The organism is Bradyrhizobium nivariense (assembly GCF_029846695.2).
GTDB lineage: Bacteria > Pseudomonadota > Alphaproteobacteria > Rhizobiales > Xanthobacteraceae > Bradyrhizobium.
On sequence record NZ_JARWCR020000018.1, the window covers coordinates 111,508 to 153,243 of the forward strand.

General features: G+C 64.1%; 41 protein-coding genes (1 of these 41 only partly in view). 22 read left to right on the top strand and 19 right to left on the bottom strand.

Translation table 11 applies throughout. From position 1 onward, the window contains the following. Together QCM77_RS17330 and QCM77_RS17335 are read right to left on the bottom strand one after the other, a co-directional pair. A protein-coding gene (locus tag QCM77_RS17330; protein WP_279660758.1) for an SRPBCC family protein crosses the window boundary here: on the bottom strand, positions 1-367 show its 5' portion. It extends 131 nt beyond the left edge of the window; only the first 367 of its 498 coding nucleotides appear in the window; its start codon is at positions 365-367; its stop codon lies beyond the left edge, outside the window. Then, positions 364-699 carry an ArsR/SmtB family transcription factor gene (locus tag QCM77_RS17335; protein ID WP_279660759.1) on the bottom strand — a complete coding sequence of 112 codons (336 nt, stop codon included), beginning with the start codon at positions 697-699 and terminating at the stop codon, positions 364-366. Before QCM77_RS17335 ends, QCM77_RS17330 begins: the two co-directional genes overlap by 4 nt. 109 nt (positions 700-808) lie before the next feature. Between QCM77_RS17335 and QCM77_RS17340 the strand changes: the two genes are divergently transcribed. The 7 genes from QCM77_RS17340 (at position 809) to QCM77_RS17370 (ending at position 7,597) form a co-directional block, all read left to right on the top strand. Then, positions 809-1,504, top strand: a complete 696-nt coding sequence (locus tag QCM77_RS17340) for a TetR/AcrR family transcriptional regulator (RefSeq protein WP_279660760.1) — start codon at positions 809-811, stop codon at positions 1,502-1,504. Then, positions 1,501-2,442: an HlyD family secretion protein gene (locus QCM77_RS17345; RefSeq protein WP_279684268.1), complete on the top strand. Its 942-nt coding sequence runs from the start codon at positions 1,501-1,503 to the stop codon at positions 2,440-2,442. Before QCM77_RS17340 ends, QCM77_RS17345 begins: the two co-directional genes overlap by 4 nt. Next, a complete protein-coding gene (locus QCM77_RS17350; protein WP_279660762.1) occupies positions 2,439-3,371 on the top strand; it encodes an ABC transporter ATP-binding protein in 933 nt (310 codons plus the stop codon). Before QCM77_RS17345 ends, QCM77_RS17350 begins: the two co-directional genes overlap by 4 nt. Next, positions 3,368-4,522: an ABC transporter permease gene (locus QCM77_RS17355; protein ID WP_279684269.1), complete on the top strand. Its 1,155-nt coding sequence runs from the start codon at positions 3,368-3,370 to the stop codon at positions 4,520-4,522. Before QCM77_RS17350 ends, QCM77_RS17355 begins: the two co-directional genes overlap by 4 nt. Before the next feature lie 30 nt (positions 4,523-4,552). Then, positions 4,553-5,860, top strand: a complete 1,308-nt coding sequence (locus QCM77_RS17360; RefSeq protein WP_279660764.1) for an adenylate/guanylate cyclase domain-containing protein — start codon at positions 4,553-4,555, stop codon at positions 5,858-5,860. Between the two features lie 378 nt (positions 5,861-6,238). Beyond that, the gene (locus QCM77_RS17365) at positions 6,239-6,562 is read left to right on the top strand and encodes an amidohydrolase family protein (protein ID WP_279660765.1); all 324 of its coding nucleotides are present in this window, start codon (positions 6,239-6,241) and stop codon (positions 6,560-6,562) included. A 120-nt stretch (positions 6,563-6,682) separates the two neighbouring features. Then, positions 6,683-7,597 (top strand): PhzF family protein, encoded by a 915-nt coding sequence (locus tag QCM77_RS17370; protein ID WP_279660766.1) that lies wholly within the window; start codon positions 6,683-6,685, stop codon positions 7,595-7,597. A 194-nt stretch (positions 7,598-7,791) separates the two neighbouring features. On the opposite strand, the gene QCM77_RS17375 is transcribed toward QCM77_RS17370, so the two are convergent. Together QCM77_RS17375 and QCM77_RS17380 are read right to left on the bottom strand one after the other, a co-directional pair. After that, on the bottom strand, positions 7,792-8,253 hold the full coding sequence (locus QCM77_RS17375; RefSeq protein WP_279660767.1) for a DUF488 domain-containing protein: 462 nt from the start codon (positions 8,251-8,253) through the stop codon (positions 7,792-7,794). A 24-nt stretch (positions 8,254-8,277) separates the two neighbouring features. After that, entirely contained in the window at positions 8,278-9,099 is an 822-nt protein-coding gene (locus QCM77_RS17380; protein ID WP_279660768.1) for a DUF72 domain-containing protein, read from the bottom strand. A gap of 116 nt (positions 9,100-9,215) precedes the next feature. Here QCM77_RS17380 and QCM77_RS17385 point away from each other — a divergent pair, with 116 nt between their 5' ends. From QCM77_RS17385 to QCM77_RS17400, 4 genes are all read left to right on the top strand, one after another. Beyond that, on the top strand, positions 9,216-9,596 hold the full coding sequence (locus tag QCM77_RS17385) for a hypothetical protein (RefSeq protein ID WP_279660769.1): 381 nt from the start codon (positions 9,216-9,218) through the stop codon (positions 9,594-9,596). 89 nt (positions 9,597-9,685) lie between these two features. Beyond that, on the top strand, positions 9,686-9,880 hold the full coding sequence (locus tag QCM77_RS17390; RefSeq protein WP_279660770.1) for a hypothetical protein: 195 nt from the start codon (positions 9,686-9,688) through the stop codon (positions 9,878-9,880). A 259-nt stretch (positions 9,881-10,139) separates the two neighbouring features. Beyond that, a complete protein-coding gene (locus tag QCM77_RS17395; protein WP_279660771.1) occupies positions 10,140-11,285 on the top strand; it encodes a glycosyltransferase in 1,146 nt (381 codons plus the stop codon). A 31-nt stretch (positions 11,286-11,316) separates the two neighbouring features. Further along, positions 11,317-12,819, top strand: coding sequence for a glycosyltransferase family 39 protein (locus tag QCM77_RS17400; protein ID WP_279660772.1), 1,503 nt, complete (start codon positions 11,317-11,319; stop codon positions 12,817-12,819). 27 nt (positions 12,820-12,846) lie between these two features. Here QCM77_RS17400 and QCM77_RS17405 read toward each other — a convergent pair whose 3' ends face one another. Beyond that, a complete protein-coding gene (locus QCM77_RS17405; protein ID WP_279684270.1) occupies positions 12,847-14,736 on the bottom strand; it encodes a CHASE2 domain-containing protein in 1,890 nt (629 codons plus the stop codon). 76 nt (positions 14,737-14,812) lie between these two features. Further along, a complete protein-coding gene (locus QCM77_RS17410) occupies positions 14,813-15,334 on the bottom strand; it encodes a FecR domain-containing protein (RefSeq protein ID WP_279684271.1) in 522 nt (173 codons plus the stop codon). A gap of 656 nt (positions 15,335-15,990) precedes the next feature. Between QCM77_RS17410 and QCM77_RS17415 the strand changes: the two genes are divergently transcribed. After that, the gene (locus QCM77_RS17415) at positions 15,991-17,061 is read left to right on the top strand and encodes a DUF2778 domain-containing protein (RefSeq protein WP_279684272.1); all 1,071 of its coding nucleotides are present in this window, start codon (positions 15,991-15,993) and stop codon (positions 17,059-17,061) included. Positions 17,062-17,092: 31 nt separating this feature from the next. Here QCM77_RS17415 and QCM77_RS17420 read toward each other — a convergent pair whose 3' ends face one another. The 3 genes from QCM77_RS17420 to QCM77_RS17430 form a co-directional block, all read right to left on the bottom strand. Continuing rightward, a complete protein-coding gene (locus QCM77_RS17420) occupies positions 17,093-18,448 on the bottom strand; it encodes a caspase family protein (RefSeq protein ID WP_279660776.1) in 1,356 nt (451 codons plus the stop codon). Positions 18,449-18,558: 110 nt separating this feature from the next. Beyond that, a complete protein-coding gene (locus QCM77_RS17425) occupies positions 18,559-19,197 on the bottom strand; it encodes a glutathione binding-like protein (RefSeq protein WP_279660777.1) in 639 nt (212 codons plus the stop codon). Positions 19,198-19,209: 12 nt separating this feature from the next. Continuing rightward, complete coding sequence (locus QCM77_RS17430; RefSeq protein ID WP_279660778.1) at positions 19,210-19,803, bottom strand: cysteine hydrolase family protein; 594 nt, start codon at positions 19,801-19,803, stop codon at positions 19,210-19,212. Between the two features lie 132 nt (positions 19,804-19,935). Here QCM77_RS17430 and QCM77_RS17435 point away from each other — a divergent pair, with 132 nt between their 5' ends. Together QCM77_RS17435 and lepB are read left to right on the top strand one after the other, a co-directional pair. Next, positions 19,936-20,775, top strand: coding sequence for a LysR family transcriptional regulator (locus tag QCM77_RS17435; protein ID WP_279660779.1), 840 nt, complete (start codon positions 19,936-19,938; stop codon positions 20,773-20,775). A gap of 124 nt (positions 20,776-20,899) precedes the next feature. Beyond that, positions 20,900-21,646, top strand: coding sequence for a signal peptidase I (gene lepB / locus QCM77_RS17440; RefSeq protein ID WP_279684273.1), 747 nt, complete (start codon positions 20,900-20,902; stop codon positions 21,644-21,646). Positions 21,647-21,763: 117 nt separating this feature from the next. Here the strand turns inward: lepB and groL are convergent, their stop codons facing one another. Both groL and QCM77_RS17450 read right to left on the bottom strand, forming a co-directional pair. Continuing rightward, positions 21,764-23,404, bottom strand: a complete 1,641-nt coding sequence (groL, locus tag QCM77_RS17445; RefSeq protein WP_279660781.1) for a chaperonin GroEL — start codon at positions 23,402-23,404, stop codon at positions 21,764-21,766. Between the two features lie 45 nt (positions 23,405-23,449). Next, complete coding sequence (locus QCM77_RS17450) at positions 23,450-23,764, bottom strand: co-chaperone GroES (RefSeq protein WP_247338897.1); 315 nt, start codon at positions 23,762-23,764, stop codon at positions 23,450-23,452. Positions 23,765-24,142: 378 nt separating this feature from the next. On the opposite strand from QCM77_RS17450, the gene QCM77_RS17455 reads away from it, so the two are divergent. Both QCM77_RS17455 and QCM77_RS17460 read left to right on the top strand, forming a co-directional pair. Then, positions 24,143-24,430, top strand: coding sequence for an usg protein (locus tag QCM77_RS17455; RefSeq protein ID WP_279660782.1), 288 nt, complete (start codon positions 24,143-24,145; stop codon positions 24,428-24,430). 184 nt (positions 24,431-24,614) lie between these two features. Next, positions 24,615-25,157, top strand: a complete 543-nt coding sequence (locus tag QCM77_RS17460; RefSeq protein ID WP_279684274.1) for a cupin domain-containing protein — start codon at positions 24,615-24,617, stop codon at positions 25,155-25,157. A 113-nt stretch (positions 25,158-25,270) separates the two neighbouring features. Here QCM77_RS17460 and QCM77_RS17465 read toward each other — a convergent pair whose 3' ends face one another. Together QCM77_RS17465 and QCM77_RS17470 are read right to left on the bottom strand one after the other, a co-directional pair. Continuing rightward, on the bottom strand, positions 25,271-27,397 hold the full coding sequence (locus tag QCM77_RS17465) for an O-linked N-acetylglucosamine transferase, SPINDLY family protein (protein WP_279684275.1): 2,127 nt from the start codon (positions 27,395-27,397) through the stop codon (positions 25,271-25,273). Between the two features lie 208 nt (positions 27,398-27,605). Further along, positions 27,606-28,526, bottom strand: a complete 921-nt coding sequence (locus tag QCM77_RS17470) for a LysR substrate-binding domain-containing protein (RefSeq protein WP_279684276.1) — start codon at positions 28,524-28,526, stop codon at positions 27,606-27,608. Between the two features lie 155 nt (positions 28,527-28,681). Here QCM77_RS17470 and QCM77_RS17475 point away from each other — a divergent pair, with 155 nt between their 5' ends. The 3 genes from QCM77_RS17475 to QCM77_RS17485 are packed head-to-tail and all read left to right on the top strand — an operon-like array spanning position 28,682 to position 32,081. Further along, on the top strand, positions 28,682-29,602 hold the full coding sequence (locus QCM77_RS17475) for an amino acid ABC transporter substrate-binding protein (RefSeq protein ID WP_279660786.1): 921 nt from the start codon (positions 28,682-28,684) through the stop codon (positions 29,600-29,602). 27 nt (positions 29,603-29,629) lie between these two features. Then, positions 29,630-30,700, top strand: coding sequence for a threonine aldolase family protein (locus QCM77_RS17480; protein WP_279660787.1), 1,071 nt, complete (start codon positions 29,630-29,632; stop codon positions 30,698-30,700). Further along, positions 30,639-32,081: a rhomboid family intramembrane serine protease gene (locus QCM77_RS17485; RefSeq protein WP_511337199.1), complete on the top strand. Its 1,443-nt coding sequence runs from the start codon at positions 30,639-30,641 to the stop codon at positions 32,079-32,081. Before QCM77_RS17480 ends, QCM77_RS17485 begins: the two co-directional genes overlap by 62 nt. 13 nt (positions 32,082-32,094) lie before the next feature. Here QCM77_RS17485 and QCM77_RS17490 read toward each other — a convergent pair whose 3' ends face one another. Next, entirely contained in the window at positions 32,095-33,345 is a 1,251-nt protein-coding gene (locus tag QCM77_RS17490) for a NupC/NupG family nucleoside CNT transporter (RefSeq protein WP_279684278.1), read from the bottom strand. Positions 33,346-33,503: 158 nt separating this feature from the next. Here QCM77_RS17490 and QCM77_RS17495 point away from each other — a divergent pair, with 158 nt between their 5' ends. Beyond that, on the top strand, positions 33,504-34,742 hold the full coding sequence (locus QCM77_RS17495; RefSeq protein WP_279684281.1) for an MFS transporter: 1,239 nt from the start codon (positions 33,504-33,506) through the stop codon (positions 34,740-34,742). A 182-nt stretch (positions 34,743-34,924) separates the two neighbouring features. Here QCM77_RS17495 and QCM77_RS17500 read toward each other — a convergent pair whose 3' ends face one another. The 5 genes from QCM77_RS17500 to QCM77_RS17520 form a co-directional block, all read right to left on the bottom strand. Next, entirely contained in the window at positions 34,925-35,683 is a 759-nt protein-coding gene (locus QCM77_RS17500; RefSeq protein WP_279684279.1) for an SDR family oxidoreductase, read from the bottom strand. A 26-nt stretch (positions 35,684-35,709) separates the two neighbouring features. Beyond that, a complete protein-coding gene (locus tag QCM77_RS17505; protein WP_279660791.1) occupies positions 35,710-36,468 on the bottom strand; it encodes a proteasome-type protease in 759 nt (252 codons plus the stop codon). Between the two features lie 123 nt (positions 36,469-36,591). After that, positions 36,592-37,440, bottom strand: coding sequence for a transglutaminase family protein (locus QCM77_RS17510; protein WP_279660792.1), 849 nt, complete (start codon positions 37,438-37,440; stop codon positions 36,592-36,594). 102 nt (positions 37,441-37,542) lie between these two features. Then, positions 37,543-38,487 carry an alpha-E domain-containing protein gene (locus QCM77_RS17515; RefSeq protein WP_279660793.1) on the bottom strand — a complete coding sequence of 315 codons (945 nt, stop codon included), beginning with the start codon at positions 38,485-38,487 and terminating at the stop codon, positions 37,543-37,545. Between the two features lie 4 nt (positions 38,488-38,491). Further along, the gene (locus QCM77_RS17520; protein ID WP_279660794.1) at positions 38,492-39,910 is read right to left on the bottom strand and encodes a circularly permuted type 2 ATP-grasp protein; all 1,419 of its coding nucleotides are present in this window, start codon (positions 39,908-39,910) and stop codon (positions 38,492-38,494) included. A 277-nt stretch (positions 39,911-40,187) separates the two neighbouring features. Between QCM77_RS17520 and QCM77_RS17525 the strand changes: the two genes are divergently transcribed. Next, entirely contained in the window at positions 40,188-40,925 is a 738-nt protein-coding gene (locus tag QCM77_RS17525) for a competence/damage-inducible protein A (RefSeq protein WP_279684280.1), read from the top strand. Positions 40,926-40,963: 38 nt separating this feature from the next. Beyond that, on the top strand, positions 40,964-41,491 hold the full coding sequence (gpt, locus tag QCM77_RS17530; protein WP_279660796.1) for a xanthine phosphoribosyltransferase: 528 nt from the start codon (positions 40,964-40,966) through the stop codon (positions 41,489-41,491). Positions 41,492-41,736 lie beyond the last annotated feature (245 nt).

Genomic DNA, 41,736 nt, shown 5'->3' on the forward strand with positions numbered 1-41,736 from the left:
CGACCGGGGTGAGGGACCACGTCACGACAGTGTCGAGCGGCGCGCCGTAGCCGGTGTTGCGCTCGTCGCCGCCCTTCCAGGCGTAGACGAGTCGCCGGTTCGGCACGACTTCCAGGACGCGACAATGGATGACGCCATCCCAGGCGCCGCCCGGCGTGGTTTGGTAGGTGAAAGTGTTGCCTTTGACGGCCTCGAAACCGGTCGGCGGCATCAGCCAGCGCGCGATCAGCTGGGCACTGGTCAGCGCCTTCCAGATCGTCTCCGGCGCATGAGGCAGCACCTCGTCGATGACGATGTCCCGGATGTCTTCCTGGACGCTTCCTTGGACTTTTCCTTGGGTCTCGGCTTTCAACTCGGCTGCACTCATGGATCGATCTCCTTCAAGAGGTCACGCAGGTTCTGGAAGCGCTCGCGCCAGAACACGCCGTAATGGTCCATCCAGGTGACCAGCGGCTCGAGTCCTTGCGGCGCGGCGCGGTAATAGACGTTGCGGCCCTCGGCGCGCTCGGCGACGAGGCCGGCCTGCTTGAGGGACTTCAGGTGTTGGGAGATCGCGCCTTGCGTCACGCCGCTTCCGCGCGTGAGCTCGGCGACGCTGATCTCCTTGCGCTCGAAGACGCGCTCGAACACGGCGCGCCGGGTCGGATCGGCGAGGGCGCGCATCACGGTGGTGACGGGATTTGGGGCGGCTTCGATCATAGGCGTTAAAGTAGTCGACGCTAATGAATTAGTCAACACTAATTCGTTTGCGCGGTTGGGTCTGCAGCACTGCCTTGACTATGACTGACCAGTCAGTCATATTTTGAAGATGACAAGGAAGCCCACCAAGGCCGCCACGCCGTCCGCAGCTCGCGCCAACGCAAAGGCCTTTGCGCTCGCTGGCAGCGGCGAGGCACCGGCCTCGAACCGCGCCACACGTGCGGCTGAACGGCGTGCTGCGATCGTGGACGCCGCGATGGAGGAGTTCATCGCGCGCGGCTTTGCCGCGACGCGGCTCGACGACATTGCGAAGCGTGCGGGGGTGGCGAAGGGCACGATCTACCTGCACTTCAGGGACAAGGAATCGATGTTCGAGGAGCTGGTACGCACTGTGATCGTGCCGGTGGTGACGCGGCTGACCGCGCTGCCGCCGCCGACAGGCTCGGTGCGCGACCTCGTCGAGGCCTTTGCCGGCAATTTCCTGAAAGAGGTCATCGGCACCAGGCGTGGCGATCTCGTGCGGCTGATCGTGGCGGAGGGGCCGCGCTTTCCTTCCGTCGCTGACTTCTATTACCGTGAGGTGGTCTCGCGCGGGATCGCCGGCATGCGCGCGCTGATCGAGCTCGGCATTGCCCGCGGCGAGATCCGCGAAAAGGACCTCGCGCGCTACCCGCAGATCCTGGTCGCGCCCGCGATGATCGCGGTGATCTGGCAGAGCCTGTTTGCGCGGCATGCGCCGCTCGACGCTCAGGACATGCTGCGCGTCCATCTCGATTTGATTTTTGGCGAACGGAGGACGACATGAGGTCGTCGCAAAGCATCTCTCACCTCATCCTGAGGAGCGCGGAACGCGCGTCTCGAAGGATGCAGGCCCGGCTGCGGCCCTTCGCCCTTCGAGACGCCGCTTCGCGGTTCCTCAGGGTGAGGGGTCGACAGCCGTTGCTGCCGCCAAACGCGATTCAGTTTTCGGCGCGGTTCTGTTCGATCGCGATTCTAGTCCTCGCAACCGGCCTTACCGGTTGCAACGAGAAGCGCGATCCCGGCTTCCAGGGCTGGGTCGAGGCCGACATGATCTATGTCAGCCCGGACGAGGCGGGCCGCGTGACGAAGCTGAACATCCGCGAGGGCGATGAGGTCAAGGTCGGCGATAACCTTTATTCAGTCGACGACGATCTCCAGCTTGCCGATCTCAACCAGAACAAGGCGACGCTGGCGAACGCGCAGCAAACCTATGATCGCGCGGCCTCGCTGAGCAAGACCGGTTCGGGCACGCAAGCCAATCTCGATTCCGCCGTCTCCGCGCTGCGCGTGGCGGAAGCGCGGGTGGCGACGTCGGAGACGCGGATGGCGCGGCGCAAGGGCTTTGCGCCTGTGGCCGGCACCATCCAGCAGATCTATTTCCGCGAGGGCGAGATGGTGGCGGCGCAGCGGCCGGTGCTCTCGATCATGCCGCCCGGCAACATGAAGCTGCGCTTCTTCGTGCCCGAGTCCGAACTGCCAAAGCTCGCGATCGGCGACACGGTGCGGATCGCCTGCGACAATTGCGCCGCCGATCTCACCGCGAAGATCTATTTCATCGCGACCTCGGCCGAATACACTCCGCCGGTGATCTACAGTCTCGATGAGCGCAACAAGCTGGTCTACCTGATCCAGGCGCGGCCCTCGCGTCCCGACGCCTTGCGGGTCGGGCAGCCGATCAACGTCTATTTCAATCCAAAAACTCCGGTGGCGGACAAGCGATGAACGGCGGCAACGGCATCGCGATCGACGTCAAGGGCCTGACGAAATCGTTCGGCGGCCGCGAGGTCGTGCACGATCTGTCGATGCAGGTGAAGCGCGGCTCGATCTACGGCTTCCTCGGGCCGAACGGATCCGGCAAGACCACCACCATCCGCATTCTCTGCGGCCTGCTCACACCCGACAGCGGCGAGGGCACCTGTCTCGGCTATGACATCCGGCGCGATGCCGAAAAGATCAAGCGCCAGGTCGGCTACATGACCCAGCGCTTCAGTCTCTACCAGGACCTCTCGGTCCGCGAGAACCTCGAATTCGTTGCGCGGCTCTATGGCCTTGCCGATGCGCGCGGTGCGGCCCGCGACATGATCAAGCGGATCGGGCTCTCGGGCCGTGAGGAGCAGCTCGCGGGCGAGCTCTCCGGCGGCTGGAAGCAGCGGCTGGCGCTCGGGGCCTGCACGCTGCCCAATCCGAAACTGTTGTTGCTCGACGAACCCACCGCCGGCGTCGATCCCAAGGCGCGCCGTGACTTCTGGAACGAGATCCACGCGCTTGCCGCCGACGGGCTCACCGTGCTGGTCTCGACCCACTACATGGACGAGGCCGAGCGCTGTCACGAGATCGCCTACATCGCCTATGGCCATCTGCTGGCCCACGGCACGGTGGACGAGGTGATCGCGAAGTCCGCGCTCACCACCTACACCGTCACGGGCGACGACCTCAACGGGCTCGGAGCCGAACTTACCGGCAAGCCCGGGGTTGATATGGTGGCGCCATTCGGCACTTCGCTGCACGTCTCGGGGCGCGACGTCCCGGCACTCGAGGCCAGCATCGCGCCGTGGCGTGACAAAGGCGGCCTGCACTGGCAGAAATCCGCGCCCTCGCTGGAAGACGTCTTCATCGAGCTGATGGGACGCTCCAAGGACAATTTCCAATGAGTGTTGTCGATCATCCGCACGAAATCCGCGAGCGCTTCGGCTTCTGGAGGCGCTCCTATGCGATGCTGGTCAAGGAGTTCATCCAGCTCAAACGCGACCGCGTCTCGTTCGCGATGATCGTGATGCTGCCGGTGATGCAGCTCCTTTTGTTCGGCTATGCCATCAACACCACGCCGCACAATCTGCCGAGCGCGGTCCTGCTCCAGGAGGACTCCGATCTCGCCCGGTCGATCCTGAAGGCGCTGGAAAACACCGCCTATTTCCGCTTCATCTACGAGGTGCACGACGTCGAGGAGTTCGACAATCTGCTGAAGTCCGGCAAGGTGCTGTTCGGCGTCGAGATCCCGCGCGGTTTCGAGCGGGCGGTGCGGCGTGGCGACAAGCCGGCGCTGCTGGTCGCGGCCGACGCCACCGATCCGGTTGCGGCGAGTTCGGCAATCGGTTCGCTCGGGATGGTCGTGCAGACGGCGCTCAAGCACGATCTCAACATCGGCAATCCCCCGGAGATGCCGTTCGAGATCCGCGCGCACGCGCGCTACAATCCGGCCGCGGTCTCCAGCCTCAACATCGTGCCGGGCCTCGTCGGCACCATCCTCACCATGACCATGCTGATCTTCACCGCGCTCTCGGTCACGCGCGAGGTCGAGCGCGGCACCATGGAGAGCCTGCTATCGATGCCGATCAGGCCGGTCGAGGTGATGTTCGGCAAGATCATTCCTTATGTGCTGGTCGGCTTCGTCCAGGCCTTCCTGATCATCAGCATCGGCGTGTTCCTGTTCGGCGTCCCCGTGCTCGGCAACCTGTTCCTGCTGGCGCTGCTGTCGACGCTGTTCATCGCGACCAATCTGTCGATCGGCTACACCATCTCGACGGTGGTGCAGAACCAGCTCCAGGCCATGCAGATGTCGATGATGTTCTTCCTGCCGAGCATCCTGCTCTCGGGCTTCATGTTCCCGTTCGCCGGCATGCCGGCCTGGGCGCAATATGTCGGCGAAGGCCTGCCGCTGACGCACTATCTGCGCATCGTCCGCGCCATCATGCTGAAGGGCGCGAGCATGCAGAATTTGCGCTTCGACGCGCTGGCGCTGGCGGCCCTGATGCTGCTCGCCATGACCATCGCCGTGACGCGCTTCCGCCGCACGCTGGATTGAGGCAAGATGCCCCCGGAATCGAGGGGCGGAATGGTCAGATTTGCGAGCAGAAAGACGCGGCAGCATGCGGTCTTGTCGGAGGATTTCGAGCGCGAGCTGACGCGGGAGGTGCTGCGCACCGAGCTGTTGCGGGTGAGGGCGCTGATCACGACGGGCTGCGTCATGATCTTGTTCCTCACCGCAACCTACCTGATCGATCCTGCCATCGTGAACCGGGTCTGGCGCGGGACGGAGGGCCTCGTCCGCGAATACGCCCTCTTGGCGGGCTTCCTCCTCTTCGAGGTTTGGGTCCACAGCCAGATCAGGCGAAACCTCAGGCTCGATCGCGACCTGCCGGTGATCAGGCGCTATATCGGCGCAACAATCGAAACGTCGCTGCCGACGATCATCCTGATCCTGCAGATTCGCAGCATGGGCGCGAGCCAGGCGCTCGGCTTCGTGCTGCCACTGGCCTATTTCATCTTCATCATTCTTTCGACGCTGCGGCTCGATTTCTGGCTGTCCACCTTCACGGGATTTGTGGCCGCAGCCGAACTCTTGGCCGTCGCGCTGTACTACAATTCGGCTAGCGACGCCGGCGAACCCCTGATCTACTTTCACGCCGTGCGCAGCACCATCATCCTGATCTGCGGCGTGCTCGCGGGCGCCGTCGGCGCGCGATTGCGGCGGCAATTTGCCGCAAGCATCGCGGCGGCCACAGCGCGCGACCGGGTGACGAACCTGTTCGGCCAGCACGTCTCGCCGCAGGTGGTGGAGCGGCTGATGGCGGAGGGCACGAGCGCGGCCGGCGACCTTCGCCGCGTCGCCGTGATGTTCGTCGATTTTCGCGGCTTCACCGCCGGCGCGCAGACGCGCACGCCGCAAGAGGTGGTTGACCGGCTCGACGGCGCCTTCGCGGTGCTGGTCGATATCCTCGACCGCGAGGGCGGCATCGTGAACAAGTTCTTGGGCGACGGCTTTCTTGCGCTGTTCGGTGCGCCGCTGGAAGCCTCCGACGCCGCGCATCGCGCGGTTGCCGCGGGCCGCGAGATGTTGACCGCGATGGACCGTATCAACGCAGAGACCAGCTGGCCGCTGCGGATCGGCATCGGCATTCATTTCGGCGAGGTCGTCGCCGGCAATATCGGCTCGCCTCGGCGCAAGGAATACACGGTCATCGGCGACACCGTGAACTTCGCCTCACGGCTGGAGGCGCTCAACAAGGAGTTCGGCTCGCAGCTCCTGATCTCCGCGGCCGTTCGCGAGGTGCTTGGCGCGGACGGCGACGACGCCGTCGCGCTCGGCGAGGTCGAGCTGCGCGGCTATGAGCAGCCGGTGGCGGTGTTTCAGCTCGGGTAGCCCGCGTTCAACTGTGAGTCGCGTTTCGTTGAAGCGGAGTCGCGTTCCGTTGAAGGCGCGTGATGAAATATCCCTGCTAGTTTTCGGGTCTTGCACTGCGGAAGCCGAAACAGTTCGGCTTCCGTTTGCCACCCGGAGAAAGCCAATGACCCGATCGATCCTTGTTGGGGCCGCCCTGATCGCCGCCGCCGTCACCCAAACCCAGGCCGCATCCGCGCGCCACGTCGCCCCACCGCGTGCGGCGACCCAGGCTACGGCCGACTACTGCGTCAGGGCTCCGGCAGAGGGCGCGTATGCCTCAGCGCCTTACACGCAGCCGCCTTGCCTGCCCAACACGACGTACTCCTACTAACGATCGCGTCAAACGAATCCGGGCTGGTGAAGTCTGCCAGCCCGGCGTCGCGAACGTCCGCGGCGGCGCCTGCGGTGCTGAAATTCGGCGCGACGCGGAATGTCTGGGTCAAGGTCTCCGCGCCGTATCGCAGCGGTGCGGTCGGCGAAAGCTTGGCGAAAGAAGCCTATCCGTTGCTGCGCGATGCCTATGGCCTTGATCGCCTCATGTGGGGCAGCGACTGGCCGCACACGCAATTCGAGGCGGCTCAGAGTTACGCGAAGAACCGGCAGTTTCTCGATGCGCTGATCGTCGACGAAAGCGAGCGTGCGCAGGTGCTGGCATCGCCGCGTCCACTCTTCCGCTTCTGAAATCTCTTCCGCGATTGCTCCGATTGCTCCGAATATTGGGGCATGACGAGCGATGCGGCCGGCTTGTAGACTGCCGGCGATGCGGCCGGTTGCGGCCGCGACTTGCATGAGGAAGTGAAGATGCAGCGCCGCTACATCACCGTCGATGTGTTCACTGACCGCGCCTTCGGCGGCAACCAGCTCGCCGTGGTGCTCGATGCCGGCGGGTTGTCGACCACGCAAATGCAGTCGATCGCGACCGAGTTCAACTACTCCGAGACGACTTTCGTGCTGCCGCCTCGCGACAAGGCGAATGATGCCGAGGTGCGCATCTTCACGCCGGTCAGGGAGCTTCCTTTCGCTGGCCATCCCAATGTCGGTACCGCCTTCGTGCTGGCGACGATCGCGAAGGAGCCGAAGCCTCGCCTGCGGTTCGAGGAGAAAGCGGGGCTGGTGCCGGTCGATATTCTGCGAGAGCAGGGGCGAGTGATCAGCACCGAGCTCACCGCGCCGCAGCCTTTGGCGCGCCTGTCGCAATTGTCTGCCGCCGATGCCGCGAGCTGCATCTCGCTCAGTGCAGACGACATCAAGGTCGACCGTCACGCGCCGCAGGTCGTCAGCGTTGGAACGCCGTTTCTGGTGATTGAGGTGCACTCGCGCGATGCGCTCAAGCGGGCGAGGCCCGACGCGGCGGCTTTCGGCAAGGTATTTCCGTGCGACGGCGCGTTCTCGGCGTGGTTCTATACGCGCGATGTGGCCGCGGCGGAGGCGCCTTGCGAGCGCCAGGCGCGGATGTTCATGCGCGGCGCCGGCGGCCTCGCCGAGGACCCAGCCACCGGCAGCGCGACGGTCGCCGCGGCTGCGCTGTTCGCCGAGCTCGATGCCACGCGCGATGGCGAATTGAAGCTCACGGTCGGCCAGGGTTTTGACATGGGTCGGCCGAGCCTCCTGCTGACGCGCGTGCGCAAGCAGGACGGCAAGATCGTCTCAGCTCATGTCGGCGGAAGCTGCGTGCAGATGATGGAAGGAACGTTCCGGCTCGCGGGAGAGGGGTAGGCTGTCTATCCGTCATCCCCGCGCAATGGCGAAGCCATTGTCGCTGGAGGCGCGAGCTCTTGCGAGCCTCGAAGGATATACGGCCGAGGTGTAACCTCAGCGACGCCGTCGTCCTTCGAGGGCCGCTGAAGAAGCGGCCACCTTAGGATGACGGCTACGGATAAGTCGTCGTCTCGTCCTTCCCCGACGGAACACTATACCTGCCGCCCTGCCAAATTCCTCACCGTCACGCCATCCCGATCCTCGATGACCTCCGCGATCATCTGGCGGTGGCAATGGGTGTGGTCGCGCTCGTAGCAGAGCAGGCAGACGGGACCGGCCTTCTTCACCAGCGCCGAGAGTTCGTCCATCTCTTCCCTGGCCTGCGGTGTCTTCAGGTGCTTTGCGTAGATCTTCTCCAGCACATCGTATTGCCCGCTGCGGGCGGCGAGGCGGCCTTCCTTGGGCGTGCCGAGCGCGGCGAGGTGGACATAGGCGATGCCACGTTCATCGAGGCCTGCGGACAACTGCTTCTTGGAAAAGCCGGGCCGGCGCGATGACGTGACCGCACGCACGTCGACCACGAGCTTGACGCCTGCCTGCTCCAGTTCGTCGAGCACGGCCTTGGGCGGGGTCTGCTCATAGCCGATGGTGAAGAGTTTTTTCGCCTTTGCCATGAGACCACCTTCAGCGAGACACCTTCAGCTCACCCGTGCGATCAGTTCCATGGCGCCTGCCGGTGCGCGCACCTTGCCCTCGTGGATGACATAGGCGAACACGTCGCGCGGCTCCTTCTTCGGTTTTGTCTTGTCGACCTTCGGCAGGTCATCGGGTTCACTTCCCTCGGCCCAGTCCTGAAAGCGCTTGGCCCAGGCATCGAGCTGCTTCGGCGGATAGCAGGTCTTGATCTCGTCATTGCCCGTCTGAAGCCGGGCATAGACGAAATCGCCGGCAACGTCGGCGATCGCCGGATATTTGCCGTGCTCGGCGAACACGACAGGCGTCTCGAATTCGCGGATCAGCGCGACGAAGTCCGGCGTGCAAAAACTGTCGTGGCGGACTTCGACGACATGGCGTAGCGCGCGTCCCTCGAGCTTGCGCGGCAACAGCTCCAGGAACTTGCCGAAATCGACGCCGTCGAATTTCTTGGTCGGCGCGAACTGCCACAGCACCGGCCCAAGATGATCGCTGAGTTCCAGCACACCGGAATCATAGAAACGCTTGATGGAATCCCCGGCCTCGGCCAGCACGCGCCGGTTGGTGGCGAAGCGCGGCCCCTTCACCGAGAACACGAAACCATCGGGCACCTCGCTCGCCCATTTGCGAAAGCTCTCCGGTTTCTGCGAGCCGTAGTAGGTGCCGTTGATCTCGATCGAGGTCAGCTTCGAGGCGGCGTAGGACAGCTCCTTCGCTTGCGTGAGCTTCTCGGGATAGAACACGCCGCGCCAGGGCTCGAAGGTCCAGCCGCCGATGCCGATGAAGATGCTGCCGGATTTTTTAGACGCGGTTTTTGCTTTGGCCACGGGAGGATCTCGGATGACGGGAGGAGGGCCTCCATCCTAATCAAACCAGTTGTGATTGGCCAGTTGCGACGTCCCGTCTAAGCTCGCGGCAGGGTCTGCGAAAAAAGGAGAACAAGATGCGGATGCTGATGATGGGAGCGGCGCTCGTCATGATGACATCTGCTGCCATGATATCTTCAGTCATGGCCGGCGATGACGATGCCAAGGGCGCGCAGAAGCTCGCCATGCAGGGCCGCGACGATTACTGGCATTGTTTGGCGCGCGAATATTCGCGCGACGGCAATCAGGGCCAGTCGGAACAGGATTTTGGTCGCTCCGTCGCCGGCGCCTGTCCGTCGGAGCGACAATACTACCGGGTGGCACTGCTCGATTATCTCACCACGCAATATCCGGATATCGATGCCGGCGCCCATCTCGCAACCGCGAACAGGGCGGTGGAGTCGGCGCAGAAGGACATCGTGACGGCCTTCGTCAAGCACAAGCCGCCGCAGAAATAGCCCATTGACCGTTGGCGTCTCGCAAGCCCTTCCGGCTATGCGCTCATCCATGGTATCACTGGGCGCATCTGGAACAGGGATAGGCTTCCATGTCGTCTGAGTCGGTGGGGGGCATTTTGGGCGCGATCGTCGCGGCGATCGTGCTTGCGGTCGCCGTCGTCTTCGGGCCGATCGGCCAATACGGCAAGCCGCCCAAGCCTGCGAAAGTCGAGCCGACCGGGGCTGCGGCCCCTGCCGCGCCTGTGCCGCGAGGGCCGGTGATCAAGGAAGTCCCGAACCAATAAGGGCCTGAAAAAAGGCGTCTTTCGCCCCTTGCGAAGCGGCTTTGTCGTTCCTATTTAGCTTTTAACGGCGACGTTGAGCGAAAAACTCCGGCGCTGGAACGACCTTGGAATAGCTCAGGCTGCGCCGGATGTACGCGCGGTCCGCCGTTCCGGGGTCGTTGGCATTTTGGGGCCCCTTTTGGGCCGCTCCCCAGAGAAACCCCGGCTCGCTAGCGCAAGTTCTTGGCAGCACAGGACGCGGCGGATATACGCTGCCGTCATGAATCAAGCGATCAGACCGGGCTCCGACACCCCGCCGCAGACCCCGCAGGCGGCTTCCCCGTCGCCGGAATTGTCGGTCGTCGTCCCGACCTTCAATGAGCGCGACAATGTCACGGTGCTGTACCGGCGGCTGGAGGCGGCGCTGGCCGGCATCGCCTGGGAAGTCGTGTTCGTCGACGATAATTCGCCGGACGGCACCTGGGACGTCGTGCGCGCGCTGGCCCAGCGCGACAGCCGCGTGCGCTGTGTCCGCCGCATCGGCCGCCGCGGCCTGTCGGGGGCCTGCATCGAGGGCATCCTGGCCTCCAGCGCGCCCTATGCGGCCGTGATCGACGCCGACCTCCAGCACGACGAGACGCAGCTGCCGAAAATGCTGTCGCTGCTCGCGAGCGGGCAGGCCGAGCTCGTGGTCGGCAGCCGCTACATCGAGGGCTACAAGAGCGAAGGCTTCAACAAGCAGCGCGCCGGCGCCAGTGCGTTGGCGACCGAGGTCGCAAGGAAGATGCTGCGGGTCGAGATCGCCGATCCCATGAGCGGCTTCTTCATGGTTCGCCGCGACCGTTTCGAGCAGCTCGCGCCGAAACTTTCCGTGCACGGCTTCAAGATCCTGCTCGACCTCGTCGCGAGTGCGCACGGCAGCTTGCGCGCCATCGAAATTCCCTACACGTTCGGTGAGCGCCAGCACGGCGAAAGCAAGCTCGACTCCATGGTCGCGCTGGATTTTCTCGGCCTGGTGCTGGCAAAATTCACCAACGATGCTGTCTCGCTACGCTTCCTGCTGTTCGCGATGGTGGGCGGTATCGGCCTCGTGGTGCATCTCACCACCCTGTTCATATCGCTCGAGCTGTTCAAGGAGCCGTTCGCGGAAGCGCAGGCCTGCGGCGCCATCGTCGCGATGACCAGCAATTTCGTCCTCAACAATTTCCTCACCTATCGCGACCAGCGACTGAAGGGCTTTGCGCTGCTGCGCGGCCTGATCGCGTTCTACATCGTGTGCAGCGTCGGCCTGCTCGCCAATGTCGGCGTCGCCTTCTCGGTCTACGACCAGGAGCCGATCTGGTGGCTTGCGGGTGCGGCCGGGGCGCTGATGGGCGTGGTGTGGAACTACGCGATGTCCGGACTGTTCGTCTGGCGCAAGAAATAGCGCGCCAAGGAAACAGCCAAGGAAACGGGTAATGGGCGGGGCTGACGCGCGGATCGTCCGTAATACGGCGCTGGTGATCCTTGTGCTGGTCGGCATGCGGCTCGTCGCAGCCGCCTTCACGCCGATCACCTTCGACGAAGCCTATTACTGGATGTGGTCGAAGAACCTCGCCGGGGGGTATTACGACCACCCGCCGATGGTTGCCTACGTCATCCGCGCCGGCACCTTGATCGCCGGCGACACCGAGCTCGGCGTCCGCCTGGTCTCGATCCTGCTCGCGCTGCCGATGAGTTATGCGATCTATCGCTCCGCCGCGATCCTGTTCGGCGGCGCGCGGGTGGCGGCGACCAGCGCCATCCTGCTCAACGTGACGCTGCTGGCCTCGGTCGGCACGCTGATCGTCACGCCCGATGCGCCGCTTCTGGTTGCCTCCAGCTTCGTGCTGTTCTTTCTCGCAAAGGTGCTGGAGAGCGGCCGCGGCGTCTGGTGGCTCGCGGTCGGCGCAGCCGTCGGCGCGGCGCTACTGTCGAAATACACCGCGATGTTCTTCGGGCTGGCGATCCTGATCTGGCTCGCGGCCGTGCCAAAACTGCGGCACTGGTTTCTCTCGCCCTGGCCGTATCTCGGCGGCCTCGTCGCCTTGGCGCTGTTCTCGCCGGTGATCCTCTGGAATGCCGATCATCAATGGGTCTCGTTCGCAAAGCAGCTCGGGCGCGCGAAGATCGAAGACTTCCGTCCGGTCTTCATCGCCGAGCTGATCCCGACCCAGATCGCGTTTGCAACTCCGCTGGTGTTTATTCTCGGCGCGATGGGGCTGCATGCGCTGACCTGGCGCCGGGCCGGCGCGCTGGCCTCGCGCGTGCTGGTCGAGACGATGTTCTGGACCGTCGTCGCCTATTTCGTCTGGCATTCACTGCATGCCCGCGTCGAGGCCAACTGGTTCGCGCCAGTCTATCCGCCCTTCGTCATCGCGGCGGCCGCCGCCGCCAATCTCGTGCAGTGGAAGCCGCGCCAGCGTCGCCTGGTGGATTTCTGCCTGCGCTGGGCCGCGCCCGTGGGCATCGTGATGTTTGCCGCGCTGATCGTTCAAGCCAATACTGGGTGGCTGTCCGGCTATCGCCGCGATGCGACCGTGCGTAGCGTCGGCGTCGGCTGGCGCGAGCTCGCTGCCGAAATCGAAGCGGTGCGCGCCCGCAATGGCGCGACCTGCGTGCTTGCGCCGGATTACGGCACCACGGGCTGGCTCGCCTTCTATCTGCCGCGCGGCAGCTGCGTGGCGCAGCAGAACCAGCGCATTCGCTGGGTCAACATGGCCGAGCCAGATCCAAAGTTGCTCGCGGGCAAGCTGATCTACGTCGACGAGCTGCGCGGCGACGGCAATCCCGCCGTCCACGACCTCTTTGCGAAGGTGACCCAGGTCGCGCAATTGCAGCGCAAGCGCGGCCCGCTCGTGGTCGAGACCTACGGCATCGATCTGCTCGAAGGCGCCAAGGGCGACGTGCTGGATCGCTCGCCGCCGCCGGAAGCGCGGTAGCTCTTCGTCGGAACGACGGCGGAGCGTTCAGTTGATCATTTCGGCCTTGGTGGCATACTGGTTCGACCTGTCCTGGTCACGCCAGAACCAGACGGTCACGACGCCGGAACGGCCGCGGACCTGCGTAAGCAGGGGGCCCGACAGAACGCCGTCGGGAGCGCCGTGGAAGTCGGCCGCATCCAGCAGCGTATCGCTGAGCGCGAGCCGCGCGTCGTTCTGGACGGCGACCTCCATCAACCGGCTCGCGACGTTGACGGTGTCGCCCGTCGCCGTGATGTGCTGATGGCTTTCGCCGAGGCGGGATGCGACGATCGGGCCGAAATGCGCGCCGATCTTGAAGCCGAGCTGATCCCTGATCGCAGGCGGCAATGACGCGATCCAGCGCTCGACGCCGCGGTGCAGGTCGATCGCGCATTTCAGCGCGCGTGCGGCGTCGTCGGGCATCGCGCCGGGCAGGCCGAACAGGATCATGGCGCCGTCGCCGAGAAATCCGCTGATCATGCCGCCGCAATCGACCGCGGCCCTGTCGATCAGCGCGTGAAATGCCTTCAGAATGTCCTGGAGTTCGTCCGGATCGATCCGCTCGCTCAGCGCCGTGAAACCGGAGAGATCGATGAAGACCATGGCTGCGTCCTGCCGGACGGGTTTTGACAGGAAATTTGGATCGCGCGCCAGCCACTCCTGCACGGCGGGAGCCTGGAATTGCGCGAGCGACCGGCTCTTGGCGGCGAGATATTGAGTGCGACGGCCTCCCGCCCACAATTGCACGCCGGCAAAGATCACAACCGGCGGCACTGCTGCGGCGAGCGTGGTCGCAGCGTTCAGCCAGACGCCGTGCGTGAACGCGAACAGATTGAGCCCGGCCCAGGCGATTATCACCGCGGCCGCCGCCATGATGCCGAGCGCGCTGCGCCGCCAGGCGAGCAGGCCCACCAGCAGCATTGGCAACAGGATCGCGATGAGCGCGTCGGCGATGTGGACCTTGCGGTCGCGCACGATGCCGTCGCCGGCGACGAGATGGGTGATCGCGGTCGAGACCACCTCGACGCCGGGCATCAGGGAATCGAACGGCGTCGGGTAGAAATCGCCGCCGCCTGCGACCGAGGCGCCGATCACAACGATGCGGTTCTCGATCGCCGCGCGATTGAGCGTGCCGTCGAAGATGCTCTGCGCGCTGACGGTGCGGATGGTGCGGCGCGGGCCGTAATAGGTGATCGGCAGTGCGAAGTCGGTATCGGTCGGCACCGCGCGGTCGCCGAGCAGGAGGTGGTCCGGTGCGATCGTCAGCGGCTTGTCGAGCGCACGCGTCGCGACGCGCAGCGGAAATGACAGCTCGACCTTGTCGCTCGTCCGGAACAGCATCGGCACCGAGAGCGGCGAGCCCGATTGTCCGGTCGCAACGTTGACGACGCCGACCTCGGCATGATCGGCGAACGCCGGCAAGGGCAACAGGAAGCGCTCGGCCTGCGGCAGCACGGCGAGGGGGCCTTGGTCGCTGGTCTCCACGGTCTCGCTGGCGGACGGGAAGATCGCCGCGGCGGCGAGGACCATGGGACCGGTCGCGAGCGTGTTTGCGAGCGTAGCGTCGCCAATCGCAGCGCTGCGGTCGACTAGCAGCAAGTCAATCGCGACGACCTTCGGCTTGAACTGCACGATGGTGTCGACGACACGGGCGAGATCGGCGCGTGGCAGCGGATAGCTGCCGCCGCGCTTCACCACGGTGTCGTCGATCGCGACGATGGTGACGACATCGGGCGGAACCTGCACGCCGCGGACCTGCGTCCGCCAATCCGTCAGCGTCGCCTCGAGGCGATCGAGAAAGCGCAGATGACCGTTGGCGTGGCCGGCATAGATACCCACGCCCCACAGTGCGGTGAGGACAAGTGCCGCCAGGATCTGAACGCGTCGGCTACTCATGTGGTCGTGTTGCAATTTTCTCTATCGTCCAAAAGTTTTTGACCAAGCCTCGTTGCCAAGCCTTATTGACCAAGCCTCATTGACCAAGTCTTGCCATCAGCGCGTCGACGCGCGGCTGGCCCCATGTCTTGACGGTCAAAGGACCGGTCGCTTCCACGTCGACGCCTTCGCCGGGGCCTAAAACGACGCCGCGTCCGCGGCTCCTGCGGCTCACGCCGACACGGCCGTCGGCGACGAAGACGGAGGTCTTGGCCTCCGCGACATCGACCGCCCATTTCGTACCGCGCACCGCGGCGATCGCCTGCGGCGTCAGCACCTTGAACGGATTGCCGCCGGGCTTCTTGGGCACCTCGACCAGCAGCGCTTTGCTGCTCAACTCCACGGAGTCTATATGTCCGTCGCGGTTGGCGTCCTTAAGTTCAAATCTGGCACCGTTTTCCGCAACGATGGTGATGCCGTTGTCGCAGCGCCAGGTCTGCGTGCCGGCAGCGGATGGCGATGCTGTGCAGCCCGCATTGGCAGGCTGCGCGGCCGCGTACCCCATCAACAAAGACGACCACAGCAGGGCGAAACATCCAGCGCGTGCGGTCTCTTTCATGCCAGCCTCCGTTTGCGTGCTCGACACATTTCAAAAGGCGGTGTTGATACGGTGCCGTATCACACGCAGGGGCTGCTGAAAAGTACCGACATCCTAGCTATTTTCTCGGCACGGGCTTTTCCAGACCGGCGCGATCAACTTTCGGTCAGGGTCTTCACCCTCTCACCGTTGTTACGCAGAGAGGCGAAGCACATCGCGTCGCGCGCTGGCCGACGAAGGCGACGTCCACCAGCCTGGCGCAACGCTTCGCCGCTATGATCAGCGGTATTGAAGACCACGAAAAGGACTTGGTTGGATGCGTTTGGAGATGCGGCCGGAGACGTCCGCTGACCGCACCGATCCGGCCGAGAATTATAGTTAACACACGCGCTTAAGTCCGTAGTTCTGCGGGCTTTTTTCTCGAAATGGGACGACGTTAACGCGCTGCCCCACATCCGCCCGAACTTAATCCGCATTTAACTAAAAGTGGCCTTAATGGCGCTCCGACCCTCTGCGAGATGCTGTTCCCGGATCGTGACCAGCGGCGCTTCGAAGGGGGACTGAGTGACACCGTTCTGGACGCAAGGCGAATGAGTACGAGTATCGCTGCGCAAGGTATCGCGGCACGGAAGTCCAAAGAATTCTCGAGCAATTCTTATCGGAAGCCTTCCCGGAAAATGACCACCCAAAACGTGCTTGGCGCTGCCGTGATCGGCTGCGTCGTGCTTGGCGCCGGCTGGACCATCTACAGCAACATCCTTGCCGCCAGCGTCTATCCGACCGTCGGCAGCAGCGGCTACGACGAGCCCGTGATCAAGCGCGCGCCCAGGGTCGCGCTGCGCGAGGCCGGTGAGGCCGTCAAGGAAGCCTTTGCACTCTTGCCCGACCGGTTGCAGGTGGCAGCGCCGATCTCGCGCGAGATGTTCAACGAACGCTTTGCTGCGGCTGCGACCCAAGGCGTGACATCGAATGCGGCGAGCGCCACGCCCGCAACCAAGGTAGCCGAAGCCAAGGACGCGCCAAAGCCGAGCGTGATCGCAAGGGTCGCGGAAGTCCTGAAGCCAGGTCCCGCCAAGATCGCTGACGCTGCGAAGTCCAAGCGCACCGACGCGCCGGTGCAGCTTGCCTCGGCAGATCCGGCCGAGATCGTGCCGGCGGCTGAGGCGAAGCCGAAATCGTTCGCCGATCGCGCCAAGGCCGCGGTGATGTCGGTGACCGGGCCGCGGCAGTCGATGGTGGAAAAGCTCTGGGGCAAGCGTGAGCCGTCCGGCGGGCTGCTCGCCTATGCCTCGGCCGATGCCAGCGTGACCGCTTCCATTGCGCCGAAGGAGCAGAATCCCATGCTCGGCGGTTCGGCGCCCTATGACCGCTCCACCGCGGTTTACGACATCAGCGCGAAGACGGTGTATCTGCCCGACGGCACCAAGCTCGAGGCACATTCCGGCCTCGGCTCCAATCTCGACGATCCCCGTTCCTCGCGCATCCGCATGCGTGGCGTGACGCCGCCGCACATCTACGACTTGAAGCCGCGCGAAGCGCTGTTTCACGGCGTTCCGGCGCTGCGCCTGACCCCGATTGGCGGCGAGAGCGCGATCTACGGCCGCGACGGTCTGCTCGCGCACACCTTCATGCTCGGGCCGAATGGCGACTCCAACGGCTGCGTGTCGTTCAAGGACTATTACGCGTTCCTCGATGCCTACCGCAACAAGGGCATCCGCAGGCTCGCGGTGCTGGCGCGAGTGGAGTGAGGCGCAACGCGCCTCACCGCTTTTTGCACGATCAGCGTTTGACGAAAACCAGGTTGCAGGCACGCGCCTCGTTGCGCTTGCCGCTGCCGCGGCTGCGTTCGAACTGGGCATCGACCGTAAACGCGTAGGGAGAACCCGGCGGCAAGTTATTGAGGGTGTAAGTGCTCGCCCCTGTCGTCCCGCGCGCGCTCAATGTCGTCTTGCCGTCAGCAGGGATCTGGCCATCGATCTCCAAGCGGTTGACGGCGCCCTGGCTCTGAGCGTCAGCGTGAAACACGCCGTTCGCAACCGTGGCAGATAGGGCCCGGGTGAAGCCCTGCGCCTTGCCGGTAGCCGCGCAGTTCAACGTCACGTCCCAGTTGCCGTCGAAGTCTTTGCCGCCGCCGGCCCGGCCGTTGCCGGCAGGCGCCAGCGCCATCTTCTGCTTCAGGCCTTCAACTCGCGCCTTGGCGAGAGTGGCGAAAATGCAATTCGGGAATCTGGCGAGGTGATCCTCGTAGGCACCAAGCGTGCCGATGCCGTCCGCAGCCTTCCAGTGCGCCTCAGCGGCCGCGCAGGGATCGGGCCGCGCCGCAGCTGGCGGAGCCGCCGGTGCCACCGTGATCGACACCGGTCCGTTCAGGTAGAACTTGCCGATGATCGACAGCGACAGCTCCGGGAGCTGGGTCTTGCCGCTGGAGTCGTAGACGTCGCTGCTGATGTCGCGAAAGACCTCGCCGATCTCCTGCGGTTCCTCGATGTGCTTCAGGAACGCGCTCGTATAGGGACTGTTGCGGCCGCTGCCGTCCGCCGCGGTCTGCCCGGATTGGGTCGAGAACGACACGATCGTGCCGCGCGGTGCCTCGACCTTGGACAAGCCCCGTCCGATCGAGGCGGCACGCGTCATGCCGGCGGAGCGCTTCAAGGTTTCGGCCAGCGGATTGTCGCGGCAGGAATCGAGCACGAGGATGCGCAGGTTCTTGGCCTGCTGCAAATCGTTCACGATGTCGTCGACCCGCACGAAACGCTTCAGGTCGGCTTCGTCGCTCAGCACGGCGTCGACAGGCATGAGATAGTTCACGCCGTTGTACTGCATCGCATGGCCGCTGTAGTAGAACATGGCGACATCGGCTCGGCTCGCGGCGCGCGCGAAGCGGATGGTCAGGTCCTGCATGTCGGCCTGGCGCAGGTCGATGCCCTGGAGCACCTCGAAACCGCTGCGCTTGAGCGAGGCGGCGACGTCTTCGGCATCGTGCGACGGGTTGGGAAGCTGCGCCGTGCTGGCATAGGCGCCGTTGCCGATCACCAGCGCGACCCGCGTTTCCGCCGATGCAGACCCAAGGGAAAGCCAGCAGGCGAGGAGGGCGAGGCAAAGTTTGGCCGGGCAAAATCTGGAAAGAGCACGCATGAATGCCTTCCAAGGAAATGTCGAAAAATATCCCTCGAGATTAGCGCATGCCGCGCCGACATCAATGCTCTGCCTGAGAAACGCTCAGATTTCGCGGCCGTGACATCCTGTCACGCTGGGCTCGCCGCCATCGTCTTGCGCAGAGCCATTTCGGTTGCGATCGCCTCCCGCACCGCCGGCCGCGCCTGCATGCGCTCGAGATAGGCCGACAAGGATGGCCATTGCGCGATGTCGACGCCTGCGGGACGGAGCAGCAGCAAGGCCCAGGTGAGGTGGGCGTCCGCGACGGTGAAGCGGTTGCCGACGAGGAATTCCCGGTCCGCCAGATGCGTGGCAGGCATCGACAATGTCTCCGCTACCCTTGCGCGCGGCTTGGCGAGCGAGCCGTCGTCCTTGTACCAGAAGGTCGGAAACAGGAACGCCTTGTGGATCTCGGCGCCGACGAAGCTCAGCCATTCCTGGAGGCGATAGCGATCGGGATCTCCGAACGCGGGCGCAAGGCCCGCCTCCGGTTTTACATCGGCGATGTATTGCAGGACCGCCGCGCTTTCGGTCAGCCGTTCGCCGTTCTCCAGAACCAGGACCGGCACCGCGCCCTTCGGCGAAATGCCAAGGAAATCGCTGCCGTCGTCCACGACTTTCTTGGTCCAGATATGAGCGAGGTGATAGTGCGCATCCAAGCCGGCCTCCATCAGCGCGATGCGGCTGGCGAGCGAGCAGGCCATCGGAAAGAAGTAGAGTTGCAGCATCGTCGCGCTCCGTCAGGTCAGCGCTTCGGCTTGCGCGATGATCGCGAAGCGATCCGACAATTCGGCCAGTGCGACCTCGTGAATGGTCCTTGCAGAGAGCGCTCCGCCGCGGCCGTCGGGCAGATCGCGTGTGGCGCAGGCATCGGCTGCGATCGTCGTGCGCAGGCCGAGGTCGAGCGCGGCCCGGGCCGTCGAGCTGACGCACATATGCGTCATGAAGCCCGCCAGCACGATGTTCTTGCGTCCGCTCGTGCCGAGCTGCGCCTGCAGGTCGGTGCCGGCGAAGGCGTTCGGCAGCTCCTTCTCGATCACGAGCTCGTCCGCAAGCGGCGCGAGCTCGGTGACGATGGCGCCGCGATCGGCGGTGCGATCGAACAGGCCGCCGGGCTTGCCGCGATGGGCGATATGGATGATTGCGGATCCGCGTTCGCGCGCCCGCGCCAGCAAGGCGGCCGCCCGCGCGATCGCAGGCCCGGCGCCGGGCAGGGCGAGGGGCCCTGCGAGATATTCGTTCTGGATGTCGATCAGCACGAGCGCGGCGTCGCCGAGACGCGGCGGCGTGAGATCGGCACCGGACAATTCGAGCAGGGTCTTTGGAGCGGTCATACTGGTCAGGCTTCCGTAAGGAGATCAGATGGCGTGACACTAGCGCGGCGGCGGCCTGCCATTGTGCAGGACTATTGCAGCATATGGCTGCAAATTTGCAGGAGCCGGTGACGCCTGCTAGACTCGCCTGCGATGAATTGGGACGATCTGCGCATCATCGCCGCGGTAAGGGACGAGGGCACCTATGCCGGCGCCAGCGCACGGCTGCGCATCGACGAGACTACCGTTGGCCGAAGGCTTGCGCGCATCCAGCGCGATCTCGGCGTGCCGCTGTTCGATGCGGTGGACGGTCTGAGACGGCCGACCCGCCACTGCGAGGCCGTGCTCGAACATGTCAGCGCCATGGCGTCACATGTCGCGGCGATTGACCGGCTCAGTGAAAGCCAGCCCGGGCCGGTCGGCCGCCTGCGTATCGCCTCGACCAATGCGGTCGCCGAGGAACTGCTGGCCCCGCACGCCGGCGCCTTCCTGCGCGATCATCCCGGCCTGTCCCTTCAGTTCCTCACCTCCAGCAGCAACGTCAAATTCTCGCGCTGGCAGGCTGACCTCGCCATTCGCTTGCGCAAGCCGGAGAAGGGCGACTTCACGATCTCCAAGCTCGGCGAGGTCAGGCTGTATTTCTTCGAGCCCACTGAGCGCGCGGGCGGCGATCCGGTCGCCTGTGTCTATCCGGACGAGCTCGACGCTATTCCGGAGCAGCAGTTTCTGCGCGCGAAGCGGCTGAAGAACGTGCGCTGCGTCACCGACAACGTCCGCATCATCCGCACTATGATCCAGTCGCATCAGGTCGTCGGCGTGCTGCCCGAGCACAGCTGCGGGACGCTGCTCGCCGACCGCAGCCTGCGCGCGACGCTTCTGCCGAGGCGCCGCGACGTCTGGCTGCTCGTGCAGAACCACCTCAAGCGCGACCCGGCGACGCGGCTCACCATCGAATGGGTGCGCCACTGCTTCAGGGATTTTGAGCGCGGGTGACTGTCGGCCGGCGCCTGGCGGTGCGTGAACGCGATCCGCGCGCGACGCGACCAAGTTATGGGATTGCGCGCGCGCGAAGGTTGCGTAATCTCGCGACGACCACAGGCTTGATCGGGGCAGGCGCATGACCACTCTCCAGGAAACCATCCACCCGTCGGCGCAATCGCGGGAATGGAAGGCGATCGTCATCCTGATCCTCCTGATCCCGGTGCTGTGGTCGCCGCCGTTCCTGTTTCGCATCTTCCTGTTCCAGCCGTTCAACATCCCGTCCGGCTCGATGAGGCCGACGCTGGTCGTCGGCGACTACGTGTTCGCCGCAAAATATGCCTATGGCTATGGCCGCTATTCGTTTCCTTTCGCGCCGTCATGGATCTCGGGCCGCGTCCTTGCCGCCGAGCCCGGGTATGGCGACGTCGTGGTGTTTCGCACGCCGAAGGACAATTCGGTCGACTATGTCAAGCGTGTGGTCGGGCTGCCCGGTGATCGTATCCAGATGCGGCAGGGCCAGCTCATCCTCAACGACCGCCCGGTGACGCGCGTCGCTCTCGCGAACGTGCCCGGGGGCTCCGCCTGTGGTGTGGATGACGGCGCCAAGATCAAGCGCTGGCGCGAGACGCAGCCGAACGGCGCGAGCTATGTGACATATGACTGGGTCGACAACGGTTATCTCGACAACACCAGCGTCTTCACGGTGCCATCAGGTCATTTCTTCGCGCTCGGCGACAACCGCGACAACTCCACCGACAGCCGCATGATGTCCGTGATGGGATTCATCCCGATGGACAATCTCGTCGGCCGCGTGACGCGGATATTCTGGTCACTCGACGAACACGGCGAGCCGCACATGGAGCGTCTGGGGAAGGTGTGGTGAGGCCTCATCATTCCGGGCTCGGCGCTGCGCGCCGCCCCGGAATGACGTGCGGAGACAAACAAAAACCCCGGCATCGCTGCCGGGGTTTCGCATTTGGTGTTTGCTGGAGTGGCTGGATCAGAAGTCCATGCCGCCCATGCCGCCGCCCGGAGGCATCGCGGGGCCGGAGCCGCCCTTCTTGGGCAGCTCGGCGACCATGGCTTCCGTGGTGATCAGCAGGGCCGCAACCGAAGCTGCGTTCTGGATCGCGGTACGGACCACCTTGGTCGGGTCGATGATGCCCTTCTTGACGAGGTCGCCATATTCGCCGGTCTGGGAGTCGAAGCCGTAGGCGTAGGCCTTGTTCTCGAGGACCTTGCCGACGATCACCGAGCCATCTTCACCGGCGTTGATCGCGATCTGGCGAGCGGGAGCCGAGAGCGCCTTGCGCACGATCTCGACGCCGGTCTTCTGGTCGTCGTTCTTGGTGCGCAGGCCCTTGAGCTGCTCGGAAGCACGGAGCAGGGCGACGCCGCCGCCCGGGACGATGCCTTCCTCGACAGCCGCGCGGGTCGCATGCATCGCGTCATCAACGCGATCCTTGCGCTCCTTCACCTCGACTTCGGTCGCGCCGCCGACGCGGATCACCGCGACGCCGCCGGCGAGCTTGGCCAGACGCTCCTGGAGCTTCTCACGGTCGTAGTCCGAGGTGGTCTCCTCGATCTGCGCCTTGATCTGGGCCACGCGCGCCTCGATGTCGGCCTTCTTGCCGGCGCCGTTGACGATCGTGGTGTTCTCCTTGTCGATCATCACCTTCTTGGCGCGACCGAGCATGTTGAGCGTGACGTTCTCGAGCTTGATGCCGAGATCTTCCGAGATGGCCTGGCCGCCGGTCAGGATCGCGATGTCCTGCAGCATGGCCTTGCGGCGATCGCCGAAGCCCGGAGCCTTGACCGCAGCGACCTTCAGGCCGCCACGGAGACGGTTCACGACCAGGGTCGCGAGCGCTTCGCCTTCGACGTCCTCGGCGACGATGACCAGCGGCTTGCCGGTCTGCACCACAGCCTCGAGCAGCGGGAGCAGCTCGTTCAGCGAGGAGAGCTTCTTCTCGTTGATGAGGATGTAGGCGTCGTCCATCTCAACGCGCATCTTGTCGGCGTTGGTGACGAAGTAGGGCGAGATGTAGCCGCGGTCGAACTGCATGCCCTCGACGACGTCGAGCTCGGTCTCGAGCGACTTGGCTTCCTCGACGGTGATGACACCCTCGTTGCCGACCTTCTTCATGGCGTCGGCGAGGAACTTGCCGATCTCCGCGTCACCGTTGGCCGAGATGGTGCCGACCTGGGCGATCTCGTCGTTCGAGGTGACCTTCTTGGAGTTCTTGACGAGGTCCGCAACGACGGCTTCGACCGCGAGGTCGATGCCGCGCTTGAGGTCCATCGGATTCATGCCGGCGGCAACCGACTTGGCGCCTTCACGCACGATCGCCTGGGCGAGCACGGTGGCGGTGGTGGTGCCGTCGCCGGCCGCGTCAGCGGACTTGGAGGCGACTTCGCGCACCATCTGCGCGCCCATGTTCTCGAACTTGTCCTCGAGCTCGATCTCCTTGGCGACGGTAACGCCGTCCTTGGTGATGCGGGGAGCGCCGAACGACTTGTCGAGCACGACGTTGCGGCCCTTCGGGCCGAGCGTGACCTTCACCGCGTTGGCGAGAATGTCGACGCCGCGCAGCATCTTGTCGCGCGCATCAACCGAGAATTTGACTTCTTTAGCTGCCATGTGGATTTTTCCTTAGGTGTCTAGCTGGGTGGGGAGAGGGGGCTGTTAGGCCGCCTTCTTCTTGGAAGCGGGGACGTCGAGGACGCCCATGACATCGCTTTCCTTCATGATCAGCAGATCGACGTTGTCGATCTTGACTTCAGTGCCGGACCACTTGCCGAACAGCACGCGGTCGCCGACCTTCAGGTCGATCGGGATCAGCTTGCCGGCTTCGTCGCGACCACCGGGACCGACAGCGACGATTTCGCCCTGCGAGGGCTTTTCCTTGACGGTGTCGGGAATGATGATGCCGCCAGCGGTCTTCTCTTCTGCGTCGATGCGCTTGACCACGACGCGGTCGTGAAGCGGACGGAATTTCATGCAGTCCTCCTAAGCATTTGTTTAGCTTGATGTTTTCAGGGGTGTTAGCAGTCGATGCCCGCGAGTGCCAATGCGGGTGAAGCTCAGATAAGCCAGGATTTTTGCGGGGGCAAGGGCTTCTACCAGAAAAATCAGCACTCAGAAGCGCTGTCTGCCAGAATTCTTTACCATCGTTAACCGGCCCCGGGGGCCGTATTAGCACGGTGCCGCATCTGCTGCTAACGCATTGAATTTCAACAGCTTGTTAAACTTTTGGGCTTGAGATGGATTATCAGTTTGCGTCACATTTGCCTCATGTGAGCGCATCTCCACCGGGTGGCTCGTAGGGCGTACCGGAACGCCACCCCTTGAATATGCGCTCCTGCAAAGGAGGTTGGCATGGTCTCGCGGGTTGGGGTTGTTTCCGACGATTTCCGGAAACAGGCGCTGGGTTACGGGCTGACGACGGCCGAAATTCTCTATCGGATGCCGGATCATCGCTCGCTGCTCCAGACCTATGTCTGGCAGAATTACGACATGTTTCCGAAATTTCCGGCGCTGACGGATTTCCTGGCGTTCTGGCAGGAGAAGCTCGACGGCCCGCTGCATTCGGTGACGGTCGTGCATTCCAAGCTGATCAAGCCGGCCGAGCTGCGCGCGGTGGACGGCGTGTTCCGGCTGCATTGAAGGCAAATGCGGTGCTGCAGGGTGGGTTAGCGTCAGCGTAACCCTCCATGCATCAACGATTGCGAAGCAAAGGGGTGGGTCACGCCAAGCGGACTGCGCTTCGCGCAGCCGCGGGGCCCACCCACCCTACGATTTCGCATTCTGTGCTAGCCTCTCCCCATAACAACAACAGGGAGGCCAGCCCATGGCCAAGAAGGCAAAATCGCGCACCGCATCGCAAGCCGCGGTGAAGAAGCGGAGCGGAGCCAAGGCCGCGCCCCGATTATCGGCGCGCAAGGCGGTGAAAGCCAAGGCGGTGAGAGCGAAGGCGCGCACTGTCACTCCGAAAAAGCCCGCGCGTCCCAAGCAGCGCATCGCCATCAGCCATCACCGCGAAGAGGATTTCAAAGCCGACGGCCTGCGCGCCTACGCAAAATACCGCGACCTCGGCATCGCCGCTGCAAGCCACGGCCTCGCGCAGGCGCATGTGATCCGCCTGCAAGGCCCCTGCAATCCGGACGAGGTGTCGAAGCTGCACTTCCACGACGTCGAATTCCAGATGGTCTACGTGCTTAAGGGCTGGGTGAAGACCTATATGGACGGCGAGGGTGAGACGCTGATGAAAGAGGGCAGCGCCTGGACCCAGCCGCCGAAGATCAAGCACATGATTTTGGATTACTCGGACGACGTCGAGCTGCTGGAGGTGATCCTGCCGGCGGAGTTCAAGACGGTGGAGTTGAAGGCGTAGGCTCCTTCGTCGTCATTGCGAAGGAGCTCTTGCGACGAAGATTCCAGAGCGCTTCTCACGCGCGGCCTTCGATCGCCTCGCAGCTTCAAGAGGTCGGCTCATTGAGACAGAGATCAGGCGCAGCTGTCGCAGTGGCGCTTCCACATCGCGCGATAGGCGCCGTCCACCGCTTGCACGTATGAGACGGGGTTGCCGGCGGCCGCAGCCCTGATCTGTTCGGGCAGTTCGCGGCGCAACGTCGCGAGATCGCCGATCTGCGTCCCACGGCTCGCTGCGATTTCGACATACGCGTCATCGCTGTCGGCGACCCAGTCCGGCAGGCCAAGCGCGGTGAGGATGGAGCCGGCAGCACGGCTAGGCAGGCTGTTACCGAGCCTCGCCACCACCGGCACGCCCATCTGCAAGGCTTCCCATGTGCTGACGCCGCCATTCTGCGGGAACGGGTCGAGGCCGATATCGACGCGATTGAACGATGCCAGATGTTCGCCGCGCGAGGTGGCCCCGAGCAGATCGACGCGTTCGGCCGGCAACCGGCAAGCTGCAAACCGCGCCAGCAGATTGTCGCGGACCAGCTGAGCGTCCAGCGCAGTATCCTTGATCAGCAGTCGCGAACCCGGCACCCGCTCGAGAATCCTGGACCAGACCTCCACCGCCTCGTTCGAAATCTTGCTGATGCGGTTGAAGACACCGAATGTGATGAAGCCGTTCGCAATCGCCGGCGTTGGCGCCCGCGCAATCCCGGCCGGCAGCGGCGCTAACGTCACAAAGCACGGCAGGTCGACGATGGTCTCCGCAAACAGATGCCGAACCGCGACAGGAATCGCGACCGGGTCCGAGAACAGATAATCGATCGTTGGCAGCCCGGTGCCGGTACCGTGGCCCCAGCCATGCACCTGGACCGGTGCCGGCTTGCGCGCAAACACGCCGAGGCGGTTTCCGCTGGTATGGCCGGACAGGTCGATCAGGATATCGACGCCATCGGCGCGGATCTGTGCCGCGAGGCGATCGTCGGACCATTGCGAGGCGTCGCGCCAGCGATCGGCCATCCCTTGAAATTCGCTGGTCGTCGCATCCGTTTTCGACGAACAAGAGTAGCACACGATCTCGAACTGTGCCCGATCATGGTGCTGCAGGACCGGCTTGAAAATGAACGCCGCCGAATGTGTGTGAAAATCCGACGAGACATAACCCAGCACCAGACGGCGATTCGGATCGCGGCTGTTATCATGCGGTCCCGCCGCTGCTGAAGCGATCTTCGCACCGATCTGCTCCCACCATACATGCCGCGCTTGCTGATGCTGCGCAACGCTGGCCTTCGCCATAAAATCGAGGGTGAATATCTTGCTGGAGATCGTGCTCTGGTCAGGCTGGATGTCGAGAGCTCTGTCGAAACTGGCGAGGGCTTCGTCGACCCGGCCAAGTACCGCGAGACATTGGCCGAGCAGGCTGTGGGCATGAGAGAAGCCGGGATCGGTCGCGAGAGCCTTCTCGCAATCGGACAATGCTTCGGCAACTCGCCGGGTCAGGAGCAAGATGCTGGCCCGCCAGAGCCACCCATTCGCGTCGTCGGGTGCCAGCGCGATTGCCCGATTGCAATCCGCCATGGCTTCGTCAAATCGCTGAAGTTCCCGCAATGCAACGGCGCGGGTCGACAGTGCCGAGGCATAGTCAGGCTTGATCGATAGCGCGCGGTTTAGGCTTGCGATAGCCTCGTCATAGGCGCGCAGACGGCAGAGCGCCCAACCCCGGCCGTTATGGGCTTCGGAAAGTTTTCCGTCGATTGCGAGCGCCTTGTCGTAGCTCTCGAGCGCTTCTTGGTAAAGTTCAAGGGCCGCGCTCGCGTTACCGAGATTGGACAGGGCCAAGGCGTAGTTGGGGCGCAAGGCGAGGGCCTTTCGATAGCTCTCGCGGGCCTCATTGTGACGTTCTAGCCCGTTCAGTGCGACGCCCAGGCTCATATGAGCTTCGGCAGATCGCGGATCCACGGCAACCGCTCGGCTCAGCAGAACTTGGGCTTGCTGATAGTTTTTGGCGTCAGACTCCAAAGCGCCCAGCAAATGAAGCGCGATGAATTGGTTGGGCGCGAGCTCCAGGAGTTCGCGATAGGCCGCCTTTGCCTCGCGGAGAAGTCCTGCCTTGTGCAGTTGGAGGGCGCGCGCGAGCAACGGCCCCACCTCGGCTTTTTGCCGTTTCTGAAGCCGGGCATTTTGAAATGCACGCTGGCCGACGCTGTCGCTCATGAATCAATTCCACCCGAATCTCCGGGCGAGATTAACATGGAAGGATTGTCCGGATTGCGCTGCGGTTCATCCGGGCGACGAGGGCGCCAGCCTCACGCAAGCCTCACGTCAACACCCCACCACCGCTCCCATCAAACACGTCGTCAGCGTCCCCGACACGATCGACTTCGGCCCGGGCGCGTTGATTTCCTCGCGGCGGATCGGCCCACTACCGCTCGAGATAGCCCAATTCCGCGCTCATGACCTTGCGAGCATATTCGCTGAAGGCATCGATCAACCGGCCGCGCGCGGCATAAGGTGGATAGAGCAGTGCGATCGTAACGGGGACAGCCGGGTTGAAGGGGCGCGTGATCAGAGCCGCGCCAGAGCTTTCGTCATGCGCGGCAATCGGGTTGATAATGCTGATGCCGAGGCCCGCCGCGACCAAGGCACAGACCGATGCGCCCAGATCGGTCTCCGCAACAATGCGGCGCGTGACGCCCGCCTGCGCGAAGATCGTATCGATGCGATCGTAGAGTGGACTCCCCGTGGCGAAGGAGATGAAGGCCTCGTCGGCGAAATCGGCAGGGCGCAGCGTCTTCTTCTGCGCAAGACGATGCGCCTTCGGCATGATCGCGACGCAACGGGTCTTGAGCACCGGCTCGACATGCACCCCCGCAACCTCGCCGTAGAGCATTGCCAATCCGGTGTCGCAAAGCCCGGAACTGACCCAGTCGTGCACGGCGCTCGCCGTGCCGGATCGGATCGAGATCATCACGTGTGGATAGTCCACCTTGAAGCGTGCCGCGATGCGTGTCAGCAGGCCGCCGGCCAGGCGCGGCATCGCCGCAACGCTTAACCGACCCATACCGAACGAGCGGATGCTGGCTGCGCTGGCCTCCAGTCCCGCCAAGCCGATGAAAGTCTTCTCGACCTCCTGGAAAAAGCGCGATCCGTCCACCGTCGGGCGGAGGCGGCCGCCACTGCGATCGAACAGCGGGAATTGTGTGATCGCTTCCAGCTGTCCGATCAGGCGGCTGATCTGGGGCTGCGAGGTATGCATGCGCTGAGCCGCCTGCGTCATCGATCCCGTCACGAAGACCGCCCGAAAAGCCTCCACATGCTTCAGGCCCATGCGTCTGGTTGCCATATCAAATCCGTATAGGAGAGTATGAAACTGGAATTTCATCAGATCGAGCTTTTGGACGATAGTCTAGAGCATGAAGCCGTTCGCACGGAGCGGCCCTGTCGTTGCTCACCCACCGTGGACGGCGTCACGGACATTCGCGAAAAAAAGGGGACGACATGAAAGCGACAACGATCAAGGCACTCGCCACGGCGACCGTCGCTGTAGTTCTTCTTTCCAGCGAGGCCATGGCCCAAGGTGCGAGCAGGCTGGACAAGATCCGTGAGACCGGCTCGATCACATTGGGGTACCCCGAGACCTCGGTGCCCTTCGCCTATCTCGACGGTAACCAGAAGCCGGTCGGTTACACCGTGGAAATCTGTGAACAGGTGGTGCAGGCGATCAAGACGGCCCTCAAGCTCCCCAAGCTCGAGATTCGCTATAACCCCATAACTTCGGCGACACGTATTCAGCTGCTCGCCAACGGTACGATCGATCTCGAATGCGGCAACACGACCAATAATGTCGAGCGGCATAAACTCGTTGCCTTTGCTCCCACCACCTTCGTTGCGCAGGTCGTCCTCGTCGCGCGCAAGGATGGCGGGGTCGATGTCAACGACCCGGCTTCGTTTCGCGGCAAGGCCATCGCCGCCCAAGCCGGCGGCCAGACTTTCAAGGTGATTACGCTGATCAACGCCAAGAACAATCTCGGCATCACGGTGGTGCCGGCCAAGGACACCGCCGAGACCTTCTTGTTGGTGTCGACGGGCCGGGTGGCCGGCACCGCCAACGATGACGGTCTCGCCTTTGCCACGGTCGCCTCGTCCAGAACGCCGGATGCATTCCTGATCGGTAGCAAGAGTCTCGAGACGGCGCCCTATGGTATCGTCCAACCCAAGGATGATCCTTCTTTCAAGAAGATGGTCGACGATGCCGTGATCGACCTGATGAAGAGCGGGCAGATTGCGGCGCTCTACGACAAATATTTCAATTCACCAATCCCACCGCATGGCCTCAACCTGAAATTTCCGATGAGCGCCGCCCTCAAGCGGGCGCTGGCCAACCCGACCGATTCCGGCGACCCGGCAGTCTACGAATGACGCGACAAGCGCTCTAGAGGTCTCGCAATGGCACATCAACACGACACGAGTCCGGCGGGCGCCGGGTTGCCACCCATCGACCTGCGCAGCGATACTGTCACCAAGCCGACCGAGGCGATGTATGCCCGCATGGCCTCTGCGCCGCTCGGCGATGACGGGCTCGACGGTGACCCGACGGTGCAGGAGCTGGAGGCCGTCGCAGCTGCGGCGTTGGGCAAGGACGCCGGCCTGTTTGTGCCGAGCTGCACCATGGCTAATCTGCTGGCGACGCTGGCGCAGTCGCAGCGCAGCGAACAGATCGTGCTGGAATCGAATGCCCATATGTACACCTCGGAACGAGGGGCGGCGACGTTTACGGGGCAGTTCTACCTCGCAATTGCCGGCACCGCCGGCGCAATGGACCTGAATTTGCTGGAGGACGCCCTGCAGGGCGAAGGGCTCAAGCTCGGGACCGCTCTCGTCGCAATGGAAACCTCGCACAACAACGCGAGCGGCGCCGTATTGCCGCTGGATCATATGCAGGCCGTGCACGCCATGGCCTCGGCCCGCGGTGTCCCGGTGCATCTCGACGGCGCGCGGCTGTTCAACGCCGCCGTCGCCCTCGAAACGGCGCCGGCCGAGGTTGCGAGACATTGCGACACGGTTTCTCTGTGTCTGTCGAAGGGCCTGAGCGCACCCGCCGGTGCCGTGCTCGCCGGGCCGCGCGCGGTGATCGACAGCAGCCGCAGGTTTCGCCGCATGCTGGGAGGCACGCAGCGCCAGATCGGCGTCCTGGCCGCGGCCGGCCTGGAGGCGGTTCAGGTCATGGGGACGCGTTTGGCGGAGGATCACCGACGTGCGCGAGCCCTGAGTGATGCGTTGAACGGGATGCATCCAAAGATCAGCGCGACAATCCCGCAGACGAATATCGTGCAGGTTGATGTCTCTCTCTCCGGGCGCGACAGCGCCGTGTGGTCGGGGGCTCTGGAGAGGGAGGGCCTGAGGGCGAGGCCCTGGGGCAGGCATCGATTGCGCTGCGTGACCCATCGCCATATCGATGATGCGGATGTTGATCGCGCGGTCATGGTATTTCGTGCCGTGGCTGGAGCTTTGGCTTAGAGAGCGCTTAGCTCAGCACTCCCACGATCAGCGGATCGTTAGAAGGCGCCCGATCCGTGAAACCGGGCAGTTACCAATCGGATGGTTTCAGCCGTCCCGCAGGGCGGGCGGTAACCAGTCGAAAATACCTCTCGCGTCAACTCAAGGCTGTGAAAATGCGGGAAATGTTTTCATGGCGACCAACACTTTTGGCCGACGCGGCGTCGTGGCGCCAGCCCCGAGAGCATCGCTTCAACCACCCGTCGCCGCGCCGATCGCACCTCGGCCCTTGTCCAGCGAGGGCACGCTTTTTGGCGACAACAAGCTTCTGGCCGATATCCCATTCCTCACCATTGGCCTGATTTTCGGCTTGCTCTTGATCTACGCTCTGCAACGCAGTCTGGCCATCGACATTGCGCGGGACGGCTCAATCGATGTCCGTTCGCTGATCGCTCAGGGCGCGTCCGGCTACGATCTGGTCGTTGGAAGGAGTGAGTGGTGGCGGATCGGCCTTGCACCGCTTCTGCATGGTAGCCAGTGGCATCTCGTAGGCAACTGCGTTGCGCTGCTCATCGTCGGCGTCAGGCTGGAGAGTCTGATCGGTCGTGGCTGGTTTTCTCTGATCTTTGTCGCCAGTGCAGTGGCCGGAGAGGCCGGCTCACTCCTGGGCAATGACCCCGGCACGGTGAGCGTCGGCGCGTCCGGCGCCATTACCGGGCTCATCGCCGCGCTGTTCGTCGCGAGTTTCGATCCCGAAGCGGACGCCGATCAAACAATGTCGAGACTGAAGACGTCGCTCTTCTTCGGTGTTCCCGCACTGCTGCCGCTGGCCTTCGGAGCCTCCGGCAATGTCAACTATTTTGCCCATGCAGGTGGTGCGCTGGCCGGCGGCGCGCTTGCCATCATGCCGTGGCTCGCCTTCTGGTCATATGACAGCCTGCCGCGGAGCGCCGGCACGGTGTTGCTCGCAGGATTGGTCGGATCTCTGATCTGCGCCGGCTTCGCCGTCGCTCATTATTCATCCTACATGGCCGATGCCGTGCAGTATATCCGCGCGTCGGAAGCGCCGGCGAATGCTGAAGAGATGGCCAGCCGGTCTCTCGATCTCGTCACCCGCTATCCGAAAGACCCGCGGGCTCATCTGTTCCGTGCGATCTTCTTCCTGGAAAAAGCGAGCCTCAATGCCGCCGAGGCGGAAGCGCGAACTGCCATGTCGCTCGCCGCTTCGGATGTGGCGGGTGGGACGGCGCGCACCGGGGCGCAGGGCTTGATGGCGGTGTCGCTGTGGGCGCAGGGACGAAACAGCGAGGCGAAGGCCATGGCGGTCGAGCCGTGCCGTGCCAAAATGGCTGAGGTGCGTCGCATATTGCAGAAGCAGAAGTTGTGCGGTCGACCGGAGTGACCGGCGGATAGAGCTAGCTCAACACCCCGACGATCGCCCCCATCAAACACGTCGTCAGCGTCCCCGACACGATCGACTTCAGCCCGAGCGCGTTGATCTCCTCCCGCCGTTCCGGCGCCATCACCCCGAGGCCGCCGATCATGATGCCGAGGCTGGCGAAATTGGCGAACCCGCACATCGCATAGAGCATGATCAGGCGCGAGCGCGGATCGAGCACGTCGCCCGGCAGCTTTGAGAAGTCGACATAGGCGATCAACTCGTTGAGCACGGTTTTCGTGCCCATCAGGCTGCCGGCCGTCACCGCCTGATCCCATGGCAGCCCCATCAGCCAGCACACCGGCGCCATCACCAGTCCCAGCAGACGCTGCAACGAGATCGCGGCGCCGCCGATGTTCGGGAGCAGGCCGAGGATGGCGTTGACGAGATAGACCAGCGCCACCAGCACCAGCAGCATCGCGACGATGTTGATCAGCAGCTCGATCCCTGCGCCGGTGCCTTTCACGATCGCGTCCATCGTGCTGGAGACCTCCATCTCGGGATCCTCAAGCGCACCGCCAGTGCGCTTGTCTGAGGTCTCCGGCACCATGATCAGGCTGACGAGGATCGCCGCCGGCGCGCCCAGCACCGAGGCAATGACGAAATGCGCGGCGGCGTCAGGAATGAGCGGGGCAAGGAGCGTCGCGTAGAGCACAAGTACCGTGCCGGCGATGCCGGCCATGCCGCCGGTCATCACCAGAAACAATTCGCTGCGGGTCATCTGGTTGAGATACGGCCGCACGAACAGCGGCGCCTCGACCATGCCGAGGAAGATGTTGGCGGCGGTCGAGAGCCCGACCGCGCCACCGACGCCGAGCGTCCGCTCCAGCAGCCAGGCCATGCCGCGCACGACCGGCGGCAGCACGCGCCAATAGAACAGCAGCGTGGTCAGCACGCTCATGACCAGCACGATCGGCAGCGCCTGGAACGCCAGGATGAAATCGGCGCCCGGCACTTTCAGATCGAAGGGCAGGGTACCGCCGCCGATATAGCCAAACACGAAGGAGGAGCCGGCGCGCGAGGCCGCCGAGATCGCGCCGACCGCGTCGTTGATGGCGCCGAAAGTGCGCGCGACGATCGGCACTTTCAAGAGCACGATGGCGGTGACAAAAGTCGCGACGAGGCCGATCGCAGCCTGCCGCAATGAGACGGCGCGCCGATTCTCCGCCAGTGCGAAGGCGAGCAGCAGCAATGCGAAAATGCCGAGTACCGATTGCAGCCGCAGCATGATGTCCCCAAACCCCGATGATTATGGCCGCGCATGCGTTGCAAATGCAATGCCGGGAGATTGTCGGAGCGTCCCGCTGTTGACAAGCAGGTCCGCGTCAGCCACGCGGAGCACGTCCACATCAGGAGCTGGATAGTCCGAGCGTGACCGAAGAGGCGATGCCAGAGCAGCCAGTTTCAGCGAATCGGTCGGTGAGCGCCCGCGCGCTCCTCTCCCACCGCGCCTTCCTGTTCTTCCTGCTCTCGCGCAGCCTGTCGCGCTTTTCCAGCCAGATCGCGGCGGTCGCGATCGGCTGGCAGATCTACGATCTCACCGGCTCGGCCTTCGACCTCGGCATGGTCGGCCTCGTGCAGTTCTTGCCGACGGCGCTCCTCGTGTTCGTCGCCGGCCACGCCGCCGACCGCTACGAGCGCAAGCGCGTGGTGCAGCTCTGCCAGCTCATGGAAGCCGCGACCGCGCTCTATCTCGCTGTCAGTACCTATCTCGGCGCAGTCAGCGAAGTGCAGATTTTCGTCGCGACCTTCGTGCTCGGCATTGCCGGCGCGTTCGAGAGCCCGACCACCGCGGCGCTGCTGCCGCTGATCGCGCCGCAGGGATCGCTCCAGCGCGCCACCGCCGTCTCCAGCGGCGCGGCGCAGGTCGCGACCATCACGGGGCCCGCGCTCGGCGGTTTGGCCTACGCGATCGCGCCGCATCTCGCCTATGCCGTGATGGTGCTGTTCTGGATTCTTGGGATGATCCTGACCGGCTTCATCCGGCCGCGCCCGCAGGCGGTCGCCAAGGAGGGGACGAGCTCGGACAACATCTTTGCCGGCGCCCGCTTCATCCGCGGCAATCCGGCGATCCTCGGCACCATCTCGCTCGATCTGTTCGCGGTGCTGTTCGGCGGCGTCACCGCGCTGCTGCCGATCTACGCCCGCGACATCCTCCAGACCGGCCCGATGGGGCTCGGGATCTTGCGCGCCGCGCCCGCCGTCGGCGCGCTGCTGATGACCATGGTGCTGGCGCGTCACGCCATCTCGCGCCATGCGGGCCTGCGCATGTTTCAGGCCGTGATCGTGTTCGGGGTTGCAACGATCGTGTTCGCGCTGTCGTCCTGGATATGGCTGTCGGTGCTCGCGCTCGCGATCCTCGGTGCCGCCGATACGATCAGCGTCGTGATCCGCTTCTCGCTGGTGCAGCTCGCGACTCCCGACGAGATGCGTGGCCGGGTCGGTGCGGTGAACTTCCTCTTCATCAATGCCTCGAACCAGCTCGGCCAGTTCGAGAGCGGGGTCGCGGCCGCACTGTTCGGCGCGATGCCCGCCGCCGTGCTCGGCGGCGTCTGCACGGTCGCGGTCGCGCTGCTGTGGATGAAGCTGTTCCCAAGCCTGCGGCAGGTGGAGAGCCTGGAGTAGGGCGGGAGCTCTCTCCCGCGTCATTGCGAGGAACGAAGCGACGAAACAATCCAGACTGTTTCCGCGGAGGGATACTGGATTGCTTCGCTTCGCTCGCAATGACGACTGCGGAAATAGCGCAGATGATTCAATAGGGCGCCGCCACGCGCCTACTGTGCATGGGGTTGTTTTCGAGTTTTTAGTTAGCCCCGTCCCACGAACGGCATCTTGCTGGCCATCACCGTCATGGTCAGCACGTTGGCGTCGAGCGGCAGGCCGGCCATGTAGGCGACGGCATCGCCGACCGCTTTCGCATCCATGCGCGGCTCGTGCTTCATCGTGCCGTCGGGCTGCATCACGCCGGGGCCGGCAACCATGCGATCGGTCATGGGCGTCGCGGCATTGCCGATGTCGACCTGGCCGACCGCGATGTCGTACATGCGGCCGTCGAGGTTCGAGGCCTTGGTGAGGCCCGTGATGGCGTGCTTGGTCGAGGTATAGGCCGCCGAGAACGGCCGCGGCGCATGCGCCGAGATCGAGCCGTTGTTGATGATGCGGCCGCCGCGCGGGGTCTGGTCCTTCATGATGCGGAAGGCATGCTGGGTGCACAGGAACGGGCCGGTGAGGTTGGTGTTCACCACCGCCTGCCACTGCTCGAGGCTGAGATCCTCGAAGTTCACGGCCGGCGCGCCCATGCCGGCATTGTTGAAGAGCACGTCGAGGCGGCCATAGGTGTCCTTCACCTTGGCAAACAGCGCAGCGATCGAGTCCGGCTTGGTCATGTCGGCGGTGACGCAGAGGCTTTGTCCCGCGGGGCCGAGCTTGGCGGTCTCCTCGAGCATGTCGAGCCGGCGCCCGACGAGCACAACGGTGAAGCCGGTGTTCATCAGCGCCAGCGACGCCGCGCGCCCGACTCCGGTGCCGGCGCCCGTCACCACTGCGATCTTCTTCGCTTCACTCATCGTTTCCTGCCTTTTCTCTTAAGTTGTCAGGTTTTGGGTTCTTTTTCGTTCTTGTAGGGCGGCCGCGGGATGTTCTGATGCGCGGCGCGCAAGGCCGCCGACCAGCGCGAGCGCAAATCGTGGAAATAGGGCTCGCCCGCCTCGATGCGGTGGTTGAGATCGGCCTCGCAGGCGTCGGCACGCACCACCAGTACGTCGATCGGCAGGCCGACGCCGAGGTTCGAGCGCATGGTCGAGTCCATCGAGATCAGGCCGGTCTTGAGCGCTTCGTAGAGCTCGACGTCGTAATGCATGGCGCGGTCGAGCACCGGCTTGCCGTATTTGTGCTCGCCGATCTGCAAATAGGGCGTGTCGGTGGTGCACTCGATGAAGTTACCCGCCGTGTAGACCATGAACAGGCGCATGCGTGCGCCCTTGATCTGGCCGCCGAACAGGAAGGAGACGTCGAACGACACGTCCTCTGATTTCAGCGCCGGCCCTTCGGTCGTGTGCACGGCCCGGATCGCCCGGCCGATGCGCTGGGCAGCCTGGAACATGGTCGGCGCGTTCATCAGCGTCTCGATCTCGCCCGTGTTGGGGTCTTCGAGGCCCTCAGTCAGCGTGGAGAGCACCGACTGGCTGATCGCGAGGTTGCCGGCGCTGGCGATCGCCATGATGCGGTCGCCGGGATTGGAGAAGATGTGGAGCTTGCGGAAGGTCGAGACGTTGTCGAGGCCGGCATTGGTGCGGGTGTCGGCGATCATCACCAGACCGTCCCGAACCAGGATTCCGCAACAATAGGTCATTTCCAGTCCCCGAACGTGTTTGCGCGGAATTACTAGCCAATTTCAAGGGCCGCTCCAACCCCCGATTCCCGCGGGGCGGCCGGCCGAAAGCTGTCCGCGGGTGGGGGGCGTGCGTGGCGCGGTTCAGCTCTGCCGCTGGGACTGCGACTGCGACTGGCCGCCGCGGCCGGCCTGCTCGACCTTCACGGCCACCGCCAGCGTCTCCGCGCCGCCGCCATAGCGGGTGCCGCGCACGGGGGCTGCGCCGAGATAATCGAGCCCGATCGCGACGCGGACATGGGCGTCGGTGGCGCAGATGCTGTTGGCGGGATCGAAGCCGACCCAGCCCAGACCGTCGACGTAGGCTTCCGCCCAGGCGTGGCCGGCGTCCTGATGCACAGTGCCGTCCGAGCGCAGGAAGTGGCCGGAGACGAAGCGCGCCGGCACGCCGCCGCTGCGCGCACAGGCGATGAAAATATGCGCGTAGTCCTGGCAGACGCCGCGCTTGAGCGTGAACGCCTCGGCCGCCGATGTGCCGCTGTTGGTCGGGTCCTCGTCGAAGGTCATGTGATCGCCGATCTCGCTCATCAGCGTGTGCAGGAAGCCGAGGGTGTCGCTCTCGGCCTCGCTGCGCAGCTGGCGCGCGACCGCATTCATCGCCGGATTGACGCCAGTGAGGTCCGTGGCGCGCAAAAACATGCCGGCCGGAAAGCGCTCATCGGCGCCGCGGAGAACGCCGCCGGTGTCGTGGGTCTCGATCAGGCCCTCGGCAGTGATCTTGATGTCGCCGACGGGTCCGCAGGACAGCACATGGGTGACGTTGCCGAACGCGTCCTCATGGGTGTCGAGCTTGGTGTCGGTCGAAACGTCGATCTGCCATTCCGCCACATATTGCCCGTCATGGCTGCACGGCGTCATGCGCAGGATCTGGATGACGCTGGTCGCCTGCGGCTCGTAGCGATAGGTCGTGGTGTGGAGGATTCGCAGGCGCATGGTGTTTTGATTCCGTCGTTCCCGGGCGGCTGGAAGAGCCGACCCCGGAATCTCGCGATTCCGGGTCTGGTCCTTCGGACCATCCCGGAATGACTACGTGTATCAGATCAAATACTGCTTCGTGATGATTTCGCCCAGCCTGGAATTATCAGCGATGAATTCCTGAATGAATTCATGCACGCCGTGCTGAAAGATGTCGTTCATATTGCTGTGTTCGAGCCGGTTGCGGATGCCGCGGGCGTGGCGCTGGGCCGGGCCCTGGCGGCCATAGGCGACGCCGACCTGGTCGAGGTTGCGCACGAGATTGCCGTAGCAGCTTGCGAGCGAGCGCGGCAGCGTGTCGTTGAGGATGAGCAAATCCGCGATCAGCCATGGCTTCAGCGTCTCGCGATAGACCCAGTGATAGGCCGTCAGCGCCGAGACCGAGCGCAGGATCGAGGTCCACTGATAGAAATCGAGGGGGCCGCCGACATGCTCCTCTTCGGGCAGCAACACATGGTACTTCACGTCGAGAATGCGCGCGGTGTTGTCGGCGCGCTCCAGATGCAGGCCCATCCGCGAGAACCAATAGGCGTCGTTGCGCAGCATGGTCCGGTAGGCCGAACCGTCGAAACGCAGCGAGGTCTCCTGCACGAAGCGCAGGAATTTGGCGAGGTCCTCGCGCGTGGAGGTCCCTCTGCTCCAGACCTCCTGCAATTCGATCCAGGCCGAGTTGATGGTGTCCCACATCTCGCTGGTCAGTGCGGTGCGCACCGAGCGCGAGTTCAGCCGCGCCGCTTCGATGCAGTTTCTGATCGAGGACGGGTTGTCCGCCGAGAACGAGAGGTAGTCGACGACGTTGCGCTCGTTGGCTTCTTCATACTGCTGATAGAAGCTCGCGGCGACGCCTGCGGTCAGCAGCGCCGAGTCCCATTCGTTGGTCTTGCCGATATAAGCGGCGGGGAGTGCGGTGACGCGCAGCGTCGCATCGATCGTGCGCGCGAGATATTCGGCCCGTTCGACGTAGCGGGCGAGCCAGTAGAGGTTTTCGGCGGTGCGCGACAGCATCTCTCTACTCGTCCAAAATCCAGGTATCTTTGGTGCCGCCGCCCTGGCTCGAGTTCACCACCAGGGAGCCTTCCTTCAGCGCGACGCGTGTCAGTCCGCCCGGCACGATGGTGGTGTGCTTGCTGCCGGTCAGAACGAAGGGCCGCAAGTCGACGTGGCGCGGCGCGAGGCCGCTTGCGGTGCATGTCGGGCAGGTCGATAGCGCCAGCGTCGGCTGCGCGATAAAGCCTTCCGGCTCGCGCTTGAGCTTTTCGCGGAACGCTTCGATGGTCGCCTTGGTCGCTGCGGGGCCGATCAGCATGCCGTAACCGCCGGAGCCGTGCACCTCCTTGACGACGAGTTCGCCGAGATTGTCGAGCACGTAAGCCAGATCCTTCGGCTCGCGGCAGCGCCAGGTCTGCACGTTCTTCAGGATCGGCTCCTCGCCGAGGTAGAATTTCACGACCTCCGGCATGTACGAATAGATCGCCTTGTCATCGGCGATGCCGGTGCCGACCGCGTTGGCGAGCGTGATGTTGCCGGCCGCATAGGCCGACATCAGCCCGGGCACGCCGAGCGCTGAGTCGGGACGGAAGGTGAGGGGATCGAGGAAGTCGTCGTCGACACGGCGATAGATGACGTCGACCCGCTTCACCCCCTCGGTCGTACGCATGAACACTTCGTTGTTCTTGACGATGAGGTCGCGGCCCTCAACCAGTTCGATGCCGAGCTTGTCGGCAAGGAAAGAGTGCTCGTAATAGGCGGAGTTGTAGACGCCGGGCGTGAGCAGGGCGACCGTCGGTTCGCCTGAGGCACTGTTCGGCGCGACCGAGCGAAGAGCGGAGAGCAGTTCGTCCGGATAGCGCTCGACCGGCGCCACCCTGTGGCGGGCGAACAGATCCGGAAACAGCCGCATCATGATCTCGCGGTTTTCCAGCATGTAGGACACGCCGGACGGCGTGCGCGCATTGTCCTCCAGCACGATGAAGTCCTCGGCGTCGACCCGGATGATGTCGATGCCGGCGATGTGCACGTAGACGTCGTGCGGCACCTGCTGGCCGTTCATCTCGGGGCGGAAGACCGGGTTCTGAAAGATGAGGTCGTCGGGCACGATCCCGGCGCGCAGGATGTCGCGGCCGTGGTAGATGTCGCGCAGGAACATGTTGAGCGCGCGCACGCGCTGCTTCAGGCCCTTCTCGAGCAGCGCCCATTCCTTGCCGGACATGATCCGCGGGATCACGTCGAAGGGGATCAGGCGTTCGGTGGACTCGGAATCGCCGTAGACGGCAAAGGTGATGCCGATGCGGCGGAACAGAAGCTCGGCCTCCTGACGGCGATATTCGAGCGCCTCGGGAGGCGTCTCCTTGAGCCAGCGCGCCAGCTCCTGATAGGCAGGGCGAAGGTCCCCACCGGGAATGTTCATTTCATCAAACGCGACTGCCATAGATCCCGACTTGTCTCCGCAAGGCGTTGCGCCATTCGACAGGTCGCCAGGCCCTGGTGAAGACCGCAACGTCCTGGCCATGCGGCAAGAGTGCATGACTTTCGTGTGGTAGCAAGGGCCGGGCCAGCGCGATAAGCATGGGGAGAGGACATTTGCCGGGGATGGCCGGCGGCTTGCCTGAAAAAATGGCTGAGGACTGCTTATTTCGGCAGCAAAAGCGCGTGACTTCAACGCGTTACCTCGGCAAAGTCGGGCCGACAGGTGAGGGACTTGAGGTATGAGCGAGATCGTCACGGCGGGCATTCTGGTTATTGGGGACGAGATCCTGTCCGGCCGGACCAAGGACAAGAATATCGGCTTCATCGCCGAATACCTCACCAATATCGGCATCGACCTGAAGGAGGTCCGGATCGTCTCCGACGATGAGCCCGACATCATTGCCGCGTTGGATGCACTGCGGCATCGCTACACCTATGTCTTCACCACCGGCGGCATCGGCCCGACCCATGACGACATCACCGCCGACAGCGTCGCCAAGGCGTTCGGTGTCGGCATCGACCATCACCCGGAGGTGGTCGCCCGTTTCCGCGAGCGCTGGAGCGAGCAGGACCTCAACGAGGCCCGCCTGCGCATGGCCCGCATTCCCGACGGTGCCGAGTTGATCCAGAGCGCGACCATCCTCGCCCCCGGCTTCAAGATCGGCAATGTCATCGTGATGGCCGGCGTGCCCTCGATCATGCAGGCGATGATGGACATCGTCTCGCCCAAGCTGAAATCGGGCGTGCGCATGCTCTCCGAATCGGTCCGCGCCAATGCGCGGGAAGGCGACATCGGCAGCCCGCTGCGGGTGATCGCCGCCGAACATCCCGACACCATCATCGGCAGCTATCCCTTCATGGACGAAGACCAGAAGCCGAACACCAATCTGGTGGTGCGCTCGCGCGATGCGGACAAGCTGGCGGCAGCGATGGTGGCGGTGAAGGAAATGCTGGCGGGATTGAACATCAGCCGGTAGCAGGGAAGCTGCCGGCAGGCGAATGGCAGGAGAGGATAATGGCTGGTGAAGCACCGGAACTAAGTGCGCAAGAACGGGCGGGCCGGCCCTTTCCGGTGTCGTGGGACCAGTTCCACCGGGATTGCCGGGCGCTGACCTGGCGGCTCAACGAGGTTGGCCCGTTTCATGCGGTGATCGCGATCACCCGCGGTGGCCTGGTGCCGGCCGCGATCGTGGCGCGCGAGCTGGGCGTGCGCGTGATCGACACGGTCTGCATCGCCAGCTACGAGCACGACAAGCAGGGCGAGCTCCAGGTCCTGAAGGGCATTTCAGAAATGGCGATGAAGCTCGGCGGCGGCACCGGCAAGGGGCTTCTGATCGTCGACGACCTCGTCGACACCGGCAAGACCGGCAAGCTGGTGCGAGAGATGCTGCCGGATGCGCATTTCGCCACTGTCTATGCCAAGCCGAAGGGACGCCCGCTGGTTGATACCTTCATCACCGAGGTGTCGCAGGACACCTGGATCTTCTTCCCCTGGGACACTGCGCTGACCTACCTCCCGCCGCTCCGCGACGGCGCGGCGTGATCCTTCTTCACCTCGCCCCGCTTGCGGGGAGAGGTCGGCGCGAAGCGCCGGGTGAGGGGGAGCTTCCGCGAGTCCGTCTCTCACCTTATTTGTCGAGACAGCCCCTCACCCCAACCCTCATCTGCGCTAGGTTAGTCGTGCGCGGAGATTGTCGTGTTGTTTTTGGCGCCGTCGCGGTGGTTCGCAGAGGTGGCGGCGGGTTCGGCTGAAGAGATTACGGACAGCCTGCCACAGAAGTGGTCCAC

Excerpts from the sequence above, each read along its gene's own strand:
- QCM77_RS17335 (WP_279660759.1), bottom strand. The coding sequence starts at position 699 with ATGATCGAAGCCGCCCCAAATCCCGTCACCACCGTGATGCGCGCCCTC.
- QCM77_RS17340 (WP_279660760.1), top strand. The coding sequence starts at position 809 with ATGACAAGGAAGCCCACCAAGGCCGCCACGCCGTCCGCAGCTCGCGCC.
- QCM77_RS17345 (WP_279684268.1), top strand. The coding sequence starts at position 1,501 with ATGAGGTCGTCGCAAAGCATCTCTCACCTCATCCTGAGGAGCGCGGAA.
- QCM77_RS17350 (WP_279660762.1), top strand. The coding sequence starts at position 2,439 with ATGAACGGCGGCAACGGCATCGCGATCGACGTCAAGGGCCTGACGAAA.
- QCM77_RS17355 (WP_279684269.1), top strand. The coding sequence starts at position 3,368 with ATGAGTGTTGTCGATCATCCGCACGAAATCCGCGAGCGCTTCGGCTTC.
- QCM77_RS17360 (WP_279660764.1), top strand. The coding sequence starts at position 4,553 with ATGGTCAGATTTGCGAGCAGAAAGACGCGGCAGCATGCGGTCTTGTCG.
- QCM77_RS17370 (WP_279660766.1), top strand. The coding sequence starts at position 6,683 with ATGCAGCGCCGCTACATCACCGTCGATGTGTTCACTGACCGCGCCTTC.
- QCM77_RS17375 (WP_279660767.1), bottom strand. The coding sequence starts at position 8,253 with ATGGCAAAGGCGAAAAAACTCTTCACCATCGGCTATGAGCAGACCCCG.
- QCM77_RS17385 (WP_279660769.1), top strand. The coding sequence starts at position 9,216 with ATGCGGATGCTGATGATGGGAGCGGCGCTCGTCATGATGACATCTGCT.
- QCM77_RS17390 (WP_279660770.1), top strand. The coding sequence starts at position 9,686 with ATGTCGTCTGAGTCGGTGGGGGGCATTTTGGGCGCGATCGTCGCGGCG.
- QCM77_RS17395 (WP_279660771.1), top strand. The coding sequence starts at position 10,140 with ATGAATCAAGCGATCAGACCGGGCTCCGACACCCCGCCGCAGACCCCG.
- QCM77_RS17400 (WP_279660772.1), top strand. The coding sequence starts at position 11,317 with ATGGGCGGGGCTGACGCGCGGATCGTCCGTAATACGGCGCTGGTGATC.
- QCM77_RS17405 (WP_279684270.1), bottom strand. The coding sequence starts at position 14,736 with ATGAGTAGCCGACGCGTTCAGATCCTGGCGGCACTTGTCCTCACCGCA.
- QCM77_RS17410 (WP_279684271.1), bottom strand. The coding sequence starts at position 15,334 with ATGAAAGAGACCGCACGCGCTGGATGTTTCGCCCTGCTGTGGTCGTCT.
- QCM77_RS17415 (WP_279684272.1), top strand. The coding sequence starts at position 15,991 with ATGACCACCCAAAACGTGCTTGGCGCTGCCGTGATCGGCTGCGTCGTG.
- QCM77_RS17420 (WP_279660776.1), bottom strand. The coding sequence starts at position 18,448 with ATGCGTGCTCTTTCCAGATTTTGCCCGGCCAAACTTTGCCTCGCCCTC.
- QCM77_RS17425 (WP_279660777.1), bottom strand. The coding sequence starts at position 19,197 with ATGCTGCAACTCTACTTCTTTCCGATGGCCTGCTCGCTCGCCAGCCGC.
- QCM77_RS17430 (WP_279660778.1), bottom strand. The coding sequence starts at position 19,803 with ATGACCGCTCCAAAGACCCTGCTCGAATTGTCCGGTGCCGATCTCACG.
- QCM77_RS17435 (WP_279660779.1), top strand. The coding sequence starts at position 19,936 with ATGAATTGGGACGATCTGCGCATCATCGCCGCGGTAAGGGACGAGGGC.
- lepB (WP_279684273.1), top strand. The coding sequence starts at position 20,900 with ATGACCACTCTCCAGGAAACCATCCACCCGTCGGCGCAATCGCGGGAA.
- groL (WP_279660781.1), bottom strand. The coding sequence starts at position 23,404 with ATGGCAGCTAAAGAAGTCAAATTCTCGGTTGATGCGCGCGACAAGATG.
- QCM77_RS17450 (WP_247338897.1), bottom strand. The coding sequence starts at position 23,764 with ATGAAATTCCGTCCGCTTCACGACCGCGTCGTGGTCAAGCGCATCGAC.
- QCM77_RS17455 (WP_279660782.1), top strand. The coding sequence starts at position 24,143 with ATGGTCTCGCGGGTTGGGGTTGTTTCCGACGATTTCCGGAAACAGGCG.
- QCM77_RS17460 (WP_279684274.1), top strand. The coding sequence starts at position 24,615 with ATGGCCAAGAAGGCAAAATCGCGCACCGCATCGCAAGCCGCGGTGAAG.
- QCM77_RS17465 (WP_279684275.1), bottom strand. The coding sequence starts at position 27,397 with ATGAGCGACAGCGTCGGCCAGCGTGCATTTCAAAATGCCCGGCTTCAG.
- QCM77_RS17470 (WP_279684276.1), bottom strand. The coding sequence starts at position 28,526 with ATGGCAACCAGACGCATGGGCCTGAAGCATGTGGAGGCTTTTCGGGCG.
- QCM77_RS17475 (WP_279660786.1), top strand. The coding sequence starts at position 28,682 with ATGAAAGCGACAACGATCAAGGCACTCGCCACGGCGACCGTCGCTGTA.
- QCM77_RS17480 (WP_279660787.1), top strand. The coding sequence starts at position 29,630 with ATGGCACATCAACACGACACGAGTCCGGCGGGCGCCGGGTTGCCACCC.
- QCM77_RS17485 (WP_511337199.1), top strand. The coding sequence starts at position 30,639 with ATGATGCGGATGTTGATCGCGCGGTCATGGTATTTCGTGCCGTGGCTG.
- QCM77_RS17490 (WP_279684278.1), bottom strand. The coding sequence starts at position 33,345 with ATGCTGCGGCTGCAATCGGTACTCGGCATTTTCGCATTGCTGCTGCTC.
- QCM77_RS17495 (WP_279684281.1), top strand. The coding sequence starts at position 33,504 with ATGCCAGAGCAGCCAGTTTCAGCGAATCGGTCGGTGAGCGCCCGCGCG.
- QCM77_RS17500 (WP_279684279.1), bottom strand. The coding sequence starts at position 35,683 with ATGAGTGAAGCGAAGAAGATCGCAGTGGTGACGGGCGCCGGCACCGGA.
- QCM77_RS17505 (WP_279660791.1), bottom strand. The coding sequence starts at position 36,468 with ATGACCTATTGTTGCGGAATCCTGGTTCGGGACGGTCTGGTGATGATC.
- QCM77_RS17510 (WP_279660792.1), bottom strand. The coding sequence starts at position 37,440 with ATGCGCCTGCGAATCCTCCACACCACGACCTATCGCTACGAGCCGCAG.
- QCM77_RS17515 (WP_279660793.1), bottom strand. The coding sequence starts at position 38,487 with ATGCTGTCGCGCACCGCCGAAAACCTCTACTGGCTCGCCCGCTACGTC.
- QCM77_RS17520 (WP_279660794.1), bottom strand. The coding sequence starts at position 39,910 with ATGGCAGTCGCGTTTGATGAAATGAACATTCCCGGTGGGGACCTTCGC.
- QCM77_RS17525 (WP_279684280.1), top strand. The coding sequence starts at position 40,188 with ATGAGCGAGATCGTCACGGCGGGCATTCTGGTTATTGGGGACGAGATC.
- gpt (WP_279660796.1), top strand. The coding sequence starts at position 40,964 with ATGGCTGGTGAAGCACCGGAACTAAGTGCGCAAGAACGGGCGGGCCGG.